This window comes from Bacteroides sp. AM10-21B (assembly GCF_003472565.1).
GTDB lineage: Bacteria > Bacteroidota > Bacteroidia > Bacteroidales > Bacteroidaceae > Bacteroides > Bacteroides propionicigenes.
Window position 1 is genome coordinate 1 of record NZ_QRME01000005.1, and the last position, 57671, is coordinate 57671.

A 57671-nucleotide genomic window follows, 5' to 3' on the forward strand; every position below is an offset into this window, starting at 1 on the left:
TGCATACAATACAGGCACAAGCTACATGGCCTCCACAGGTTTTGCCCCCAATCTCCTATGCAACCAATCGGTGAAGAAAGTAAACGGCACATGGACGTACAGCCCCGTAAAATATTGGCCCGCCAACCCCAACGATAAAGTCTCATTCTTTGCATATGCACCACACAGCGCCTCTGTACCTTCCGGTGGTGACCAAATATCAGCAGCTCCCACCTCTGTCACCACAAATGGCAGCCCCGCCATTATATATACACCCGTAAAAGGCGAACTCGACATCCTATACTCTTTAGGCGAACTGAATTGCACCAACAATCATGGCACCGTTCGGTTCACCATGAAGCACGCTACGACCAAAGTAATCTTTAAAGTGAAAGTGGAAGGCGGCGGGTCAAAGACGATAACCGGAGTCAGCACCGAGTGTGTCTATGCTACAGGAATCAAATTTAATGGTAGCGACACCGGAATCACTGTGAGAACTCTATCTAAAAATAGAACCACTTGCACCGCCACCAACCTCAACATCACCGCAGGCAGCACAGCAACAACCGTCAAAGAATTCTTCCTGCCGCCCGACCACATGACAGATACCGAAGTATCACTCACCTACCTCGACGGAAGCACTTCCAAAACCATAACAACCACCCTCCCCAATGCCAACGACTGGACACCGGGCAAAGCCATCGGCTACACCTTCACTATAAAGGATAACCAAATCATCTCCATCGCAGTAGATGCAGACATGGCATGGGATGCACAGGAAAAGCCCACACCCAAATATGAGGGCTACGACTATGTCATAGCCACCGCCGAAGACCTTGCCAATTTCCGTGACGATGTAAACAACGGCAAAGCCACAAATAAGAACGCCATACAAATAGCCGACATCAACTTGCAAGACCTCGCGAGCAGCAGCAACAGCAGCCATACCACAGACGCCAATGACTGGTTTCCGATAGGAATAGCCGAAAAGCCTTTTAGTGGAACCTATAACGGGAATGGCCACACCATAAGTAATTTGAATTTGGGAGGTGCGAGATACCGTACTACCGCCGGTCTTTTCGGTGGTAGCAATGGCACCTTGATAGGCATACATCTACGCGCTGTAAATATTACACCTCTCGCAATCCTGCAATATACAGGGGCATTAGTAGGATATGCCAGCGGAGGAAATATAGCGGCTTGTTCCGCCAGCGGAAGCATAAATAAAGTTTCTTGCTATAATGTAATAAATGATGGCAAGGTATACGCAACAGGCGGATTAATAGGAAGTGCAGCCAATACCACCATATCCTTCTGTCGTTCTGATGTTAATATAGGAGAAAACGGAATTATCACCGATAGAGCAAGTACTGCACCTTACCTCTGTTATGTAGGAGGATTCATAGGAAAGATATCCGTATGCAACATCCTATCCTGCCGATCTTCGGGCTACATAAAATTGGGAACTTTTAATGCACCAAACCAACATATTATCAGGGTGGGAGGCTTCATAGGCAGTGATACCGATGGTAGTATTGGCAACGAGATTTACGGTTCTTATTCTTCTACTACGGGAGCAATAGAAGTCTCTTTCACAGGGGCTTCCGGCTCCTCTTCCGGTTCAGTCCAAGAATTGCTCATAGGCGGTTTTATTGGTTATACCGGCTCTGCCGGCTCTAATACCTACAATTGTAGAGCTTGCTACAGCTATAGTCCTATTACTTTAATACATCCCCAATTAGAGAACAGCAGTACTCTTATGAGCAATTTCCGTATTGGCGGTTTTGTCGCTAAAATAGAAACTACCAGTAGAATAATAAGCTGTTATTACGGTCTAGACCTAAAAGAACTGAAGTCTGGGGTTTTTCAAAATGCTTTAACCGCTTACTTTTTCGCGCCCAGCAGCTCATATGTACAAAGTTGCTATTATGTCAGCCAAGGAAAAATAGCACAAAACATCATGTGGAATGGCGGTACATCAAACACAAGATTCAACTTCATAAAGTATGCCCCCGCCACCAATTCATATTTTACGGATTACATAACCAAGCCGTGGAATTCTCGAAAATTCTGGAAAGAAACCCCGGCCAATACAGCATATCCCGAAATAAACTACGATGAATTGAACATTACCCCCTAACCTGAAAAAACAGCATAACAATGAAAAAGTATATCCTACACACCCTGTACAGTGCGCTCGGCATATGCGGCATGAGCCTATTAGTACTCTGTGCCGCCTGCACGGAACAAGACGGGCTACCCTCTGCCGACCCGCAGCCCCTCACCCTCGCCATAGGCGAGACCATCCCCTTTGTGAAAGCAACAGGAGGTACCCACACCCGCGTCGCAGATTCGGGCACAGCCTTAACGTGGGAGAACGGCGACAAGATATATCTTGCCGCAACAATCACCGCAAGCGGAGGAGCCACTACGTATGCCTACTCCACCGCCACATACACCATCAGCGGCAGCACCGGCACTTGGAGCGACCCCGACCCGGCACTCTCCGCCCCGTCAGGCGCCACCGTCAATATAGAAGCCATCTATGCCAAAGGCACTCTGTCCGGCAATATCCTGACCCCCACCGCAAATAGCGTCGTAATGAAAGCCACCGCCACGGGCATCACAGTTAACGCCTCTACCGCCGCCATTCCGTTAAAATTCCAAAGCGCACTGGTGCGGTTGGAGGTAACCGGAATAGTCGACGCTTCCAATACCGTTACTGCCAGTTCTTTCAATATTCCCCAAAGCATAGACACACAGCCCGCCAACGGCAGTTTCACCATCACTCCCACCGCCGCATCAAACACTCTCACGCAAAATGGAGTGTATTATGCACTCCCCGGAGACATATCCCTTACCACCCTTAATAAAAAGACCATAGACCTCGCAGCCGCCGATGTCAAAGCCAACCAGTCCTATCCCATCGATATGAGTTCTGAAAACGGCACCATACGTCCCGACGGCGAGCCTTTTGTATAGCTGACATAGGATATTGAAAAACAGAATCATAAAAAAGCCTCGTGTCAAAATGTAAAAGTCCTATCACTCTGTCATTCAGAGGAGCTTGCGACGAAGAATCTCCTCTCTTATGTATGCAGAGAGTAGATTCTTCGCTACGCTCTGAATGACAGACTATACCTTAGCGTAAAAATCAAAAGATGTTTTGAGCGAAGCTAATGTCACTAATGGCGCATATGATATAAATTTAATTTAAAAAGAAGATTAGTTTCCATAAGAATTTCGTAATCATCCCAGACAAGCGGATTTTAAAATCTATAAAATAGTCAAACTAACCCTCTTACCTAATCCTTCAAAGATACGAAAAAGAATGGAACTTGATTCGCAACGTTTACTATTGGCTCGTGAGATTCTCACCACAGACAATACTGAATTATTGCAAGAGATGACAAGAGCCTATAAATGTATCAAACACCGTTTGTCACAGCAAAGGATACCAAAAGCGGAATGTGAAGAGGATGCTACATGATTCTCCTCCATAGATATGTTCAGTTTTACTTGGTGAGTTTTCACTTTTTGCTTAGTTTTGCACATGAAGTAACTATCATACCCTATGGATAAGCTTAGAATGCAAACGAATAATCAGGCTGATGTCAATTTTCGCAAACTCGCCGAATTATTTCCCAATATTGTAACTGAAACGATTGATGAGAATGGCAAAACAGTACGTGCCATTGACAAGGATTTACTGATGCAAGAGATTTCAACTGCTGTAGTTGAAGGTCGTGAAGAGCGCTACCAGTTTACATGGCCTGACAAACGTAAAGCAATTCTTGCAGCCAATGCACCCAGTACCAACACACTCCGCCCCTGCGAAAAAGAGAGTTTTGGAGAGTTCAATACTACCGAGAACCTCTATATTGAAGGAGATAATCTGGAGGTCTTAAAACTACTTCAAGAAAATTACCTTGAGACTATAAAGCTTATATACATAGACCCTCCCTACAACACAGGCAAGGAATTTGTATATCCGGATAAGTTTTCCCAAACCACCGCCGAATATATGGAGCGTTCCGGCCAATTAGATGAAGAAGGCTACATTCTGTCCCCCAATATGGAGTCCAACGGTCGTTTTCATACCGATTGGTTGAATATGATGTATCCAAGACTGAAGATAGCCCGTAATCTCCTTACCAAAGACGGTGTTATCTTCATCAGTATCGACCAGAACGAGGTGGAGAACCTGAAAAAGATATGTTGTGAATTATATGGCGCCGGAAATTTTGTCGGTGAAATTATATGGCAATCGGCAACAGACAATAATCCCCGACAGATTTCAACAGAGCATGAATATATATTGTGCTTTGCAAAAGACATAAACAGCCTGAATCCATGGCTCATAGAATCCGATAAGGCGCAGGAAATTATTACACAGTATAATCTCATTAAGAATCAGACTGACAACATTCAGGAGCAACAAAAACTGTTGCGCCAATGGATAAAAAGACATGAAAGCGAATTAAAAGGAGTGGCCCACTACAATAATGTTGATGCACGTGGAGTATATAGCAACTCTACCAACTCTTCGAATACCAAACCCGGAGGTTACACTTTCGACATTATTCATCCCACAACAGGAAAACCATGTGTGAAGCCTGTATTCGGCTGGAGGTGGACAGAAAGAACATTTTGGGATTACGATAAAAACGGAGACATAGAATGGGGTAAAGACGAAACCACGCAACCCCACGTCAAGAAGCGTATTGAGACTGTTAAGGAGCAATTTAAAAGCATCTATTATGAAGACGGACGTGCTTCTACCAAACAGCTTGAGCAACTTTTAGACGGAAAGAAGATTTTCGATAATCCCAAATCCGTACAACTGCTAAGCCGCATTATCAGTTTTGCAACCCAAGATGACGACTGCACCATTCTTGACTTTTTCTCAGGAACGGCAACAACCGCCCATGCGGTAATGGAAATGAACGCCAAAAACGGAACGCATAAGAAGTTTATAATGGTACAAATCCAAGAACCGACAGACGCGAAAAGCGAAGCCTACAAAGCCGGATTCAAGAATATTTGTGAGATTGGCAAGGAACGTATCCGTAAAGCGGCCGCATTGATAAAGAAGACATACCCTGAAGCAAGCTTCGACTCAGGTTTTCGCGTTCTCAAACTCGATACAAGCAATATGCAACAAGTGTGGTACACCCCCACCGAATATGTTGCCAAAGACCTTTTTGAACTAACAGTGGACAATATAAAGCCCGACCGCACCGATGGCGATTTACTCTTCCAGACAATGTTAGAACTCGACTGCCCTCTTTCGAGCCGGCTTGAGTCCTTTACGATAAATGAGAAAAAGGTTTATTCAATAGCCGACGGCTATATAATGGCTTGTTTTGAAACAGGCGTTACAGATGAAACCATATCAAAGATAGCACAAAAGAGACCCCGCTTCTTCGTTATGCGTGATAGCTCCATGGCGAATGACAGTATAGCTGTCAACTTTGAACAACTGTTCAAATCATACAGTCCGGACACTCACTTAAAAGTGTATTGATAATGAAGTTTAATTTTAAGATACAATCATATCAGACAGACGCAGTAGATAGTATAATTAGAGTATTTGCAGGCCAACCCAAAGACGACAAGAACTGTGAATACACGCGTAATGCCGACATTATTCTGTCGGACGGGCAGTTGATGAGAAACATCAATAAGGTGCAAGCCCGGCAAAACATCCACCTCTCTACAAAGCTGTCATGCGATATGGGTCGCTGCGCTTTGGATGTAGAGATGGAAACCGGTACGGGCAAAACATATGTTTATATCAAAACAATGTTTGAGCTGAACAAGCAATATGGCTGGAGCAAGTTCATTGTGGTTGTCCCCAGTATAGCCATCCGGGAAGGTGTTAAGAAATCAATGGAAATGACCGTTGAACACTTCATGGAACATTATGGGAAAAAAGCCCGTTTCTTCATTTATAACGGCAAAGAGCTCAGCGCACTTGATAAGTTCTCCAATGACCCCGGCATCAATATTATGATTATCAACACCCAAGCCTTCGCCACTTCAATGAAAGAAGGCGCAAAGAACAGGGAAAGTCGTATTATTTACTCCATGCGGGATGACTTTAACAGCCGTCGCCCCATTGATGTGATTAAAGCCAGTCGCCCCATTGTCATACTCGACGAACCGCAAAAGATGGGAGGAGCCGCCACACAGACCGGCATCAGGAACTTTAATCCCCTCTTCACCATCAACTACTCGGCAACCCACAAGAACCATCACAACGAAGTGTATGTGCTCGATGCACTTGACGCATATAACAAAAAGCTCGTCAAGAAAATACAAGTCAAAGGATTTGAGGTGCATAATCTAAGAGGCACCGATCGGTATATGTTTCTTGAAAAGATTATGATTTCCAGCAACAAGCCTCCTATGGCGAGACTTGAAATAGAAGTCCGTCAAGCGAACGGAATCGTCAGAAAAACCAAGACCTTTGAAGTTGGCAACAGCCTGTTCCTTGCCTCCAACGGACTTCAACAATATAAGGATGGATATACCATTAATAATATAGACCCCGTTTCCGCCACCATTGAGTTTGTCAATGGCAAGGTGATGCACACAGGAGAGGTGGTGGGCGATATCTCAGAAAAAGATATGCGCCGCATTCAAATTCGCGAAACAATTCAGTCACACTTTGAGAAAGAAGAAACATTATTTCGACAGGGTATAAAGACTTTATCCCTATTTTTTATTGATGAAGTTTCAAAGTACCGGCTTTATAATGATGCCGGCGAAGAACTTATTGGTGAATATGGCAGGATTTTTGAAGAAGAATATAATATCATTCTTAAAGAATATCTCCAACTGTTTGGAGCAGATGGCAGGTCTGGCGAGGAAGACGAATATCAAAAATATCTCCGCAAGTTCGATACGCGCAATATACATAAAGGGTACTTCAGCATTGACAAAAAAGGACACAGCATAAACAGTGAAATAAAAAGAGGTTCGGACATCTCGGATGATATTTCCGCTTATGACCTGATTCTAAAAAACAAAGAACGCTTGCTTAGTTTTGACGAGCCTACGAGGTTTATCTTTTCACACTCGGCTCTTCGTGAAGGTTGGGATAACCCTAATATCTTCCAAATATGCACATTGAAGCACTCTGATAATGCGATAGCCAAGCGTCAGGAAGTGGGCCGCGGACTTCGGCTTGCTGTAAATGGCTCCGGTACTCGCATGGATGCCCAGACAATCGGTGAAGATCTTGTACACGAGATTAACAAGCTGACCGTAATTGCCAGCGAAAGCTATGCCACCTTCGTTTCTGATTTACAACGTGAGATTTGTGATGTCTTGTACGACCGACCGACTAAAACAAGTATCTTTCCATACCTTAGTGACAATGGCTATATTGACGCCGACGGCTCGCATATCTTGGATAGCATGATTGAGAACGGGCATAAAACTATGGTTCAAAAGAATTCTTTAAACGAAAACTTCAAAAAGAAAGAGTTTCAGGAACTATGGAAAAGAATCAACCATAAATATGCCTATACTGTAAACTTCGATAGCGAAGAATTAATAAAAAAATCTTTTGAAGCCATCAATAAGGAACTTCATGTTTCCCAAATCCGCTATAATATCACATCGGGGCAGCAAGAGGATACGATTACCCAATCCCAACTCCAAAACGGCAGCACGTTTGAAAAGGTAACATCGCATTCTCAGAACCTGCGCAACGCACATGCGTGTACCTCCCCATACGACCTGATTGGAGATATAGCCAAAGGTGCACTTCTCACACGTCGTACCGCCGGCAAGATTCTAAGTAAACTAACCGCTGAAAAAAAGATGATGTTTGCGATAAATCCGGAAGAATTTATCACTAAGGTCATCAATATCATTAAAAGCCAAAAAGCAATAATGATTGTGGAGCACATATCATACAACCAAATTGAGGGAGAATATGACAGCGCCATTTTTACATCTGAAAAGCATAGTACAGGCTTTGACAGGGCAATACGTGCCAAACGGCATATAACCGATTATGTCTTTACTGACGGAACTGCCGGACAAAGCATTGAAAGAACTTTTTGTGAAAGGCTTGAAACGGCCGATGAAGTGGAAGTGTATGCCAAACTTCCGAAAAGTTTCCATATCCCTACCCCTGTGGGCAACTACTCTCCGGACTGGGCCATTGCGTTCAAGAAAGACGTTGCCAAGAACCGCTTTTATCTCATAGAAACAAATGGTTCAATGAATTCCATACAGTATCGTGAGATAGAGCAAGCAAAAATCAACTGCGCTTCTAAATTGTTTAATGAGATTTCTACGGAAAACGTTCGTTATTACAATGTGGATAGTTACGACGAACTCCTGAATATAATACAAGATACAAATCCGCAGAGCCATGATATTTAAGAATTATCGTAAAGAAACTTCCGAGCGAAGCGATGCCGGCAATTGGGCAAAGAAACTCCTTGCCGAAAAGACAGGGCTTTTCTTTGATTCTATTGAAGGCTGTAATGAAAACAACCGGAATATTGTTACTCATTTAATGGAACGTGCACGAGTTGATGCAACAGATGGCGAGTCTTCCGATGCAGATGTCTTGGCGGCTATCACTGCATTGGAAAGTACCGATGTACTCCAACGCAAGATTAATTTTGCAAAAGCATTCCGACTTCCCCTTACCTATGTGCTCTACTGTGATGAGATGCAATCTGTATGGGTATATACCATTACGGATGTAACGTCCTGTATCTTTAAGGCTTCTTATAACAGCTATCAAGCCTTCTCTGATTGGATTGCAGCTATCAAAGGATGGAAGTCTTCCAAGCCCTACCGGGAACAAGAGGACTTGCCTTTTTTTGATAAAGCATTAAGACGTGCCGGCACAGCTTGGCCTACAAATATAGATTGCTTTGTATCGACCAAACTGTTACAGCCTATAGGTATCATTGAATTTCAAAACGCAAAAAATACAGGGGTTGAGCGTCACTGTAACAATGAGTTCTTTTTAGGGAAATATGCTCGCACCAACCCTCAAGGATACACCTTGTATGATAATGACATCCGCAGGTGGCAGTCACAGGAGATACTCAGGCTTCAATCCGGATTGCGCTTGTTTATCATAACTTGGTCCCAAAAATCCAAGGATTTTATTTTAAAAGAAATAGACGTAATAACATTCCCCAATTTACCTTTCAGCTCTGATTTGAAGAAGCACAATGAGTATCAGCTGCTAATGCACAAGTATGCCAACTCGCGCGATAAAAAGGTTGCAGCTATTATAGCCTCCCAATTCAGTACTTATAAACTTACATACTCTCCACCGCAAATGAGAAAAGATATTCAAAAACCTCCTCTTTGTGGCAGAGACAAGACATTCCCTCTTATTTATTATCGTTACAAGAAATTAGAACAAGGTCACGAAGACCGTCTTCCTGTCTTGTTTATGGATTTATTATCACGTACTTAACTCAAGCAATATATTTCTTCATTGACGGTTATTATCGGCAAAACCTGTAATAGCCCGCCTTACCCTCAAAAGTAAGGACACCATCAGACGCCTGCACTTCAGCCAGCGGAATAAAGATACGACCATCTTTCTTTACCTGCCAGTTGCCCTCTTTAAGGTCAGTGATGACAAACTTAAACACACCCGCACCTTTGACGGTAAGGGTAAAATCCTGAGATAGCTGTTCACTATTTCTGGCAAAAGTCACAACACGGTCGGCTAATTGAGCACCTACTATCTGTGCATTCTCAATACGCTGTACATCGTTCAGCTTATCACACCTGTCATCGGCAACCTGTATCACATTCAAGAAATTATCGGTAACGGCAGAGGCTGCAGGTGATACCTCTACTCTCCAGGCTCCACGCTCGTTGGCATTGTCAAGATAAGGGGCTACGGCATCATTGGGATAGTTAGTACCGAACACCCAGTTTTCCTTACCGGGGCCGCCAACCTTATCAATATGTATATTGTCTGCCCGAGGCAGAAGAACGGTATTATGCAGCATACCGCTGTCACCGTCTTTAGTACGTCGCACAGTAAAAGTATTACCCTCAAGCGTAGGCTCTTCAATACTATGCAGTAACCAGTATTTACGAAAATCGGGATTGGAAGCCGATACTTTATCATAAACTATAAGTGCGGCAGGTACCTTTTCAGACTTCAAATTAAGAAAAACGAAAGAACGCTTGGCTTCTTTTACTTTCCGGGTATATGCTTGAGTTATATCACCCTTCAAATAAGAATAGTCGGGAGTTTGCGCATCAGGGCCAAATCCATGAGCCAAAACTTTACCTACCGTATACTCTTCGGATAAAAGACTGTCAAGCGAGTTACAAGTTTTCCAACCGTCACCGCACATACGCTGCCCACCGTCATTGGATGCAAATCTGGTCTTTCCGCCACCACCATAGTTCCAACAGCCGAACTTTTCGTCAGGGTCGTATACCAGTAAGGAATTATGGGCAATGGTACGTTTAAAATAGTTCTTGTTGTTGGGACTGTTATAACCGCCCGAACTACCGCTGTAAGCGCCGGCATCAATAGCCAAAGGACCCTTATGGTAGATTTGGAAGCTGCCACCGTCCATATGTTGGTGGTTTCCCACAAACTGTTCGTTGATTTTCATCTCGGCAATCACACTGTTGGCATCCCAACCGGTACGGGCAATCATCCACCCATAAGGAGTACCGGAATAACGTGTCAACGGCAGGTCATCGGGAGCTTTACCTTTCAGATCATAGTCGCGCCACAACAATTCGTATATCAGGCAGTGGTTCATAGACTCATTGCCTGACTTATTCAAGTGAGGATTACGCTCAAACTCATAGGCCAGATATTCATCTTTATAATAACTGGAAGCTAAAAACATAGGCACAGGCATAGTGAGCAATGCGGGACGATTCTGTGGATAATCATCTCCCGAAGGCAGCAACACTCCATCGGGCCGACGACGATAAACGATATCATAGAGCACAAATCTCGCCGAAGAATCGTAAATACTGCCGGCCCCCATTTTATCCAAAATCCACAAAGGGAATAGATCGCAGGCAAAACGGACATGCACATAATTCGTCCCCTGATGATAGTTCTGCCCTTCATAGAAATAGTTACGTGCCGGAATATAATCACGATAGAGCATCGTAATGACGTGATTGTACATATCGGGATATTCGTCATAAATGGCAATACCGGCGGACAGCATATCACGCATAATCATCCACTCTGACGGATGCCCGGCTATGGGTTGATTATTACGTGGCGGATAACCGCATTCCATACTCTTTGCCAAGCGGATGAACTCTTTGATATAAGCTTGTTTTTCGGAACTCTTCATTTGGTCATAGCACCAATCATATACCATAGCACCCGTAATCAGCATCGCACCACTGGCTCGCGACAAGTCGGAACGGGTACCAAAAGTGGCACGCTGCAACGTATCGAGCATAGCGGTGATGGCACGGCGTGCCAAACGCTTGTCACCATCCAGCAAATAGTCGAGAGCCTGTAACTGTACTCTCGATGTAACACCACGCATCTCGTAATAGTAACGAAAGCCGCGATTTGTAACGGCAGCTTCTTCGGCGGGAGTACGGTCTTTGCTCAACTCTTTCATGAGAGAAAGTGTCTGTTGCGCTTGAGGCGTTTTCATACGCTCCTTCAATGCAGGCAAATCGGATGAACGAACGTACAAACGGGGGTGCGTTTGAGGTGGAATCGGTACATTAACTCCTTCTACTTCCTGCCAAACTACGTCTTTCGGTAACTCCTGCGCTGAGAGACAAAATAAGTTAAGTATCAGACTGATTGAAAAGAGAATCGTTTTGTGTTTCATTATGAAGTTTATATCAGATGTTAATGCCGTAAAAGTACAATAAAAAAATCAAGTAGCCATAAAAAACAAAAGGTTGTATCAAAATATAAAAGCCCTATCACTCTGTCATTCTGAACGTAGTGAAGAATCTCTTCTCTGCATACATAAGAGAGGAGATTCTTCGTCGCAAGCTCCTCTGAATGACAGACTATACCTTAGCGTAAAAATCAAAAGATGTTTTGAGCGAAGCTAATGATAGGGCTTTTATATTTTGACATATCCCCTTAATAATTCTTTATATATCCGTATACCTATACCAGTTCGTCCGATGTATAACCTTGCGGCAACTCTCGACAGTTATAGCCCGAGGCCATAATTTCACCGTAGGCTCCGGCAGAGCGAAGGGCTATAAGGTCACCACGCTTCACACCGTTCAAGTCGACAGCTTTACCAAAGACATCTGATGACTCGCAAATAGGACCTACCACATCGTAGGTCTGCTGTGGAGCATCTGAAGTAATATTTTCTATCTTATGGAATGCCTGGTAGAGTGCAGGACGAATCAAGTCTGTCATACCTGCATCCAGAATAGCGAACTGTTTGTTAGTACCTTGCTTTACGTACAACACCTTTGAAATGAGCGAACCGCACTGTCCCACTACCGAACGTCCCAATTCAAAATGGAGCGTCTGATAAGAACGAAGCTTCAAGCAGTTGTCATAAGTTTCAAAGTAGCGTTTGAAATCGGGTACCGGCTGACGGTTGGGATGTCCGTAATCAATACCGAGACCACCGCCGACATTGACGTGTTCAATACGTATCTGACGGGCTTCAAGCTTATCCAGCAATTCGTTGACACGATTGCACAGAGCCACAAAATCACCCATATCCAATATCTGAGACCCGATGTGGAAGTGCAGTCCGATGAACCTGACATTCTTCATCCCCTGCGCTACGTCTATCACACTATCCATATCCTCCATACTGATACCGAATTTATTTTCCGCCAACCCGGTAGTGATATTGGCATGAGTATGCGCGCCTACGTTGGGGTTTATACGGAAAGCAACACTGGCTACCTTGCCCTTCGCCTCAGCAAGTTCATTGATAATTTCCAATTCGGGAACAGACTCTACATTAAAGCAAAAGATGTTATAGTCCAGTCCGAGGTTTATCTCCCAGTCGGCTTTGCCCACACCGGCAAATACAATCTTATCGGCAGGGAAGCCGGCCTTGATGGCCGCACGGATTTCACCGCCGCTGACACAGTCGGCCCCCATCCCGCTTTCACGGATAATAGTAAGGACTTTAGGATTGGCATTGGCCTTTACCGCATAATGCACCGAATAGTTATCGTATCGTGATGCTTCGGCACGGATACAGGTAAGGGTATCACGCAGAATCTTCGTATCGTAATAATAAAACGGAGTACGCAGTTCGCGGAATTTATCAATAGGAAATATTCCTTTCATATGATTATTATGGATTATATCTTTGTTTAGTTAAAAAGAGCGCTTTTATCAGGAAGGTAAAAGCGCTCATATCTATTGTATACTTTCATTATTCATTGAACAACGCATCACTAAGCGATTGTAAAGCCTGTTTCTTATCACATTCGCGGATAAGGAAAGAGATGTTATAGTTGCTGCCGCCGAAAGAAATCATACGCACCGGTATGTCACGCATAGCATCAAGGGCTTTGGCTTCAAAACCGACATTTTCCCATTCGAGGTCTCCTACCACGCAGATGATACACATATCCTTATCTACCGTTACCGTACCGTATTTCTTCAAGTCGTCCAAAATCTCATTGAGATGTTTGGTATTGTCGATAGAGACAGACACACCTACCTCTGAAGTACAGATCATGTCGATAGAAGTCTGATAGCTTTCAAAGATTTCAAACACTTTGCGCAGGAAACCATGGGCCAGCAACATACGGCTGGACTTAATTTTGATAGCCGTAATATTCTCCTTGGCGGCTACTGCCTTGATTTTACCCTTCTCCGTATCGTTGGAAATGAGTGTACCCGGAGCTGTTGGGTCCATTGTATTGAGCAAGCGTACAGGAATGTTAGCGTACTTGGCAGGCTGAATACAGGTAGGATGCAGAATCTTCGCACCGAAATATGCCAACTCAGCCGCCTCTTCAAAGTGGAGATGGCGTACCGGAGAAGTCTTATCTACAATACGAGGGTCATTGTTGTGCATACCGTCAATATCCGTCCAAATCTGAATTTCAGAAGCCTTGACAGCCGCACCTATCAATGAAGCGGTATAGTCGCTACCACCGCGTTGCAGATTATCTACCTCGCCATAGGCATTGCGACAGATGAAACCTTGTGTGATATAAATTTCGGCATCGGGATGCAATTCGAGCTGAACGTTAAGTTTATCTTTAATATAAACCGGATCGGGCTCTGCATTCTTGTCCGTACGCATATATTCTAAAGCCGGAAGCAGAACAGACTTCACGCCACATTCCTGCAGATAGTAGTTCATCATGGCGGTAGAAATCAACTCACCCTGTGCCAACACTACTTTCTCCTCGAACAGTGTAAAGAGGTCTTTGGTATAAGAACGGATATAGTCGAAATGAGATTTGATAAGTTCCAATCCCTTCTCTTTATATTCAGGAGTAGCATAAAGTTCATCAATATGCTGGCGGTATTTCGCTTCCAGTCTGTTGATAATCTCATTAGCACCTTCCGGATTTTTCTTGTACAGATAGTCCGAAATTTCAACCAATGTGTTTGTAGTTCCCGACATGGCGGAAAGAACTACAATCTTACGTTCACCATCGGTAATCAATTTGGCTACTTCCTTAATTCTCTGAGCCGAACCTACTGAAGTACCTCCAAACTTTAAAACTTTCATTTTCGTTCCTGTATTAAAATGTTATATAATCTTTTTTACTTTTCTTCTGCTGGCTCCGGAACAGAATACTGCTCCGTTACATCCGTTATCAAATGGTCGGCACAACGATATACGCGTCCCGGATATTCCCAAAGCAACTGCATATTGTGCGTAGTCATAATAACAAGCGAACCTGCCTCACTAATATTATGTAGAAGCTGGGTTATAGCAAAACCTGTCTCCACATCCAAGTTTCCCGTAGGCTCATCGGCAAGGATAATTTCCGGAGAGTTGAGTACGGCACGGGCTATCACGATACGTTGCTGTTCACCACCCGACAATTCGTTAGGATATTTATAGCCTTTATTATTCATACCCACCAATTGCAATACTTCGCTGATACGGTCTTTTATCTCCCCCTTGTTCTTCCATCCGGTAGCACGGAGCACAAACTCAAGATTGTCGTACACCGTACGGTCGGTAAGCAACTGGAAGTCCTGAAATACGATACCCAACTTACGACGTAACTGCGGAATATGCTTGCGCTTGATATGCAACATATCATATCCAAGCACTTCGGCATCCCCCGATGCAACATCCAGTTCGCCGTAAAAGGTTTTGAGCAAACTTGTCTTACCCGAACCGACTTTGCCGATAAGGTAGACAAACTCTCCTTTGTGCAGCTCCAAATTTACATCGTTCAACACACACAGTTCCTGCTGGTGTATCTCCACGTCTTTATATCGTATCAGCACTTCGTCCATAATAACTTAATGTTTCTTCCAAGTCGCACTGTGCCGCTCCTCCAACTCGCGTGCCAAATCTTCTATGCGATAACCTTTAGAGGTCAGCAATACGATGAGGTGGTACAACAAATCAGCCCCTTCATATATCAAGCGTTCGTCAGTACCATTACACGCTTCAATGACCGTTTCAACCGCTTCTTCACCCACTTTCTGCGCCATCTTATTAACACCCGACTGAAACAGGCTGGTTGTGTAGGAGCCTTCCGGCATTTCGGCATGACGCTTGTCGATGAAATCCTGAAGGAGCTTCAGGAACATAACGGGCTGTTCGTTTTTCTCACCCCAGCAAGTGTCCGTACCCGTATGGCAAACCGGGCCAACCGGATGTACTTGGATTAGTAGAGTATCCTTGTCGCAGTCCTCTTTCATGGAAACTACGTTCAAGAAGTTACCGCTCTCCTCCCCTTTTGTCCAAAGACGATTCTTTGTACGGCTAAAGAATGTTACCTTACCGGTTTTTACGGTCTTGTCATATGCTTCCCGGTTCATAAAACCCAACATCAGCACCTTAGCTGTGTCAGCGTCTTGTATAATTGCCGGAACGAGTCCGTTCATTTTGTCAAAATCCAACATCTCAAATATATTATTAGGTATTTATCACTTTATCACACTACCGCCTTATCATCTTTTCAAATTATCACTTTTCAAATCCGGCGCATTGCGATTCCCCGGGCGCAAAGATACGATTTTAAATCGGGAATTTTGATTTCTCCGAAATGAAAAACGCTGGCAGCCAAGGCAGCATCCGCTTTTCCCTCTAAAAAGACATCACGGAAATGCTCTTTCGCACCTGCTCCACCTGATGCGATTATCGGTATGGAAAGTCCATCGGCAAGGACAGCAAGAGTTTCGTTGGCATATCCGGTCTTTACACCGTCGTGGTTCATACTGGTAAAAAGCACTTCACCGGCACCACGCTCCTGCGCTTCTTTTGTCCAAGAAAAGAGCTCTTTGTCGGTTTCTACACGTCCACCGTTAAGATAGCACCACCAGCCCTTTTCCGTCTGTTTGGCGTCAACAGCCAGTACACAAACCTGTGAACCGAAATGCTTGGCTATCTCGTCAATCAATTCGGGACGGCGAATAGCTGAGGAATTGATAGATATTTTATCCGCACCGGCATTCAGCAACCGGTCTACGTCACTCAATTCATGTATACCGCCCCCCACGGTGAAAGGTATGCTGATGTTGGCGGCAATACGCTTCACCAGTTCGGCAAATGTTTTCCGCCCCTCGAAGCTGGCAGTAATATCCAGAAAAACCAATTCGTCAGCACCCTGCTCGCTATAAGCACGTGCCAACTCAACCGGATCGCCTGCATGACGTAAGTTCACAAAATTGGTTCCTTTTACAGTCTGCCCGTCTTTGATGTCGAGGCAGGGAATGATTCTTTTTGCTAACACTCTGTTTCCTATTTATGATTTATAAGCTATGATTTATGAATCTTAAATCATAAATCCCTCCAGTTCCTTGAAAGTTATACGCCCTTCGTACAGCGCCTTACCAAAAATAACGGCAGGTACACCCGCAGCTTCCAATTGATGAATATCATCAGCACAACTCACTCCGCCACTGGCTATAAGATAAAGACCCGAATGCACTTCCAATATCTCTTTATACAAAGAGATAGAAGGCCCTTGCAACATTCCGTCGCAATTGATGTCCGTACAGATAACTTTACGGATTCCTTTCTCAATATAATCTTTCAAGAAAGGGAATAATTCGCAAGAGCTCTCATCTTTCCACCCATTGACGGCAATCTTATGGTCTTTTACATCAGCTCCAAGGATGATTTTCTCCGAACCGTATGTTTGCAGCCAATGGCAGAAACGCTCCGGATTCTTTACGGCAATACTTCCCCCCGTCACCATTTGCGCACCATTCTCAAAAGCGATAATCAAATCTTCATCGCTCTTCACCCCGCCACCGAAATCTATAATCAAGGAAGTGCGGGAAGCAATCTGCTCCAACGTGCGGTAGTTCACCACATGATGAGATGCGGCCCCATCGAGGTCTACCACATGAAGGCGGCGAATACCATGCGCTTCAAGTTCCTTAGCCACTTCCACAGGGTTCTCATTATACACTTTCTTACTATCATAATCACCTTGAGATAGCCGTACGCACTTTCCATCGATAATATCAATAGCGGGAATTAACTCTATCATTTCAATTAATTACAAATTACGAATTAACAAATAGTGACTCCTTTCATCTATAAGTCCAAGAAATTCTGTAGGATACGTTCGCCTACGCTTCCACTCTTTTCGGGATGGAACTGAGTGGCATAATAGTTGTCCTTATGTAAAGCGGCGCTGAACGGAAGTATATAATCCGTTACGGCAGCCGTACAGTCGTTGACCGGAACGTAAAAGCTGTGTACGAAATAGACAAATTCTTCTTTCGTAAAACCTTTAAAAAGGTCGCTGTCAGTCTGTGAAATTGTATTCCAACCCATATGGGGCACTTTATCCTCATGCTTCTGTGATACAAAACGCTTCACGTCAACATCAAAAATACCGAGACAATCTGCATTCCCTTCTTCCGAATGGCGGCACATCAGCTGCATCCCCAGACAAATGCCCAGCACCGGCTGACGCAATTCCTTTATCAGTTTATCCATTCCTTCGGCTCTCAGGAAATTCATGGTTGTCTCCGCCTCGCCCACTCCGGGAAAGATGACTTTATCCGCAGCACGTAACACCGCTTCATCTGCCGTAATCTCCGCCTCAACACCCAAACGCTTCAAAGCATAGTCCACCGAACGGATATTACCTGCATTATATTTGACAACTGCAACCTTCATTCGCTACTAATTAAATATTACGGTCTTATTTTTGTATGCCAATACCTTACGTTCAATATGTTTCTGAACGGCACGAGACAGGACTATTTTTTCCAAATCCTTACCTTTATTCACTAAATCCTGCACTGTATCCTTATGTGTGATACGTACTACATCCTGCTCGATGATGGGACCTGCATCCAACTCCGTAGTTACATAATGGCTGGTGGCACCGATAATCTTTACACCACGCTCAAAAGCCGCATGATAAGGCTTTGCCCCTACAAATGCCGGAAGGAAAGAATGGTGAATATTAATAATACGATTGGGATAAGCGTTTATCATCTTCTCGGAGATAACCTGCATATAACGCGCCAGCACTATAAAGTTTACCTTGTGTTTGGCAAGCAATTCCATTTCTTTCTTCTCCTGTTCTTCCTTAGTCTCCTTAGTGATAGGAAACAGATGAAAAGGTATTCCAAAACGTTCCGCTACATGCTGCAAGTCGGGATGATTACTTATTATAAGAGGTATCTCCACATTCCACTCGCCCGCCGTATAGCGTGCCAGCAAATCGAACAAACAGTGAGACATCTTCGATACGAAGATGGCCATACGCGGTTTTGCATCTGAAAAGTAAAGGCGGAAACTCATTCCATACTTCTGCGCATACAATGTTTCAAAATAATCCTCTATCTTTTCTTGAGGAACCAGGAAATTTTCCAATTCCCACTCGATACGCATGAAAAAGATATTCTCCACATGGTCTACATATTGATCCAAATAGATAATATTACCCTTATTCACCGTTATAAAGTCCGTTACTTCTGCCAAAATACCCGGTTTATCGGGACAGTGAAGTAACAGTTTGGCTGTTTTCATCATCCTAAAATCTATTTTTTATCGTTTTCTAATTACAACATTCTTGTTTTGAGTTCGCAAAAATAACGATTTATTGCAAAATAACGAACTTTTCGAGCAAGAAGTTTAAAACTCGGTATAAAAAGTTTCGTTTTCTCTAGAAATAGGATTCTATCTGAAAGCTAAATGCTACCTAAATACTACCTAAATGTTACCTAAACACTATACAAGCATTTTCCTAAATAGTTGTTAAATCAAAGTATCTCCATTTTTTACAATATTCTCAATATGAGGACATAAAACAAGCACAATCCAAAGCTCTCAAAAAAAAGTTTATCACAGCTATTGCAGATTCAAAAAAAACGCCTACCTTTGCAACCGCAATCGAGAGAGATAGCGATGAAAGAATGAAATTCTGGTGCGTTAGTTCAGTTGGTTAGAATACATGCCTGTCACGCATGGGGTCACGGGTTCGAGTCCCGTACGCACCGCTTTCTTATGAAGTAAAATAAAGAAAAGTCTTAAAGTACAATACTTTAGGACTTTTTTTTCTCCAACCCCACACCCAAAAGTAGCGGAACAGGGAGCAGTAGAAAATTTGCAGGGATTTTGTTTAATGTAATAATACAGTCTCATGCCACTCCCCTTCCACCCTTCCGAAACCTCCTGTTTATACGGGATAGCGGGTGGAACCCGCTTTTTACTTCCCCAATGACGCATCTCAGCTTCCCAAACCTCACACCTCAGCTCCTCAAATGCCTGTGGTTTGCAGGACAAATGCCCGTGGTTAAGGGAGCTGAGGTGTGAGGTTTGGGAAGCTGAGATGCGTCATTGGGATTACCGGGATGTGTAGTCTGTGATACGGGGTTCCACCCGCTATCCCGTATAAACAGGAGGCTTTGGAAGGGTGGAAGGGGTACAGGTGCAAACTGGAATCCAAGCATATTCCCTGTTTTGATGTATATCATAATCCGTTTTAATGTATATCAAAACGGATTATGATATACATCAAAACAGCTCTTTGACGGCTGAATACTTCTTGCACAAATAGTGATAGGTTTGGATTGTTATTACGGACATTTGTAACCTATTTACTGATTCTCTACAAAGTGGCATACTACCTATAAATTTATTCTTTACATTTGTGCAGGACTAAATAATGATACCTTATGAAAGAAGTTATTAAGCTGGACACAGTAGATGAATACAACCAGTTCTTCGGGCTCGAAACATTACATCCGTTGGTGAGTGTGATAAACCTATCGGAAGCTACCAGATTTCCAACGCATTTCACGATGAACTATGGAGTGTATGCACTCTTTCTGAAAAACATAAAATGTGGAGATATTCGTTACGGCAGACAGGTGTATGATTATCAAGAAGGGACTGTCACCAGTTTTGCTCCGGGACAGGTTGTTGAAACAGAGATGCAGCAAGGAGTGAAACCAAGTGCTCATGGTCTTCTGTTCCACCCCGATTTGATTAAAGGAACTTCTTTAGGACAGGACATCAAACATTATTCATTCTTCTCTTATGCCTCAGCCGAAGCCCTACATTTATCCGAAGAAGAAAAAGGAATTTTTATGGACTGCCTTGAAAAAATAAAAATGGAACTTCAGCATCCGATAGATAAACATAGTAAACGTCTGATTTCACGAAACATCGAACTGCTGTTAGATTACTGTATGCGTTTTTATGAAAGACAGTTCATCACCCGTTCCGAAAACAACAAGAATGTATTGGTCAAATTCGAAGCCTTGCTTGATGACTATTTCCAAAGTGACAAGCCACAGACAAACGGACTTCCTTCTGTAAAGTATTTTGCAGACAAGGTATTCCTGTCTCCCAACTATTTTGGCGATCTTATAAAGAAAGAAACCGGAAAAAGCGCGCAAGAATACATCCAGACCAAAATGATTGATTTGGCCAAAGAAATGATTGCAGGAACAGAAAAGACTGTCAGCCAAATTGCCTATGAGCTGGGATTCCAATACTCACAGCACTTCAACCGCATATTCAAGAAGAATGTAGGATATACGCCCGGTGAGTACAGAAAGTTGCAAATATAAGGATACAAGACTGTCTTAATGAAAAGCAAAATACTAAATATAGAGACTGTACATCAATGTAATTGTTGTATGGGGTATAAGACATTGCACCCGCTGGTGAGTGTCATCGACTTATCCAAAGCCAACTTGGAACAACACACTATCAGATGCGATTTCTATACAATTATTCTGGTAGAAGGAGAAGCCGGAGACTTTACATACGGACGCAAATACTATGATTACTCCAATGCTTCGATGATATTCCGTACGCCGGGAGAATCCATTAAACTGGATATAAGTAATGTACTAACACAGAAAGGGTGGTTATTGGCATTCCATCCGGACCTGATAGCGTCTACCGCATTGGAAGACCACATCAAAGACTACTCTTTCTTTTTCTACAATCTGAATGAATCACTGCATCTTTCACTGCGCGAGAAGATAAAAATCGTAAACTGTATCTGCAATATCGAAGAAGAGCTGCAACATCCCATAGATTGTCACAGCAAGACTCTGATTGCACGCTATATAGAATTACTGCTGGATTATTGTACACGCTTCAACGAACGCCAATTCATTACCCGTTGTGAAGCCAACAAAATAATTCTGCATAAAACCAATTTACTACTGAACAAGTACATCCTGTCCGGCAGGCTGGAAGACGGTGTTTTACCAACAGATGAATTTTGCGCCAATGCTCTCCACTTGTCTCCCAACTATTTCAGTGATTTGCTGAAATTTGAAACCGGAAAAAGTCTTCACGAATATTTTCAGCTAATGCGCCTGAATATTGCCAAGAAACTCTTGCAATGTAAAGACAATACAACTTGTATGGTAGCCAAGAAGCTGGGCTATGCAAACGCACAATATTTCACCTGTCTGTTCAAAAAGATAACAGGCATGACTCCGGCGGAATACAAATACAGACAGAACTAATCGTTCTCCTACTGATTATTCCTTCTGCACAGGACTGATATAGTCTTCTTTAATAAACTCATCATACACTTTCTTCGGATGATCGAACGGAGCAACCCCTGTCCTGTCTTCCTTAAAATTCTCACGGCGGAATTGTTTCAGTTTTACATTATCTTCTGCATATTCCCTCAACTTTTTCCTCTCACTACCATACAATGAGCTGTCAAGTACCTCATAATCCAAAAGACTCTCTTTGGGAGTAATGGTAGGCAACAGCCGCTGCTCCAACAAACCGCGATAAGCTCCATTATATTCACACCATACATTATCTCCCATTACAAATATACGATACTTGTAACTGGACCACGCTGTTCTAATACAAACTTCACGTGCGTAAATTTCAATTGATGCTTCCGAATCATAACTTTGGTCACGAATCACAACCACTTTCCGCCCGGAAATATCCTCCTTTACAACAGTCGTCCATCTCTCACAATTCAGAATCTCATCAATGATTTCTGATAGTTTTTCTCTGATTTCAAATTGTATTCTCATATTCTTCGCCTGTGGGTCAGGACTTATTAATACCCCCAATTACAACGTTCCAATTTAATAAAAATCCGTATAAAAAACAACTAAAATCCATTATTTTCATAGTTTCAGGCAAGAAATATAAATAATTAAGCATTATTACGAGGAACGCCGGAATATCTTTTTGAAAACAGACTACGGATGTTGTTGTCAATATTACTATTTTTCTCAATAAATCACTACCTTTGCGGCAAATTACAAATAAATAAACGAATAAAAACAACAGGGAACAATGAGTGTACACGATTTATGCTGTATCGGTTATATCACACAAGACAAGATAGTTACCACCAAGAACACGATATATATGCCGGGCGGTACTTCTTTTTATTTTGCACATGCCATTAAGCATCTCAATCCAAATGGCTTTTTATTGGTTACAGCATTGGCGGCCTCAGATATGGGCATCGTGGAAGAGATACAGAAAGAGGGCATTGAAGTAAAGACTCTGCCCAGTGCTCATTCTGTCTGTTTTGAAAATATATATGGAGAAAATCAGAACGAACGTACACAACGCGTTACGGCAAAGGCCGACCCGTTTACAATGGAAGGCTTGCAGGATGTCAACGCCCGGATTATTCATTTAGGTAGCCTGTTGGCTGATGACTTTTCATTGGAGGTCATCAAATATTTGTCTGGCAAAGGAATGCTGTCAGTAGATGTTCAAGGTTTTCTTCGTAAAGTGGATAATGAAAAAGTACTGCCCGTAGATTGGTCTGAAAAGAAAGAGGCTTTGAAATATATCCATATATTAAAAGCCAACGAAACCGAAATGGAAGTCCTTACCGGATGCAAGGATCCCCACGAAGCCGCACTGCTCATTGCAGATTGGGGAGTAAAAGAAATATTGCTGACATTGGGAGACAAAGGTTCGCTGATATATGCCAAAGGACAGTTCTATGAAATACCCGCCTATTCCGCCCTGCAAATAGTAGATGCCACAGGCTGCGGAGATACCTATATGGTGGGATATCTGTATATGCGCAACAAAGGCGCATCCTATCAGGAAGCCGGTTGCTTTGCCGCTGCCATGTGCACTATCAAGCTGCAAACGCACGGGCCATTCTGCGGAACAGAGCCGGAAATCAAAAGGATAATCAATCTTGTTTAAAAACCGGTTGCTTTTGCAGAACATACATATCTGTTCTGCAAAAGCAACCGGCCTTATACTCATTTCTAAGTATGCACATCCTTGTTCTTATTGGGTTGAGCATATTCCATAGGAGAAAGGCCATACATCTTTTTGAAAGCGCTCGAAAAATGAGTTTGGCTGGTGAATCCCACAGCATAAGCTATTTGAGTTATTGAGAGATCTTTATTCTTCAGTAAAATAGCTGCTTGCTGAAGACGTAGATTACGAATGAAATCGCTGGGGGTGGTTCCTGCCATCTCTTTCATACGCCGATGCAGATGGGTACGGCTAATTCCTGTTTTCTGTGCAAGCATCTCTACATTAAGTTCCGCATTACTCAAATTTTCATTGATAATCTTCATAATACGTTCCATTAACACTTCATCGTTTCCTTGTAATTCAACAGATGTTATTTTCCCCTCTTGAGCCTGGCTACCCGAGTATTTTCCTTTTAACCGCATACGGTTAGCAATTAAATTAGTCATAAGCGCCACTAATTCTTCTACATTAAAAGGCTTACATAAATATCCGTCCGCTCCTTGTGTCAACCCCTCAATCCGGTGAGCAAATTCAGCTTGTGAAGTTAGCAAAATTATAGGAATGTGATTAGTGTTGGCATTCTTTTTCAGTTCCTTCAACAGTTGTATACCATCCATGTTGGGCATGATGACATCTGAAATAATGAGGTCCGGCTGTTGGGTAATCGCCTTTTTCCACCCTTCTGTTCCGTCTACAGCTGTATCTACATGGTAATATGCCTCCAAATTTTCTTTTAGAAAGTTTCGCAATTCATCATCATCATCAATTACCAAAACACAATAATTTGTTTTCCTATATTTTACTGTTTTCTGAACCGGAAGATTAGGAAGATATTGATTTACCATTCTATTATACGAAATGGAATTTATCTTTTCTTTTACCATTTCTTCCTTTTTTAAATGCTTGTTTCCTAAAGGTATATGTACCACAAAACGACTGCCTTGAGTATCTTTCCTGTTTTCAGCGAAGATAATGCCATGATGTAGTTTCACCAGTAGTCGGCATAAATTCAATCCAATCCCAAAGCCTAAAGAGTTTGTAGTATGGTTCATATCACCTTGATAAAAACGGTCGAAGATTTTTTTCAGTTCTTTTTCGTTCACTCCCTTACCCGTATCTGAAACAGAGATTTCCATATATTGACACAAAGGACCTGTCTCTTTCAGATTAGTTCCTATATTTACCCCTACACAGACAGTACCTTTTTCCGGTGTATACTTAAGAGCATTTGAAAGCAAATTAATTAGCACCTTGTCGAAATTATTCGGATCAATCCATACATACGGAAGCATTTCCGGGAATTTTGCCTCCAAACGAATCTCTTTCAGACGTGCCTGCTCCTCAAACATATAAAGGCAATTATTGACAAAGCGCTGCATATCTATTTCTTCACAGCATATACGCATCTGGCCCTTATCTATTTTCCGGACATCAAGCAATTGATTAATAAGACTCAGAATACGATTAGTATTATACCTGATTGTTGCTAACATTCTATTGACATCGGGACTACACTGCATTGACTGCAACCTTTCCAATGGACTGACAATAAGAGTAAGCGGCGAACGTATTTCGTGAGCAATGTTGATAAAGAACTGTAACTTCATTTCGCTAATCTCCTCCCACTGTTTTCGCCTGTAAACGATATACAATAAATAGCCGGCCCCCATTACCAATAAAACATAAATAACTTTGGCACTCACACTTAGATACCAAGGTGGAGTTATATGAATCTGTACTGACCTGATGGGCGAATAAAGTCCATTTTCACAGGCACGTACTTCAAAAGTATAATCTCCCGGCTCCAAGTGATGATATTGTATCCGGCTTTCTCCGGGTTGTGTTTTATTCCAATTCTCACTAAACTCCTCAAGCCGATATTCATAAAGAATATTTCCGGCATCACGAAAGTCCATGGTCGACACCATAAAAGCAAAAGTATTATCCATATAAGAGAGATTGAAACAGTTGGCATGAATCAGTTCTTCGGTAATAACCGGTTTCTTTCCCGAACGTGTCTGCATGGTCACCTTCTGATCTCGAATGTACATATCAGTGATAACGGGTGGACTATCCGGTCTAGTTAGTTGAATGTCATCAGGATTAAAGCCTGTGATTCCCTTACCACCTCCAAAATAAATCTTCCCGTCCTGACTTTGGGCATATCGTCCCTCTAAATATACTTTTTCTTGCAACCCGTTCCCGGTATAATAATTTACGACTTGTTTATCGGTTAAAAGCACATGACAAATTCCTTTCGTAGTACTACACCACAAATTGCCGTGTTTGTCCTGTACTAATCCACAAATTATATTATCCGGAAGCCCCTGTTCGGTAGTGATAACCGAATATTGATTCGTTTCCGGAACATAGCAAATCAGCCCATTTTTAGTTCCCATCCAAATATTGTGATCTTTTCCTTCGAGAATGGTATAGAACGAACCGGATTTTATTTCCGGATCAAAAGGCAGGTCAAGAAACCTTTCGTTTCGAACATCATAACAACTTATATTTCCAAAGTGTCCCAACCATACTCTATCTTCCGAATCACATAAAACAGAAATAATCCAATAGTTCGTAATATTACTTTCACCCCCAATCGGATTCTTTCTTGAAAGTAGCTGATACTTTCCGGTAGGTAAATGATAGCGTAAAAGCCCCTCTCCTAAGATAGCTACATACAGATTTTTATGCTTATCCTCTGTAATGCATCTTATACTGAAATCTCCTTGCAACGGATATTTTAACTCCAAATCTCCATTGGTCCGATTTAATGAGTACAATCCTTTCCCATTGATTCCTACCCAAAAAACGCCATCGCTATCTTCAAACATTGAAAAGACATCTCCGGCCGTATGAATGTGTCTAACGATATTTCCGTTACAATCCAATTGGTAAATGCCATTATCCTCTACAGAACACCAAACCGTATTTGCTCTATCACAATAAAGTGCATTAATCCAGCCCGGTATATCAGACAACATAATTGGCTGGTTCCAGAAAGAAAAATGCATTGGATGATGCGGCAACATAAGGAGGCCTTGATATAAACATCCAACCCATAAATTTCGTTGCCTATCCTCAAAAACAGTGTTGACCTTAGTCTGATTGACATTTATAAACGGATTGTAAATTCCATCTATATCCGTAATCTTTTCTTCCCCTTGTTTTATACACACAACCCCTTGCCCGTAGGTGCCCAACATGATATCCCCATCATCCGTAAGTGTAGCTGAATGAAAACGAATATCTTTCTTTTTTCCAGAATATGAAAGCGGCACAAGGTTATCGCTCTCTCTATCCCAAAGAAATACAGTTTGCGCAGTGGCAATGATAAGTCTTTTATCCCGATCTTCCAGTATATTTCGTACAACTATGTTCTTTAGCGGATATAGCTTCTCTTTCTGTCCGGCAGAGTCAACACGAACTACTCCTTGTCGGTCAGTTCCTAACCAAAGCTGTTGCCGACTGTCTTCAAAGCCACAAACTACATAAGGCGGATGAAAAAACTTACTTTCAGTGATCAAAGGATAAGCTGTCATTGTTTGGGGATTGACAGAAAAAATACCTGCATCAGATACATTACATAAAATTTCCCCGCTATTCCGTTGGAAAATACTGGTAATTCTCCCCTTTGTCCTCATAGTATGAAGAGTGACTGTCTGAAAATTATCTTTTTCAGGAAAGTAACGCTGCAATCCGTTGGCAGTACCAATCCAAAGATGATTCTCATCATCAATATATAAAGAGTGAATCTCATTATCAGCCAATGAAGTAGAGTCCTGTTTAGCATGATAATAAGACACAAATTGCGAACCGTCAAATCTACGAAGTCCGTCTCTTGTCCCAATCCATAAATAGTTATTCCGGTCTTGACATAATGCATTTATACATTGACTACCTATTGTTTCTTTATCATAAAAGAGTGCATTTTGTGCAAATACCGATTGTGCAATGCTGAACAGTAAAAATATCAGTTGATTTTTAATCATAGTTTCCATAGCCTTTTTCTCACTACAAAGTTATGCCTTTTCCCAAAGAAACACCTTTTTTTAGATAAAAGAAAAGGAACCATTTACTGTTTTTTTGTATCATGTGACAAAAATGAATGAATATAGTACATAAATATATGCATAGTTATAAGAACTAATGAATAAAGTATATCCGTTAACCCGACTTTATTTTATGTACCCTATCTTTGCTATGTAACAAAAAACATAAAAACACCGATAAGCTGAATTCTGGCAAGAATCTTTTAATTATTGATAAATAAACTACTTATGAAAAGAAAACTTTTTTTTGAAGGAATATTTTTCTTGTTTGTATGTGCTGCATCACTCAATGCACAACAAACAATGAATGTTATCCCTCCCATTATCTACGATTGTGCTACTGATACCAAAGATTTTCCAGTAGTAGACACCCAGCAAAGAAGTGCGATAATCCGTTATGATGCAGATGACTACAAAGGGGTAATCCGCGCTATCAGCGATTTGCAAAAGGATATCGAACGTGTTACTGATGTAAAAATAAACACATCTGCTAACGGTCCTTTAGGGAAATATGAAATTATGATCGGAACTTTAGGAAAGAGTAAGGTAATAGATGAGCTTGTAACTTCAGGCAAGATAAAGCCTCGGAATCTGAAAGGGAAATGGGAAAGCTTTATAATAACAACCGTCGATAATCCTAAACCCGGTATCCGACAGGGCTTGATCATTGCCGGGAGTGATAAGCGAGGTACTATATATGGTATCTATGAACTGTCACAACAATTAGGCGTTTCACCATGGTATTGGTGGGCAGACGCTCCTATACAGAAACGCCAGTCGGCCTATGTAAAATCCGGGTATTATGAATCAGGAGAACCTAAAGTAAAATACCGGGGTATTTTTATTAACGACGAGTGGCCCTCGTTTGGCAACTGGGCTACTGAAAAGTTTGGCGGAGTCAATTCCAAAATGTACGTCCATCTTTTTGAACTGCTGTTGCGTTTGAAAGCCAATTTCTTTTGGCCTGCCATGTGGGCAAGTGCATTCAACGAGGATGATCCGATGAACCCGGTTCTTGCTGACGAATATGGAATTGTTATGGGAACATCACATCACGAACCAATGATGCGTGCCCACAAAGAATACACCCGAAGAAAAGGAGAAGTTGGTCCTTGGGATTATAAAACAAACAAAGAACGGTTAGACAACTTTTTCCGTGAAGGTATGGAACGGAATAAAGAGTTTGAGAATGTGGTAACCATCGGTATGCGAGGTGACGGAGACGTTGCGATGAGTGAAGAAGGTGATGAAGCTAATATGCAAGTTTTGAAAAAAGTCATAGAAGGCCAACGTCAGACATTGAAGGAAGTCTATGGTAAAGAGCCGTCAGAAATACCTCAATTGTGGGCAATCTTTACTGAAGTACAACGCTATTATGACGCAGGCTTTACAGTTCCCGATGATGTGATGTTACTTTTCTGTGACAACAATTGGGGATATATCCGGCGTACAGGCCCTGACAAAGAAAAGAAACGTAAAGGAGGAATGGGACTTTACTACCATATAGACATGAACGGTGGACCATGGAATGACCGTTGGGTCACCACTACCACTGTTCCCAAATTACGCGAACAACTCCATTTAGCCTATCAATCAAGCATTGATGACCTGTGGGTCATCAATGTGGGTGATATCAAGCCTAAAGAGCTTCCCATCGATTTCATCATGCGTTACGCATGGAATCCGGAAGCTATATCGGCAGAGAAAACAGGTGATTATATGATAGAGTGGGCACAAAGTATATTTGGCACTGAATATGCCAAAGATATAGCCGATATCGTATCCAAATATACCAAGTATAATTTATTGCGCAAAGCCGAGGTACAACTCCCCGATGTTTTCAGTGTTGTCAACTATCATGAAGCTGACCGTATATTGGCTGCTTGGAAAGAGCTGACAGCAAAAGCAGAAGAATTGGAACATAAACTCTCTCCTGAGGCTAAGGATGCCTATTATCAACTGGTACTCTACCCGGTGAAAGCATCTGCCGGAGTAGCTGAAATATATCTGTCTGTCGGAAAAAATCGTTTGTATGCGAAACAAGGACGCATCAGCGCCAACGATTATGCCGCACGCGCGAAAGAACTATTCAATCTTGACTGGTATCTAAGCAATCGTTACAACAATGAAACAGCCGATGGAAAATGGAAACACATGATGTCAGACAAACATATCGGCTATACGAAATGGTATATGCCCGAAAACAATGAATTGCCGGAGTTATCAATAATCAATCCACTTGGGATACCAACTCCGGGAATCGCGGTAGAGGGAAGTGAAGCAGCTTGGCCACTAATGACTGAACACCTTTCATTACCGGTATTTGATGCTCTGAACAATCAGACATATTATGTAGAGGTTTTCAACCGGGGAGTAGGAGAATTTGAATATACAGTCCTTACCTCTCAACCATGGATAAAAGTAGATAAGACAAAAGGCAAAGTAGCCAAAGAAAATCGTATGAATATCTCTATCGATTGGTCCAAAGCACCACAAGGCACAACAGAAGGAGTGGTAGAAATAGTTTGTGGAAAACATAAGGCAGAAGTAAAAGTACCTATTGTCAACGGAACGGTCCCCGACAGTAAAGAAGCTTTCTTTGGTACATTGTCCGACTCGGAATTCTCCATACCGGCATACGCTTATAATGCCAATATTCCGGGCAGACAAGCTAAGTGGAGCTTTATTCCGGATTTAGGCAGGGAAAAAGGCAATATGGGAATAGTACCGGCAACAGCATCAAGTACTCTGGCACACAAGAGTGCCGCCCGGCTGGAATACAAAGTATATCTGCCTTCAGCAGGAAAAACCACAATCGCTTTGGGAATTTTGCCTACACAGGATGTAAATCCGGCACGCGGTCTCCGCATAGCGATAGGTATAGACGGAAAGAAGCCCGTAGTATTGGACGCGCGAAAAGGCTTTGTTGATACATTTGGAGAGTACAACCCAAAGAATCTTGCATTGTCTAAAGTATTGAAGCCACTTCCGGAAAGAAGTACTTTAGCTTTAAGCGGGAAAGGTAAGAATCTAAGAAATGAAGTGTTTGATAATATGCGCTGGTTGGATGTTGAATTAGAGGTGGACAAACCCGGATTCCATACACTGAAAGTCTATATGGTTGATCCGGAAGTTGTGTTGGAGAAAATAGTGGTGAATCCCGATAACAACCGTCCAAGCTACTTCGGAGCACCGTCCAAGCAACACAACGCTGCAACTATGGAAAGCACAAATAACTAACATATAAATATATCTCACTTTTTATCTCAATCCGGTTAAGAATCAGGCAGCTATGGCCTCTGACTCTTAGCCGGATTAGATTATTTTTCAGGAATAGTTCCTATCAACTTACCTGTTTAAGAAGCCAAGCCAAATTTCTTCAAGTCCTCTTCTACACTACCGATACCTGCTATATGGAACATATCCACCAATACTTTAGCCACATTCGAAGAGAGGAATGCAGGCAAAGTAGGACCTAAATGTATTTCTTTCACTCCTAAGCTCAACAGTGCCAACAATACGATTACGGCTTTCTGCTCATACCAAGCTATGTTATAAACAATAGGCAGTTCATTGATGTCATTAAGTTGGAACACTTCTTTCAACTTCAAAGCGATAACGGCCAGAGAGTAACTGTCATTGCACTGTCCTGCATCCAGTACGCGAGGAATACCGTTAATATCACCCAAACCGAGCTTATTATAGCGGTACTTGGCACAACCTGCCGTAAGGATTACAGTATCCTGAGGCAATGATTTAGCAAACTCCGTATAGTAATCACGGCTCTTCATACGTCCGTCACACCCCGCCATTACAATAAAGCGACGAATCGCACCGCTCTTTACCGCATCCACGACCTTATCCGCCAGTTGCAAAACCTGATTATGAGCAAAGCCTCCGATAATCTCTCCGTGTTCAATTTCCGTGGGTGGCTGGCAATGCTTGGCTATCTCTATGATTTCGGAAAAGTCTTTCTTACCCGTTGCATCCTTATTGATATGCTTACAACCCGGATATCCGGTAGAGTTAGTAGTGAACATTCTTTCCTTGTATACAGCATTTGCCAATGGCGGTACAATACAATTTGTAGTAAACAGAATTGGACCGTTGAAAGCCGTAAACTCTTCACGTTGTTTCCACCAAGCATTACCGTAGTTACCTACAAAGTGAGAGTACTTCTTAAAGGCAGGGTAATAATGCGCCGGCAACATCTCACTGTGGGTATATACATCCACTCCGGTACCGTCCGTTTGTTTCAACAGTTCTTCCAAATCTTTCAAGTCATGCCCGCTAATCAAGATACCCGGACGACTCTTGACACCTATATTCACTTTGGTGATTTCAGGATTTCCATAAGTTCCCGTATTCGCCTCATCCAGCAAAGCCATAGTCTTTACTCCAAAGCTACCTGCTTCGAGAACCAACTGCGTCCACTCATCTGCCGAAAGCGAACGGCAGGCTATCGTAGCCAATGCACGTTGTATAAAGACATGAATATCGTCATCATTAAACCCTAAACGCATGGCATGTTCCAAATAAGCCGCCATACCTTTCAGGCCGTATGTCAGCAATTCTTTCAAAGAGCGAAGATCCTCGTCAGGCTCACGCAATACACCTACCGACTTCGCTTTTTCAGCATAAGCGGCACGCGTTCCCTGCCAGGCAAGTTCATCCACTTCCGGCAAAAACACATTGTTACGCTTGGCTTCATCCATTAACCGATTACGCAAAGCAAGTCCCTTATCTATTCGCTGCAAGATACTTTCATCATCGAAATTGGCATTTGTAATTGTAGAAAACAGGGCATCTACCACAAAGACATCGGCTTCTTCAGATACGGGGCATCCGGCTTTACGCAAAGCATCGGTAACCACCGAAACACCTCTTACTACAAACAGCAGCAAATCCATGGCTTGTGCCGTATGACTTTCTTTTCCGCACACACCTTTCAGCATACAGCCTATTCCTTTGGCTGTTTCCTGACATTGATAACAAAACATGTTCGTTTCCATTTTCTTATTCATTTAGAAGTTTATACCTACTTTCCGTCAACACTTTCCCCGTCGTTTAGTTTCTTATAAAGAAAGTGTTTCACTATCTTTGTGCAAAGATGAGGATTCGCACTTACGTAAAGTGTCACGTATGTTACACCAAACCACAAAAAAACAAAAAGAGAATGGAAATATACCCGTTACTGAGAATGCCGCCTTTCCGGGGAATCACGGAAGAAGAATTATTATCCCTTATACTCTCCCCCGAACACGCGCGCCGACTGTATAAACCGTCTGACTTTATAGCTATGCAGGGAGAGACATACCGTTCTTTGTTTATCTTGTGCAGTGGCAAAGTACGTACACAAATGGTCAATGCGGAAGGCAAGCAACTGACTATCGAAACGCTGAAAGCTCCGCAACTGCTTGCCCCTGCATTCGTATTTTCATCGGAAAACCGTTTCCCTGTCAATATCGAAGCAATAGAAAAATGTGAAATACTTGTCATAAGCCAAAGCGCTTTTTTAGAATTTCTACATCAATATCCTATAGTAATGCACAATTTTCTAAGATTGGTATCGGACAGAACTCTGTTTCTTTCCCAAAAGCTGAACGCATTTGCCTTACAAAGTCTTAAATCACGGATATTGAACTACCTGCGCATTCACGGCTCTATACGCAATCAACAGGAAGTGGCGCAAATACTCGGCGTGGCACGCCCTTCACTGGCACGGGCTTTATCCGAACTGGCCGGTGAGGGCTGTTTACGAATAGAAGGAAAAGAAATACAGATTAATGAAACCGATGCACAAAAGTATCTTTAAAAATCAGCCTATATCTACTTATTATTCCTACCTTTGTGAGAGATTTATATACTATGGAAAAAAAGCTATTGCAGGAAGAAGATAAGGAGCGATTGTTCAACATCCCTTTGTTCCGGGACTTACCGCATAACATCAAATTATCATTATTGGATAAATTGGATTATGCCGTCTATGATGTAAAGAAGAAAGATATTATAGCTACCCAAGGTATCCCCTGCAAAAAGTTATACGTTCTTTTAAAAGGAAAGCTACGGGTAGACATCATTGACGGGCTGGGAAACAGTGTAATGATAGAGTATATCATTGCCCCCCGTGCATTCGCCACACCACATCTTTTCGGTTCAAACAACACACTTCCGGCAACATTTACCGCCATAGAAGACAGTACATTGTTCACTGCCACCAAAGAGTCTACGTTCAAGCTTATCAGCCAAGACCCGCAGATATTACATAACTTCCTTTGCGTAAGCGGCAATTGTACGGCCTGTACAGTTTCACGTTTAAGAACCCTTTCCAGAAAAACTGTGCGCGAACGCTTCGTAGTCTACTTGCAGGAAAACAGAACTGCCAACTCAAACTGTGTCACAATAGCTCACACACAGTCCGAATTGGCAGAATATCTGAATGTAACCCGTCCCGCACTTTCTAAGGAAATCAACAAGATGACTAAAGAAGGCATCATCCGGATGACAGGAAAAAGAATCGAAATTCTTAATGAAACAGCCTTAAACGAATATATCTAAATCACCATTTTGCAAAGAATATCTTTGGATTAATGTTCAAAGACAGCCAGCCCCAGTCTTGCCAACGTTTGTGGTTGCCGCCTTTTACAATATCCATAGATTTCGTACCCAACATAACAGAGTAACCGGCAGATAATTTCACATCCTTCATCACATTCCAGTCTATCTGATAATCAAGTTCAGAGCCCAATCCTTTTTTTACCTCCTGCAACTTGGCTGCTGTGGCAAAGTAATGATAGTTCAACTGCATACCGACTTTTGAAGAAGCCTTATAATTCACTCCCAACTGTGCGTCTTGCAAACCGGGAGCCAAACCGTTTACAAACAATGAAGCGTAGAAATAATCCATTGCACCATAGAATTTATGATGTGTACCATACAAAGGATCAAACGCTTTGAACTTTGAACCTTTGTCTTTATCTCCACTCAAATAGTCATACCCCAAATTCACACTCCATTGCTTGTCAATAGCATATGCAGCCTTTACACTCGCCATATAAGCCGATACACTTGCCGATACCTTATTCTTTCCTGTCTGATAATAAAAAGCAGCCTGCATATTCCATGACTGCGGTTTGTAAGTAATGTAAGTTCCCACAGTCTGCATATAGCGGGTATCTGCTATCTGTGTTTCCGGGTCTCCTGTCTCCCATCCCAGATTCATAAAAAGAAAAGAAGCGTCCAAAGGCAATCCTTCGGCAGTGTAATGATACCACAAAGTCTGCATATTCTTATATGGCTGTCCTCCATTATTATAATAAGTGCCGCCTATGGTCTTTTCATCGTTCTGATTAAACGCCAAAATAAAATGCAATTTATGCGCCCTGTTTTCATATCCCAACTTCAAAGCATCATGGTAACGTCCGGCAACATTCCAGTCCAAGCCACCCAAAATACGTTCATCATCATAAGACAAAGTCTGTCGTCCCAATTGCGCAAAAAAGCCCGCACCAAAACCTAACTTTGCCCATGCCTCGTTCATAATGAAGCGTCCGTTCTTGTCAATCTGAGCATCTTGTCCCCATACGCCTACATGCTGTGCAGAGATTTTCATACTCAGATTAGTACGTTTGTATTCCATAGACAAGCGTGCACGATTATTGATGAAGGCAGCTGCTTTATCCCCTTCTTCACGCGGAAAGAGAGCACCGTTACGGTATTCCGCACGAGGTCTGATTTGCATGGACATTGAAAACTCATTTTCCTTTTCCGTCTTCTGTGCCCACAACATACCGGACAACAGCAATAATCCTAATGCTAAATAAACAGCTTTCATAGTATTCTAATTTAAATTATACGTATGTACACTCGCTCCTTGTGCTGAAGGCAGATAATTGATACCATACCAGCACATTTGTAATAACAGGAAAGATATAAGTAACCCGACCAATGCCTTGCGATATGCCAAAGGACGTCCCAAACGATAGTGGACATACCCCAGATAAGAAAACCATGTAGCCGCTGCCCAAGTTTCCTTCGGATCCCATGCCCAATAATGTCCCCACGCAGCTTTTGCCCAAATAGCGCCGGACAGCATACCCAAAGTCATAAAAGCAAGTCCCACATAAGTCAGGTTATCACACAAATCCATTTCCTGACGTTCAATTTCCTTTTTCTTGAACCATATCAAGTAAACAGCCATTACTGTAGCCGCCCCAAGCATGGCATACGCAAACATATAGACTATGACATGCGGTGTAAACCAAGGACTCTGCAATGCAGGCATCAAAGTCTTATTATGAATCTCCGGCTTGAAAAGATTAATACATATAAACACCAGAGAAAGAACAAAACTAAAACTTAATATCCACTTATATCTCCAACGGCTATAAGTGATAAGTCCGGCCAATGGAAGAAAGAAAGAATACCACAAACGCGTCTCCCCCATTGTACGCATCGGCGGGCGCTCCAAAGAAATCCACATAGCCACTATAAAACCCAAAAAAACTGCCAGTCCTGTCAGAGTAAAAGCATATACCGACACCGGACGTCTTCCGCGCAATGCGGCGTATGCACCTGCACCCCACAAAAGTACTGCAACAACGGCAAAGAACACAAAGTAATCCCAACTCATACCCTATCCCCCTTTCTTGCTTTCGTCCGGCTATCATCCGATGATACTTCTTTTTCATCGGAACTTATTTTCTTTTCTCCAAAATCTTCCCTTTCTCTCTTCTGCGCATTTACGAACAGACAGACAGCTCCCAACATCATCATAATAATGCCGGTATACACATACGGAAGCCAGGGATCATACACCAGTTCAAACACACTGACATCACTCCAACGTCCTTTAGTCTCATCATAACTTAATTGATAGATATTCCAACCCGCCACTTTCAGCGGATGATTTACTTCAATAGTGTCATTCCTCACATCCCCCTGCCGCGTATAAACCGTTACGTCCGACAGGAATCTTTGCGGTTCCCTTTCGGGCATAATCAAACTTACCTTGTCATTCAGACGCAACGCCTTATAAGGAAACATAAAACTTCCGCAGCTCACCCAGCCTTCTTGGGCTTGCCCGTTTTTGATATTCGTTGCTCTCAAATAGACAGCATAAGCTGCCCCCATTGAATGAAAATCCGTAAACTTCAATGTGTCTTCCGTAGCTACGGATGCTGCCATAGGAATGGATTTAAGAAGTGTAATGTTCCAATCCAGCAACCGCCCCTCTGTAACCTCGTCTTCAAGCAGCAAATGTTCCGGCACACCGGCAGGCAACACCTTGCCTGTTTCATTGTCTATCAACATTAGTTTCGGAGGATATTCGTCAATGGTAAATCCTTTCAGTTCAATAGCCAACGGAAGTTCAGAAAGGTTGCCGTTTTCATCCGTAGCGCGCCATTCGGTTTTACCCAATTGAGTAATCATCTTCAAACGTTGCAAATCGGCATTACCCAATGTGGCTGTCAGCAGAGCAATGAATAGTCCCGCATGATTCAGAAGAAAAGGTATCTTTCGCAAACGGAATGGAAAACCGGAACGAAGAATAGTCAATCCGAGCACTGTAACCATCCAGATATAAAGCAACACAAACGGCCAGAATGAAAGCATTTTGGAGAAGCCTAACCAATCTGCCGACGGCTGTGTAGCGGGCACTTGACGTACCAGCCCCATTACCACCGTAATGGCTGCCACCCAAATAAGAGAAGAAACCGCAGCGGTATAATGCGTGAGCCATTCAAAACAATAAACCTTCTTACGCAACCCGTACAACACTGCCAACAGGAACAGATATGCTGCCAGTACAATTATATTCACCGGCCGGGAAAACAAATCCCAATGGATATTTCCAACAGTCCCCTGCAGAAACAGTCCCGTAGCAAATAGCCCGGCTCCGCATACCAATCCTTCTTTATACCCCCAAGGTCTCTTCCACATTGTTGCTGTTCTGTCTTATTTTTGTGCCAAACGACCGTTAGCCTTAGCTTTCTCCAACCAGGCAGGTACGGTAGTCTTCAAGAACTTCTCCTTTGCCGCCCTCTCGGCATCCATATCCAAACCGATATATTCCTGCGCTTTCTCCTTTGTAGAAATATCAGGCATGGGTACATCTCCTGTAAAACCATTCTTTGCCAACACCTTGGAGACAGCCAAACGAGCCTGTAACGCTTTATCCAAACCATGAGACAACACTCTCTGTATCTCCTGCGGAGCATGGAAAGCAGCCCCGTGAGACGCTACACTAAAATCCCAACGCCATTGTGCCTGACGGATTAATGCCAGTACATCCTTCATCTGGTCGTCCGTAGCTCCTTTGTCCCATGCAAACTTAGCTTCGATGTGCACCTTAGCCAGTTCCGCTTCAAGACGGTTACGAATTTCATTGGCTTTACGCTGACGCTCGTAAACATTGTTGCGCAAAGTTTCCTCGCTTTCACGATGACAAGTCTGGCAAGTACGATCTATCATAGCTAACGGACTCTGAATATGGTGATCGCTGAATTTCACTCCGCCTTCACTCTTGTAAGGCATATGGCAGTCTGCACACGATACCCCGCGTTGTCCGTGAATACCCATTTGTGCTATTTCAAAATCGGGATGCTGCGCCTTCAATATCGGAGTACGGCTCAGTTTATGAATATAATCATAGAAACCGGCCTCATCATAGTAGGCCTCCATTTCTTCCACTGTAAAGCCTTTATCCCATGGGAAAGTCAGATACTTTCCATCTCCCTTGAAGTAATACTCCACATGGCACTGTGCACATACCAACGAGCGCATTTCCTGCGGAGTAGCTTTGGTAATATCTTTTCCCTGGCGTTGAAAAGCCTCAATCAATGCCGGGCGACTGATATGCAGATTCATATTTTCCGGTTCGTGGCAATCGGCACAGCCGATAGGATTTACTATTTCATCGCCAAAAGCGCCCCATTTATTGTTATAAAACGCATCTACCCCGATAGCTTCCATCATACGTGGCACATCCGGGCTTTTGCAAGCCCAGCAAGTAGAAGGCTGCGGGCCATCAGCCGCCGTGGCAGGAGCACCCGTACGCAAACTTACCGTTATATCTTCAATGGCATGCATATGTCCGCGAGGTGTAGAATAATCTTTTGAGAATGCATATCCTGCCCACAAAACAACCATTTCCGGACGCTGTTCCAAGACATCTACCGCTATATTTCCATTAAATTCACTTTGGAAATCTGTTTTGGCTGTTTCCGTCCATGTCTGATATTCGCGGGGAAAATCATCTTTAAAGACCTCATTACGTGCTTCGATACCTTCAATCACCGTTTTGCGGTTATTGAACACACTTGCCAACTCCGACCTGCGTTCCATTAAAGCCGACACGCACAAGCCCAAGACAAACACAACGACCATTGAACCACCGAACAACAGCCATCCTTGCCATGATTTTAGTTTCTTTTCCATATCTATGAAGATTTATTGTTATTATTTCTTTATCAGATTCTGAAGCCATTCCGGTACAGGAGATTCCGGGTAGGGCACAAGTGCGGCCGGTGTAGCCGAAAGACTGTTCTTTCCACCATGAGGCACATCCCTATGACAGTCCCAACAGGCTTTTCCATCCCCCACCAAAGTCATCATATAGTCTATCTTGCCGGCATCAACAAACTCATTCGTCAACTGCGTATGACAACGAATGCAATTATTCATTATAACTTGTGAACTGGCAGCCTCCGCCTGAATGACTTGCGGCTCACTTTTGGTAAGAAAGGCTCCTACATGTTTCATACCGTCCATTCCTTTGAATGTCCATTTCTTAACCGTATTTTCGTGCGGAACATGACAATCATTACAAGTAGCATCCCGGCTATGGGAACTATGAAACCAAGTAGCATAATACGGTGCCATAATATGACAGTTTACACAGGCTGCAGGATCGTCACCCAGATAAGTGTGCGCCCGGAGAAGATACAGAAACAAACCTCCTCCACCAATAAGGACACCACACACAACGAGCGCTGTCACTTTCCATTTGTAGGAAGTAAACAGTTTTCTTATGATAGATAGCTTCGCCATAGGAACTAATATTTTTCACAAAAATAAAGAGTTACTATAAAAAAAAGTGTAATATGTATTACACTTTGCTATTTATTTTTAAAGAAATTCACATTATACGAAGAGAAAGAGGAGATGACCTAAATGGATTTGCTCTCGATATTGTTCTTAGCCCTACGCCCAATACGCCGTATCCACAGATAATAGCCTGTCAGCGGAAGCGTTCCTCCTAATAATGCGGCAATAAATGTCAGTATTCGGGTGAACATACCGCCCCAACTGCCCACATGTACAGAGTATATCCAACCGCGTATTTTGCTCGAAGCATCGGTATCCTTATATAAGACAGCTCCGGTTATTTCGCCGTTACGCGGATTAAAAGTATAACGGTCGGCAGCCCGCTGATTACCGAAACCTTCAAAAGATACATTGGCAGAACCGTTGGAAACCGTAATCTGTTTATAACCGACATTACGTTCTTTCAGTTCCTCATATACCTGCTGCCAGCAAACGTATGGAGAGATATGTTCCCGGCTTTCGTTGGAAGATTTATGCCCGGGCTTGGCTCCATGAGCCGTTTGCGGTGCACCATGTCCTGCCCCTTGTTTCATCTCTACTCCAAACACTTTATAAAAGCCTGCACGATACCATGGGAAAGACCAAGTCAGCCCGGTCAGAGCCATCGCCAACAACAAGACAAGTGCATACATACCGCCCGCCACGTGCAAATTGTACCAAAAGCGACGCCAACCCTTACCAACAGTAATTTTCAAACTGTTTTTTAGTGCCTTCCCGGTACGGGGGCACCAAATGACGATGCCTGATACAAGCACAAATACGAACATCAGCGTACTTGCCCCCACAATCATCTTACCCCAAAATATTCCACCGTCCGGCTTCATGCTGTCTAACAGCCAACGATGCAATCTGAACATGGTGAGGAAGAACGACGCACGCTCATTCCTACCCTTTACTTCACCCGTATACTGGTCTACATAAACGGATGCCCGTCGCGGTTTCGACAGACTGACCTGATAGGCACGTTCCGCATCAGAAGAAATGGAGACGCCTGTAACAGTAACACTGTCCGGCAATGTCCCGGCAACTCTCTCTATCAAATGTTCCACAGGAAGCGGAACGCCGCTTACCTTTTCCACATAATAGAGGTCGTGCCTGCACAACTCCATTACTTCATCTTCAAATACCAATGCAGCACCCGAAAGGCAGATAACTGTAATAATCAGTCCGAAAGGGACGGACAGCCATAAATGCAGTTTACGAAATGCTTTCTTCATGATATTTAATTAAGGGGACTCAGCTTGCCGATACCTGTAATCTGTGTTGCCTCTACTGTGATGCCTTTTGTAGCAGTAGCACTGGACGGATCTATCTTATAAACAGCCGGATGCCCGTCTGTAGTTGTCACAGCCATATAGGCATAGCCATCCTCTGTATACGGGGTATTGCCGAAACCGGAAATCAAGTCTGCCGACGGAAGTCCGGTGACATACGTAAGCTTCTCGCTTCCCGCTTTAAAGACAGCCAGTTCTTTAGCTTCAAAGCCTTTCTCTGTCAGAGGACGATCGTACATCAATAACAGGAAGTAGTCGTCTGCAATATGCCAGCAACGCAGGAAAGATTTGCCGCCACTCTGTTTCTCCAAGTCACAATAGTAGTTGTCAAAATCTTCCTGGCCCTTAGGAATACGTACTACACCTGCCGGCAAGGTTGTCTGTTGGCGAGCATCACTCATGGTCTTGGCATAGCTTGGAGAGAATACATAAATATCACCGTTGCCGGCTTCCCAGATAGTCTGGTAATACTGAGATTTGAAACGACCGCAGGCATAACTGATTTTATCTGTCTTGATAAGTTTCTTTGTTGTCATGGCAGCATCATCAAAGATTGCCACCCAACATTCGTTGGGATACTGCGTCCATTGCAATTCACCTTTTTTATAAGCGCTGCTGTTGGAACCGCCGTCTTCAGTCTTTACCAAAGTTTCATTACCCGGCAATATGTACTTGCCACCGTCTACGGCAGCGCCATACTGGCTCAATCCCATGGGAACAGCCGCGCTATATATTTTCTTGTTATGCTCCAAGATGCCCGCCAATGTCACGAACTCACCGTTTCCAAGAAAATTCTCGGACATATAGGCTTTTACTTTCGTATCATTGGTCTCGAACGTTTCAGCCGCTACATCCAGATAAGAGAGCAAGAACATTTTAGGCAAATACCGGTTGCCGTCGGCATATTCCGTAGGGCCGTCACCGGTAGAGGCGGTGATGATATACTTATCGTAGATACCATAAGTAGTGAACCTCTTGACGGCAAACTCTCCCGAACGTGCCTGCACTTCATTATTGGAGTTCATAATATAAGAACGGGTAGTACCGGCATTTCCCTGATTATAAGTCAGTCCGTAGAGATACTGATTTTTATAGAATACCCATTGGGAAGCACCGTCGTTGACGAGTCCGTTGTTGACGGTAGAAATAGTCCCCTCGTCCAATGTCTTGGAAGTCAGCAAGACGTTAGTCGTATTACCCGAAGCTGTGACAGAGGAAGCGACTACAAAATCGCCTTTATTCCCGCTATTGTTTCCGCCGCCCGGCACTTCTGTTTCTGTACAAGATGTCAATGCCAGTCCTGTCATCGCAGTCGCGAAAAGTCCGGCTAAAAAGAAATTCTTCTTCATGATGTTTTACCTTATTATATTATACTAATCGTTATTGATTCTATTCATTGATTTAATTACCGAAATATACGCGTACTTTGCCATAGAACGCCCGACCGGCTTTCTGCAGACTGAAGTTATCGTACAGCTGTTCATCCGTAAAGTTACGGCACTCGAACGACAGGTTGTAGCGTCCGCCATGAAGACTGTAAGAAAGGCTCAGGTTGTGGGAGAACTGGCTTGGAACTACATAGTCACCTTTATTCGCACCGATTTTGGAAGAATAGTAAGTAAAGCTATGCAAGTACTGATTGTCGTAAGATACGGTCAAGGCATTCCCCTTTTTCCCAAGGTCGCGCCAATAGAATGTCACATCGGAATCGGCAAAGATATACGGCAAGTTGGGCATACGTTCTTTATAAGCTATATTTTCCGCACTGCCGGATATAGACGTTTTCATATTATCACGTACATTCATCTGCGTAAAGTTGCCGCCTACGCTCACCCACTTGCCAAAACCGTAACGGGCGGAGATATTATATCCTTTTGTCAGTACTTTTCCGTAATTTATATAAGTAGCTGCGGATTTACCGCCGCTCAAGTCGGTAATGTTGCGCTGAATATAGTCTTTGGTATTACGGTAAACCAATCCGCCTTCCACATATACGGAGTGCCTGCCGAAAACCTTATTGTAACTCAGGTTCAGATTGATGTTATCGCTGTTCTCCGGACGGATACCGATGTCTCCCATTTCCAAATCCTCGTTACCGAACATTTCTTCGATAGTAGGCAGGCGATAGGCTTTTTCGTAAGACAGTTTGGCTTGCAGTCCCGGCAGGATAAAGTAAGTGCCCGCCGCTCCATATCCCATGGACTTTACGCTGCGGGTAGTGCGCACATAGTCGTCCTGATTGGTGTTGGTAGCTACCGGTCCGGCAACAAATTGATTGTAGTATTTACCGAATACGGATAAGTTCCAAGTTTCGGACGGCATCAGGCGGTAAGAAAGACCGGAGATATTCTTGCGGGTTTCCTTGGCGATGGCATCCGACTGTTCTTCTTTGGTGAGCAATGAAGTATTGGAACGGCTGAAAGCATTCAGCACATGATTGAATGTCAGCATATGTATCTTTCCGAGACGGTAGTTGGCTGTAAACGTACCATTCCAGTTATTGTTATCGGCACGCGAATACTGATAGGACTGTTCGCCGGGAGAGTTCAACGGTTTCCTGGCCCCGTACCAGTTGTACTTATAGGAAGCTGTATCTACGTTCGTCGTCAGGTTCTTGTTGTAGTTGACGGTCAGTACCACATCCAATCCCTTCGTAAACAAATTGCGCTTGTTATACTCCAGCGAAGGCATCAGCGAATGTCCCTTGCGATGTTTCTGTCCGTACACTATATCCTGACGCACCCCGGTCTGTACATCCTGATACATATTGGAATAAGTAAAACCGAGCATCAAACGGTCCGCCCACTTCTTGTCGATAACGCCTACCTTACCGATAACCGCTTCATTATGGTAGGTATCGTTAAAACGTTTCACACGCACCTTCTTGTCACGGTCTATCCTACCCGTTTCAAAGTCTTCCACCGGAGCGTCAATGTAATAGTCATTGTCCGAATAGTTCTGGAACGCATTGATTTCATACGTAAAACCGTTCTTAAAAGTCTGCCCGAAGTTCACGTTGGATTTATGCGTATTGAACGAACCGTAAGAATAGGACGCATCCAGAAACCAACGGCGGCGTTTCTTGTTCGTGACGATATTGATAACTCCGCCGATAGCATCCGTTCCGAAACCCACGGGCACTACGCCTTTATACACTTCGATACGGTCGGCAAAATTCACCGGAATATTGTTCAGCCCGAACGAACTTCCAACACCTTCCTGCGGAACACCGTCTATAAATACCTTTACGTGTTTCCCGCTGAAACCGTCCAGCATGAGCTGTATGTCCGAGCCTACCCCGCCCGACTCGCGCAGTTTCATGCCCGGCGCTTTAGTCAATGCGTCACTCAAGTTCTTGGTGGTGTTCTGCAGTTCTTTCGTATCTACCGCCACGGCATTAAATGCCGAGCGTTTGACACGGCTTACCCCCGTTGACACTACCGTTACTTCGTCCAGTTGCTGAGTTTCGGGAGTGATTGTGATATTCTGTCTCACTCTTTGCCCTCCAACCAGCGTTACCGCTTTCTCTACGGTCTTATAGCCGATGGCCGACACTACCAATGTGTAGTCTCCCGCAGGCGCACTCACATGATAAATCCCTTCTTGATTGGTTATCCCCCCGTAGCCGGTTCCTTTCAGGTAGACCGTTGCAAAATCCACGACTTCTTTTTCCGTAGACAAGATTTTACCGGAAACCATCGTTTTACCCGGCTTCTGTGCGTATGCCGAAAATGCACATACAGACAGAAAGAAAAGGAATAGGTTTGATATAGCTGTTTTCAATTTGAAATGATTATTATGTTGTTACTAATACCGTTTGCAAAGGTCATTAGAAAAAGAAAACTGCACAATCACCTGTTTTAGGTAATTACATCAACGCTATTCTAAGAAAGTATCATACCCGCAATCGCTATTGATAGGTATATTCCATCATTCTATTCGCGGTTCATCAAGCGATGTTCCGCCATTTGTTCATATTTCGTTCCGGGACGTCCATAGTTTGCATAAGGGTAAATGGAGATGCCGCCGCGCGGGGTGAAAATTCCCGTAACCTCAATATATTTGGGGTTCATCAAACGGATAAGGTCTTTCATTATAATGTTTACGCAATCCTCATGGAAAGCGCCATGATTACGAAAACTGAAAAGATAAAGCTTCAGGCTCTTGCTCTCCACCATTTTCACATCGGGAATATAGCTGATGCGGATTTCCGCAAAATCCGGCTGTCCCGTTATGGGACAAAGACTGGTGAACTCCGGACAATTGAAACGTACCCAATAATCATTATCGGGATGTTTATTGTCAAACGCTTCCAAAACTTCGGGAGCATAATCCTGCTTATATTCAGTTTTTCTTCCTAATAAGGAAAGCTGGTCTTTTAATTCGGTCATATTGTTATTTATTTATGATACGTTGATACTTCTCCAATCCTTCTCTGCGTAGCTTACAAGCCGGACAGTGTCCGCAGCCGTCACCGGGTATGCCATTATAACAAGTCAGCGTTTCGTGACGAATCAAGTCGAGTACTCCCAATTCATCTGCCAATGCCCAAGTTTCGGCTTTATCAATCCACATCAACGGGGTATGCAGCACAAACTGCTCGTCCATGGCAAGGTTGAGCGTTACGTTGAGCGACTTGATAAACGCATCCCGACAATCGGGATAACCGCTGAAATCTGTTTGCGACACACCTGTCACGATATGGTTGATGCCCCTCTCGCGTGCATATACAGCGGCAATGCTCAGGAAAAACAAGTTACGCCCCGGCACAAAAGTATTCGGAACAGTGCCTGCCGGTTTTTCCCGGTCCATCACCATGCCGGGGTCTGTCAGTGAATTATGCCCCAACTTGCCAATGAAGGAAACATCCATTACTTCAAATTCCACTTCCGCTTTACGCGCTATCTCCCGTGCCAGTTCCACTTCCTTCTGATGCTTCTGCCCGTACAGAAAGCTCAACGCATATACTTTCTTGAACTCACGCTTTGCCCAAAACAGGCAAGTTGTCGAATCCTGCCCACCGCTGAACACGACTAATGCTGCTTCTTTATTCATTTTTGCTATTGTTTATATGAACAGGAGTTAACTCCTCAACTAACATTTTAAATCTCAGAAATTTTCCACACTTTATAAGAGATTCCCTCATCATAGACATCGCTTCCGTCTATTTTTTTAATGGCCTTCACCACCCGGATTGTCACCGGAAGAATCATCACTTCATACAGAGATTTCAGCACAATCTGGATGCACATCATCACCAGCAATTCCTGCCACGCAATAATTCCTCCAAAGGCCACGGGGAAGAATATCAGCGAATCGGCCGTCTCGCCCACCACCGTAGACCAAATGGCACGTGCTGAAAAATGACGTCCGCCACTCGCTACTTTCATGCGGCTCATGACGTAAGCGTTGAGGAACGAACCTACCAGAAATGCCGACAGGCTTGCAACAACAATACGCGGCGCCATACCGAAAACAAAATTGAAATGGGGCGCTCCCTCCCAAAAAGGAGCGGCAGGCAAGGCTACGGCAATCAGCCCCAGCATCACCACAAAGAAATTCATGGCAAAGCCGCTCCAGATAATCAGGCGCGCCTTACGAAAGCCCCACACCTCGGCAATGCAGTCGTTGATGATATAAGAAACGGGAAACACTAACAGTCCGGCAGTAACGGTTATGCCGAAAACCTGAATTACTTTTGTCTCAAGAAGATTGGCTGCTATCAAACAGACATTGAACAGAATGCCCAGCAGCATAAAGGGTACAGATACTTTTTGCTTCATATTCCTGTTTTTTACGTGGTGTTCTAGAATACACGACCGCTATTCGCGGCATCATACATTTAGTTAATGATTTCACTCTTGTTAAATCGGGCGCAAAGATACGCTTTCTTTTGATGACCGCAAAACCATTTTAAATTTAAGTTGTTCAAAGCACATTCACCAAAACCTAACTTAAATGAAAACAATCTTAAAAGTAATGTTCCTGCTGTGCGGCACAGGCCTGTCAACATTTGCAGCCCATGCACAAAAAAAAGTGATTATTGAGGATGAGTCTCCCAAAGGTATCATATTGGTTACCATAGACAAGGCGGGCGACGAAATTATCCGTATCATGAACGAGTCTCAACTGCCCCACATCCATGAGCCGCAAGCCCCGCGCTTCCTGCTGACAGACAGAAAAGGCAAGTTTGCTTTGGGCATCGGCGGTTATGTACGCGCTACGGCAGAGTATGATTTCGGCGGCATCGTTGACAACATCGACTTCATTCCCGCCTACATCCCTAACGGAAGTAAAATCAGGAACCAGTTCCAAATGGACGCCAGCACTTCCACCATTTTCTTGAAACTGGTGGGGCATACCAAAATTCTCGGTGACTTCATCGTGTACACAGCCGGAAACTTCCGGGACGGTTCCAACAAAGGTTTCCAACTGCGCAACGCTTACGTGTCTTTTCGTGATGTAACGGTGGGCTACACCTACGGCGGTTTCATGGACTTGGGTGCATTGCCTTCCACCGTCGATTTCCAAGGTCCCAACGGAGCAACTTTCTATCGTGCCACCCAAGTGGCATACACCTACAAAGGACTGAAAAACTTCCGTTTCAACGCTTCCGTTGAAATGCCCTCTGTAGACGGTACAACCAATGGCGAACTTGACATAGCACAACAGCGTATGCCGGACTTCACTGCCTATGCACAGTACGGCTGGAACAGCCAAAGCCACTTTCGCGTGGGCGGCCTTATCCGCAGCATGACCTACACCAGTACACTGAGCGACAAGGCTCATTCCGTCACCGGATTCGGTGTACAGGCATCTACCACGTTCAATCTGGGCAAGCAATGGCAGGTATTCGGGCAAGCTACCTACGGAAAAGGCATCGGACAATACCTGAATGACATCAGTAACCTGAACGTAGACATCGTTCCCAATCCCGACAAGGAGGGAAAAATGCAGGCATTGCCTATGCTGGGATGGTATGCCGGACTGCAATACAATATCAGCCCGAAGGTATTTCTTTCGAGTACATACAGTATGTCACGCCTTTACTCTGAAAACGGCTATCCCGCCAACGAACCGTCCACTTACCGCTATGGGCAGTATTTCGTAGCAAACCTGTTTTGGAATGTCACCCCCAATATGCAGGTAGCCGCTGAATACCTGCGCGGCTGGCGTACGAATTTCGATAACTCCACCAACCATGCCAACCGCATGAACCTACTGGTACAATATTCTTTCTAATCTGTATAAAAAACGAAGGAGCCGCTCCAAGACAATACTTGAAGCGGCTTCTTCCATATATAAAGGTTGGATTATGAAATATCAGAAGCGATAGTCTATGCTAAGACCGAAAACTTTGTTTGTACGGCTATACACGTTTGTACCGGGCAGGCCTGTACCGTTATAGTTTTGGCTGGTTTTGGTATAGTCGTCATAATTGGTCCACATATAGCCCACATTCAAATCGGCTCTTTCCGAAAGCCGCAATTTTGCACCTATACCCAAAGAGTAAGAATCACAGGAGAAACTGGTATCTGTCTGGTAATCATCAGACAAGCCGTAATCGGTGAACTGCACGCCGCCGCTCAGGGTCAGCCTGCTGATTACATCCCATTCTATACCAGCCAGATATTCGTTTGTTCCTTTTGTCAGATGCTTCTGCTTACCGTCTGCCATACCTGCGTTCTTATCATCATAGAAGTGATACTCTACCGATGCACGCAACACAGGAAGAAATTCATAGGCAGCAGCTACCGAAAGCATGGAAGGAATATCATTAGGAGTATTTACACCGTGCTTGAAAGCTGCCAACGCACCGTCTTCATCCGTATTTTTCTTAGTATTGTTCTCAATGTTCAGATTAGTCTTAAACTCGTATTTCGCGCCGAAATTGAATTTACCGAACTTGGCATCCACACCGATAACCGGAGTCAGCCCCCAACCTGTCTGGTCGCAGTCCAGTTCCAGATTCATCAGTTCCGTTCCCCCCAGTTCCTTATTAAGGTTCGCGTTCAGATAACCTTTATATCCACCCGTAAAATAGTTCATGCGTCCACCTGCAAATGCAGAGAGCCATTCTGTTATTTTATAAGTCAGTCCCAACTGTACGGAGTAAATGTATTGCTTACCCTCCATAGCACTGTTGATGGTATACATATCGGGAGTCAGGATAGGACTCTTTCCTCCGCTCTGCGCATACTTGGCTACGCTTTCTTGAAAAATACCCGCCATTGCCAGTGATTCGAACATAGGCAGCCCGTCGTCAAATGAAGCTTTTCCACCACCACCGGTAATAGCAAAGAAACCGGAAATAGTCCAATCTCCCTTTTTATAGGCAGCAAATACGCTGGGGATAACCGGTGCAGCAGCCTTACCTTCGTAATATTTGGTAAACGGCTTGTCTGAGGTAACAGGAATAGGTCGCTGAGTACTTGGATCAATACCGCTAATTCCTTTATACGTCATAAAACCGGCATCAATATTTCTTGTTTGGAACGCACTCTGAATACTCAAGGATGTATAAAATCCATCTTTAGGCAAAAAAGCCAAACCTGCAGGATTAGACAAAGCAGCATCTACACTGGTAGTATTTGCGCCACGAGACAACATACGAAGAAAAGCAGGGTGTTGATTTGTATTTGTCAGGAGACCTCCTGCAAAAGTTGGAATTGAAACGATTAACATCGCAATGCTAATCAATGAAATTTTTCTCATCTAAATCTTTTTTATTGTTTTCGGGCGCAAAGGTACAATAATATTGCACATAAAAAACTGTTTTGTGCATTTAATTTATAACAAGTAAAGATATTAATTGAAAATATCAATAGTTTCTATTGAAACATTTACAAAACACATATATTAAAGAGTAAGAGAAAATCTACTAATATTAAATCGTTCCACCACGGGGTACTTTTCGTTCCTCCACAGAGAACTTTCCGTTCCACCGTGGAGGAACGAAAAGTACCCCGTGGTGGAACGATATGAGCAAAGCAAGCACAAGCGATAATCGCTGAAAGAGGAAACAATGAAAACAACCTGCAACATATATCCTGAACCTTATTATCTTTGTATGTGTTATTTATTGAAGTAATAAGCGAAATATTCTAAAACTTAAAAACTCATGGCATATACTATTGCATTCTTCGGCAGCAAGCCCTACGACGAGGCTTCATTCAATGAAAAAAACAGTGAATACGGTTTTGAACTCCGTTTCTATAAAGGGCACCTCAACCTGAATAACGTTATCCTAACGCAAGGCGTGGATGCCGTCTGCATTTTTGTAAACGATACAGCCGACGCGGAAGTCATCCGGCAAATGGCGGAAAACGGAGTGAAACTCCTTGCCCTGCGCTGTGCCGGATATAATAATGTAGACTTGAAAGCGGCAGCGGAAAACGGTATCACCGTTGTACGCGTCCCCGCCTACTCTCCTTATGCGGTAGCCGAATACACGGTTGCCCTCATGCTCTCCCTTAACCGGAAGATACCCCGCGCCACTTGGCGTACACGTGACGGCAACTTCTCCCTGCACGGCCTTTTAGGATTCGATATGTACGGCAAAACCGCCGGTATCATCGGAACCGGTAAGATTGCCAAAAAATTAATCACCATCCTGCGCGGTTTCGGCATGAACATCCTTGCCTACGACTTGTATCCCGACCATAACTTTGCCCGTGAGCATCAAGTTGTGTACACCACGCTGGATGAATTGTACCACAGTTCGGACATCATCTCCCTGCACTGTCCTCTCACAGAACAGACCAAATACCTTATCAACGACTACTCCATCAGCAAAATGAAAGATGGTGTAATGATTATCAATACCGGTAGAGGGCAACTCATCCACACCAACGCTTTGATAGAAGGACTGAAAAACAAAAAAGTCGGTTCTGCCGGACTGGATGTGTATGAGGAGGAAAGCGAATATTTTTACGAAGACCAGTCGGATAAAATTATTGACGACGACACGCTGGCGCGTCTGCTGTCTTTCAATAATGTAATAGTAACTTCACACCAAGCATTCTTCACCCGTGAAGCACTTGCCAACATCGCAGCTACCACTCTGCTGAATATAAAGGACTTCATGGAACATAAGAAACTTGAGAACGAAGTCAAGCTGTAAAAGACTATTTATAAAACATTAATGATTCGCGGTCTAAACTTTCCGGCTCACTTGCTTGTTACATACAGATAAATCATTTTAAAAAAAAGACTGATTATGAAAAAAGTAATAGACAAAGCCGAAAGCCGCGGACATTCTCTGTACGACTGGCTCGACAGCTACCATACATTTAGCTTTGACGAGTATTATAATCCCCGCCGTATGAACTTCGGCGCCCTGCGCGTATTAAACGACGACCGGATAGCTCCCGGACAAGGATTTGGCACTCATCCGCATAAGAATATGGAGATTATCACCATCCCCCTGAAAGGCGAGCTGAAACATGGTGACAGCAAACAGAACAAGCGCACCATCACCGCAGGCTACATCCAGACGATGAGTGCCGGCACAGGCATCTATCACAGCGAAATGAACGGCAGTGATACCGAAACAGTGGAGCTTCTCCAAATTTGGATAATGCCCGAAAAACTGAATACACCGCCTGCCTATCAGGATTATGACATCCGTCCTTATCTGCATAAAAACGAACTTGCACTCATCGTATCTCCCGATGGCAACGCTCCCGCCAAAACGCTGCAACAGACATGGTTCTCTTTGGGAGAAGTAGAGGCGGGAAAGAAATTGGGCTATCACCTGCACCAATCGCACGCAGGCGTGTACATCTTCCTAATAGAGGGTGAAATAAAAGTAGACGGCACAGTACTGTCCCGCCGTGACGGTATGGGAGTGTATGAAACCAACAGCTTTGAAATAGAGACTCTGAAGGATTCACACATCCTGCTGATGGAAGTACCGATGTAGGACTTTTGCATAAAATAACAGCTAAACCGGAAGTTTGTGTAGCGTTTTTTGTAATATTGCGCTATAATTGAATCCGTACAATGAAACTTGATTACATCTACCATAGCGGCTTCGCAATTGAAGCGGACGGCGTGACGGTCATTATCGACTACTACAAGGACTCCTCGGAAGAGGTACCGAACCGGGGAATCATACATGACCGTCTGTTAAAAAAACCGGGAATACTCTACGTACTCTCCTCGCACTTCCACCCCGACCACTTCAATCGCGAAGTTCTTTCATGGAAAGAAGAGCGCCCCGATATCCGGTACATCTTTTCCAAAGATATTCTGAAACACCGGCGTGCAACGGCGGAAGATGCCACCTATATTAATAAAGGCGATGTCTGCAAGGACGAACATATCCGTATCGAAGCTTTCGGCTCTACCGATGTCGGCATCTCTTTTCTGATAGATTTGCAGGGCATCCGCCTGTTCCATGCCGGCGACCTGAACAACTGGCACTGGAGCGAAGAATCCACACCGCAGGAAATACGTAAAGCAGAAGGAGACTTTCTTGCAGAAATAAAAAACCTGCAACAAAAGGTCCCTCAGGTAGATGTAGCCATGTTTCCGGTGGACAGCCGCATCGGAAAAGATTATATGCGCGGTGCAGAACAATTCGTGGAACGAATAAAAAGCACTATATTTGCACCTATGCACTTCAGCGAGGACTATCAGGGCGGCAACGCATTCCGTACTTTTGCCGAAAGCAAAGGTTGCCGTTTTCTCACAATTTCCCGCCGAGGCGAAAGTTTTGATATTACTAAATAAAACATAGCATTATGAAAAATTTTACACAAGTTTTTATTGCACTATTCTGCCTCTGTATGCCTGCCTTGCTGCACGCCCAAAGAGATGACAGTAAATATCTGGCCGGCGCTGTTCCGGAAGTGGAGGGTAAAGTGATATTTACCAAGGACTTCAGCATTCCGGGTATGTCTCAAGATACAATCTACTCCCGCCTGTTGAAATGGATGGATGCACGACTGGCAAAAAATGAAAACAACAGCCGCATAGTTTTCTCTGACAAGGCTAAAGGACAGATTGTAGGCATGGGTGACGAATGGATTGTGTTCAGTTCTACAGCATTGTCGCTGGACAGAACAAAAATACTTTATCAGCTCACCGTTACCTGCCAACCGGAGAAGTGTATCCTTGAAGTAGAGAAAATCCGTTTCAGCTACCGCGAAGGAAAAGAAAAATATATCGCCGAAGAATGGATTACCGACCGGTACGCTTTGAATAAGTCCAAAACCAAACTGGTGCGCGGCCTTGCCAAATGGCGCAGAAAGACGGTGGATTTTGTAGATGACCTGTGCATCGATGTCACAGAAGCCTTAAGTGCCACTACAGCCAAAGCCCCTGTAGAGGAGAAAAAAGAAGAGAAGAAAGAGACCAAAGCACTCGTCAATTCCGGTACAACAGTGATTACTCCAAAAACACAGGTCACAATAAAAGCTCCCAAGACCGCTGCAACACCGGTCACCGTCACTACCATGCAAACAAATGCACCGGCATCCCCGGCTGCTTATAGAGAAATAGCGCCGGATGCCATTCCGTTCAATACTATTGAAACCGGAAACGGCAAATTAGTAATTGTGATTGGCGAAGAACCTTTCAACATGACTATGATGACTGCCAATGCCGGCGGTTCGTTAGGAAAAATTGCCGGTAACAAACCTGTCATATTCACTATTCTGTCACCGGAACAACCTTATGCACAAATGGATGCAGCCCAAAACTACACCGTGCGCTTCTATCCCAACGGCCAGACAGAACCTTCCGTCATTTTGGAATGCAAGAAAGTTCCGTCACAAGCTATGATAGAAGGTATGCCGCGTACATACATCGGCGAAATCCTGAAAGCAAAAATCAAATAAACCGATAATTTAAACCTAAATAAGTAACAACAGTGGAAATAAAAAGCAAATTTGATCATTTTAATATAAATGTTACCGATCTGGAACGCAGTATCGCTTTCTACGAGAAGGCGTTGGGACTGAAAGAACATCATCGGAAAGAGTCGGCAGACGGCTCTTTCACGCTGGTTTACCTCACAGACAGCAGCACAAGTTTCCTATTGGAACTAACCTGCCTGAAAGAACACCCCCAAGCCTACGAACTTGGTGAGAATGAAAGCCACCTCTGCTTCCGTGTAGCCGGAGATTACGACGCCATCCGTCAATATCATAAAGAGAACGGCTGGGTATGTTTTGAAAATACCGCTATGGGATTATATTTCATCAACGACCCTGATGATTATTGGATTGAAGTACTGCCTGCCAAGTAAGCATCCGATACATCCCACAGCACAGTAATGAACATTAATACTTAATACATTAATAACGTGAGTATAGAAGAAGCAATGATGGGCGGTATTGTTTTCAAAGGCAAGAAAGACAAGCCTAAAGAAGAAAACAAAATAAAGACCAAAGCCAAAAAGAAAACCTACATTACCGGCCAGCACGGTTCCGGTGCAGCAAAAATGAAAGCTGAAATTCGTAAGAAACGCGCGAATAGACATAAAGGGAAGTAAAAATTATTTTTCAAACGAACAGGTGTAAGTTCTACAAAATAGAATTTACACCTGTTTTTCTTTATTATATGCTTATCCACATCATATAAAACCACTATAAAATTATTCAACGAGAACAGTTATTAGCTATACAGTGTTAAAAAATCGCTTACTGATAAAAAAAGTTAATAGAAAACTTTGTTTTTACGTTCTTTACATATATTTTTGAGGAAGCAAACGAACAAATAATATTTTTGAAGAAAAGTGATTTTATCACAAAAGCATAAAAAAAATCACTACTTTTTTTTGTTTAGAAGAACTGTAGTGTATTTTCTTATATCAATAACTTTGAATAACACATATGCCCAGGTACAACGCGGCAAAAAAGATGATGCGAAAGCAGAATTAATATCTTTTAAAGACCGCTGGGGTATCAAGACAAATGCTGTTGATTGGTTATTGACCATCCCTAATATTGGTGTGGAATTTGACTTAGGCAACACGATTCGAAACAAGCGCACGATTGGAGCCAACCTAAAGTGGAATTGGAACACCTCGCAGAAATACACTCCTTCCCTTATCTTCAACGTATTCGATGCACGGGTAGAGTGGCGTCAGTATTTTCGTACCCGCAAAAGAGGCGGTGTTACCAAAGATGCCAATCTGATGACACGCCTTAAAGAACAAGTATTCACCACCCAACGTGAAAATCCGCGTCAGGAGCGAGCCTATTACTGGGGAGTTTACGTCAATGCCGCCAGCTACAATTTCAAAATAGGTAAGGAAGGTAAGCAGGGCAATGCCTATGGCGCCGGTATCAGCGTAGGCTATACTGCTCCGCTTTATGGCTATCGCAATAACTACATCGACATTGAAATGGGCGGTTCTATCGGACTGTTATACACCTCTTATGACGTCTACACTCACGACGCGGAAAGCGGATGCTACCCACGCATAGCCGAGAAATGCAAAGGCGGGCACATCGTGCCTTTCCCCCTGATAACAGATTTACGTGTAGCTTTCGTCTATCGGTTTATGTCCGCGGGCAGCAAATACAAAGAATCGGTCTACCGCCGGGTACAGCTACGTGACTTTGCCCGTCAGGCACTCAACGAAAAGATAAACAAAATGCGCGAGCGCATCGACTCCATTAATAATGCTGTACGCAAGCAGGGTTTCAGCCGTCCGGACAGTTTACTCAATAAAGAAGAACTGAAGCAATGGAAATTAATGCAGCAAGAGCGTAAAGAACTTGCTCTAAAAGAAGCTGCCGACAAACTGCGTAAAGAAGTTGCAGATTCTTTAGGAATACAGCTTAGTGACAGCCTCACTTCCGAACAAGAAAAATCGATACGCAAAGCATTGAAAGTACGTGAAGAACAACTGAAACAAAAATCTGAAGTACAAGATTCTACCAAAATATCCAAGCGCACCGAAAAAAAGAAAAAGAAAAAGAATAAGAAGGCGAAAGCCGAAGCTACCAAAGAAGATACAGAAACTGTTCAGGGAGAAGCAACTTCGCCCAAGAAGGAGGATGAATGATGAAGCACAAAGTACTGACATATCTAACTCTCAGTCTGCTGTGCGGTATCTTTGCCTGCACCTCAGTAGAGCTCTGTCCGGAGACAGAGCATCCGCATGCCGCAACTATCCAAGCGCAGTTCAATTGGGGAAAATATGATAATGAAAAACCCGGTCAGATGAATATCGTAGCAAGCCGGATTCTCAATACTTGGCGCGCGCATGGTATTTCCGAAACCGGAGAAGAAAAGAACAGTGTGATAAACGGTATATCAGCACCAATCGTCTCCGATGAAACAAGCGACGCCCCTATCCCATTCCGTCTGAAAGGCGGCGAATACAAAGTTTTTGCCATCAATACCCACGACAGGTTGGTTATTGATAGTCTAAACTGTTACCTCACCCATCCGGAGGCCACAGTAGATACACTCTATCTGCATATGCTTGAGACCTCACGCGATGATATAAAAGAATTGCAAGGGCTTAACCTACCCGACTTTAATCCGACTTATAGATATATCAAAAATCCGGGACGCATCTTCTACGGAATAAACAAGGACGTCACTATAGAAACCGGACAGCCCCAAGTGCTTCATTTCGATATGCAGCCGGTGAGCCAGGAAATACAAGTGAAGTTCAGTGTCAAAAAGGCCGGAACCCTTAAAAATGAGATTAATATAGAACAGGTTGTAGCAGAAATATCAGGAGTGTGCGGACGCCTCAATATTGCCGACGCTTATTTGGATACAGACCGTCTTTACCGCATGGTTTTCTCATTCGACAACTTACAGATAGAAACCAACGGAGATGTCAGCACATACTCTACCACATTTTATACCATGGGAATAGTGCCCAGCCCCAAAGAAAATCTGCTTGTAGGGCAAGGAATCCTGCAAATAGCGGTAAAGGCCTCTGTCCCGAAGCCGGGAGATAATAAAACTTTATTAAAACGCTTTTTCTATGCAGCGGGCAATCCCCGACAAACTTTAGTCGACGCACAATTGATAGAACAGAGGGAAAATGGCAAAAGCTATTTGCGCTACCAAGAAAAACCGGTAGTAATAGAAATGGGAACTATGCTGGAAATAGATTCACAGGAAATAATCGACCATAAGGACGAAAATACCTGGGAGGATCAAGATAAAGATGACGACATAGATATAGAAATGTAATAGTTACGGAATGCTATATAATAGAAAGGCCATACACATTTATTTAGGCTTCCTACTCATGTTGCTGTGCAGCTGCGGAAACCTGTTTACGGGAGACGAAACGCCTACCGAAACTGATGTGGTGGACCCGGAACCGGACTCCGGCATTGACGATGACTACAACGAAGCACTCCCTGTTATGATTGCTTTCAATCCACCTAATTATACCATACTGACGCGTGGGCAAGGCGCGCTTT

General features: G+C 43.5%; 46 protein-coding genes and 1 tRNA gene (1 of these 47 running past the window's edge). 22 read left to right on the top strand and 25 right to left on the bottom strand.

Annotated elements, in window-relative coordinates; genetic code table 11:
* The 5 genes from DW121_RS07485 to DW121_RS07505 form a co-directional block, all read left to right on the top strand.
* Window positions 1–2119, top strand: a 2119-nt coding sequence (locus DW121_RS07485) for a fimbrillin family protein (RefSeq protein ID WP_147399667.1), incomplete at its 5' end; no start/stop codon positions are given.
* A 20-nt stretch (window positions 2120–2139) separates the two neighbouring features.
* A complete protein-coding gene (locus tag DW121_RS07490) occupies window positions 2140–2961 on the top strand; it encodes a hypothetical protein (RefSeq protein WP_118323429.1) in 822 nt (273 codons plus the stop codon).
* A 592-nt stretch (window positions 2962–3553) separates the two neighbouring features.
* Entirely contained in the window at window positions 3554–5506 is a 1953-nt protein-coding gene (locus DW121_RS07495; RefSeq protein WP_118323430.1) for a site-specific DNA-methyltransferase, read from the top strand.
* A gap of 2 nt (window positions 5507–5508) precedes the next feature.
* Window positions 5509–8382, top strand: a complete 2874-nt coding sequence (locus DW121_RS07500; RefSeq protein WP_118323431.1) for a DEAD/DEAH box helicase family protein — start codon at window positions 5509–5511, stop codon at window positions 8380–8382.
* A complete protein-coding gene (locus DW121_RS07505) occupies window positions 8372–9442 on the top strand; it encodes a hypothetical protein (RefSeq protein WP_118323432.1) in 1071 nt (356 codons plus the stop codon). Before DW121_RS07500 ends, DW121_RS07505 begins: the two co-directional genes overlap by 11 nt.
* A gap of 31 nt (window positions 9443–9473) precedes the next feature.
* On the opposite strand, the gene hepB is transcribed toward DW121_RS07505, so the two are convergent.
* From hepB to purU, 9 genes are all read right to left on the bottom strand, one after another.
* Window positions 9474–11816: a heparin/heparin-sulfate lyase HepB gene (gene hepB, locus DW121_RS07510; protein WP_117713266.1), complete on the bottom strand. Its 2343-nt coding sequence runs from the start codon at window positions 11814–11816 to the stop codon at window positions 9474–9476.
* A 290-nt stretch (window positions 11817–12106) separates the two neighbouring features.
* On the bottom strand, window positions 12107–13267 hold the full coding sequence (gene lysA / locus DW121_RS07515; RefSeq protein ID WP_117713265.1) for a diaminopimelate decarboxylase: 1161 nt from the start codon (window positions 13265–13267) through the stop codon (window positions 12107–12109).
* An 88-nt stretch (window positions 13268–13355) separates the two neighbouring features.
* Window positions 13356–14672 carry an aspartate kinase gene (locus DW121_RS07520; protein WP_117713264.1) on the bottom strand — a complete coding sequence of 439 codons (1317 nt, stop codon included), beginning with the start codon at window positions 14670–14672 and terminating at the stop codon, window positions 13356–13358.
* A gap of 35 nt (window positions 14673–14707) precedes the next feature.
* Window positions 14708–15415: a cell division ATP-binding protein FtsE gene (locus tag DW121_RS07525; RefSeq protein WP_117713263.1), complete on the bottom strand. Its 708-nt coding sequence runs from the start codon at window positions 15413–15415 to the stop codon at window positions 14708–14710.
* Window positions 15416–15421: 6 nt separating this feature from the next.
* Entirely contained in the window at window positions 15422–16030 is a 609-nt protein-coding gene (hisIE, locus tag DW121_RS07530; RefSeq protein ID WP_117713262.1) for a bifunctional phosphoribosyl-AMP cyclohydrolase/phosphoribosyl-ATP diphosphatase HisIE, read from the bottom strand.
* A gap of 71 nt (window positions 16031–16101) precedes the next feature.
* On the bottom strand, window positions 16102–16860 hold the full coding sequence (hisF, locus tag DW121_RS07535) for an imidazole glycerol phosphate synthase subunit HisF (protein WP_117713261.1): 759 nt from the start codon (window positions 16858–16860) through the stop codon (window positions 16102–16104).
* 42 nt (window positions 16861–16902) lie between these two features.
* Window positions 16903–17625 (bottom strand): 1-(5-phosphoribosyl)-5-[(5-phosphoribosylamino)methylideneamino]imidazole-4-carboxamide isomerase, encoded by a 723-nt coding sequence (gene hisA / locus DW121_RS07540; RefSeq protein ID WP_117713260.1) that lies wholly within the window; start codon window positions 17623–17625, stop codon window positions 16903–16905.
* Window positions 17626–17672: 47 nt separating this feature from the next.
* Window positions 17673–18263 carry an imidazole glycerol phosphate synthase subunit HisH gene (gene hisH, locus DW121_RS07545; protein WP_118323433.1) on the bottom strand — a complete coding sequence of 197 codons (591 nt, stop codon included), beginning with the start codon at window positions 18261–18263 and terminating at the stop codon, window positions 17673–17675.
* 6 nt (window positions 18264–18269) lie between these two features.
* Window positions 18270–19127: a formyltetrahydrofolate deformylase gene (gene purU / locus DW121_RS07550; RefSeq protein ID WP_004289958.1), complete on the bottom strand. Its 858-nt coding sequence runs from the start codon at window positions 19125–19127 to the stop codon at window positions 18270–18272.
* 393 nt (window positions 19128–19520) lie between these two features.
* Between purU and DW121_RS07555 the strand changes: the two genes are divergently transcribed.
* Window positions 19521–19594, top strand: a tRNA-Asp gene (locus tag DW121_RS07555).
* A 252-nt stretch (window positions 19595–19846) separates the two neighbouring features.
* Here the strand turns inward: DW121_RS07555 and DW121_RS15520 are convergent.
* On the bottom strand, window positions 19847–20071 hold the full coding sequence (locus DW121_RS15520; RefSeq protein WP_147399668.1) for a hypothetical protein: 225 nt from the start codon (window positions 20069–20071) through the stop codon (window positions 19847–19849).
* Between the two features lie 201 nt (window positions 20072–20272).
* Here DW121_RS15520 and DW121_RS07560 point away from each other — a divergent pair, with 201 nt between their 5' ends.
* Both DW121_RS07560 and DW121_RS07565 read left to right on the top strand, forming a co-directional pair.
* The gene (locus tag DW121_RS07560) at window positions 20273–21172 is read left to right on the top strand and encodes a helix-turn-helix domain-containing protein (RefSeq protein WP_117713257.1); all 900 of its coding nucleotides are present in this window, start codon (window positions 20273–20275) and stop codon (window positions 21170–21172) included.
* Window positions 21173–21190: 18 nt separating this feature from the next.
* A complete protein-coding gene (locus tag DW121_RS07565) occupies window positions 21191–22087 on the top strand; it encodes a helix-turn-helix domain-containing protein (protein ID WP_118323434.1) in 897 nt (298 codons plus the stop codon).
* Window positions 22088–22102: 15 nt separating this feature from the next.
* On the opposite strand, the gene DW121_RS07570 is transcribed toward DW121_RS07565, so the two are convergent.
* The gene (locus DW121_RS07570) at window positions 22103–22621 is read right to left on the bottom strand and encodes a hypothetical protein (RefSeq protein WP_117713255.1); all 519 of its coding nucleotides are present in this window, start codon (window positions 22619–22621) and stop codon (window positions 22103–22105) included.
* A 268-nt stretch (window positions 22622–22889) separates the two neighbouring features.
* On the opposite strand from DW121_RS07570, the gene DW121_RS07575 reads away from it, so the two are divergent.
* Complete coding sequence (locus DW121_RS07575; protein ID WP_117713254.1) at window positions 22890–23768, top strand: PfkB family carbohydrate kinase; 879 nt, start codon at window positions 22890–22892, stop codon at window positions 23766–23768.
* Window positions 23769–23833: 65 nt separating this feature from the next.
* On the opposite strand, the gene DW121_RS07580 is transcribed toward DW121_RS07575, so the two are convergent.
* A complete protein-coding gene (locus DW121_RS07580; protein WP_233555785.1) occupies window positions 23834–27829 on the bottom strand; it encodes a hybrid sensor histidine kinase/response regulator transcription factor in 3996 nt (1331 codons plus the stop codon).
* Window positions 27830–28108: 279 nt separating this feature from the next.
* Between DW121_RS07580 and DW121_RS07585 the strand changes: the two genes are divergently transcribed.
* Complete coding sequence (locus DW121_RS07585; protein WP_233555786.1) at window positions 28109–31120, top strand: glycosyl hydrolase 115 family protein; 3012 nt, start codon at window positions 28109–28111, stop codon at window positions 31118–31120.
* 116 nt (window positions 31121–31236) lie between these two features.
* On the opposite strand, the gene hcp is transcribed toward DW121_RS07585, so the two are convergent.
* Window positions 31237–32892 carry a hydroxylamine reductase gene (gene hcp / locus DW121_RS07590; RefSeq protein ID WP_118323554.1) on the bottom strand — a complete coding sequence of 552 codons (1656 nt, stop codon included), beginning with the start codon at window positions 32890–32892 and terminating at the stop codon, window positions 31237–31239.
* Between the two features lie 164 nt (window positions 32893–33056).
* Here hcp and DW121_RS07595 point away from each other — a divergent pair, with 164 nt between their 5' ends.
* The gene (locus DW121_RS07595; RefSeq protein ID WP_118323435.1) at window positions 33057–33695 is read left to right on the top strand and encodes a Crp/Fnr family transcriptional regulator; all 639 of its coding nucleotides are present in this window, start codon (window positions 33057–33059) and stop codon (window positions 33693–33695) included.
* A 53-nt stretch (window positions 33696–33748) separates the two neighbouring features.
* Window positions 33749–34438, top strand: a complete 690-nt coding sequence (locus DW121_RS07600) for a Crp/Fnr family transcriptional regulator (protein ID WP_118323436.1) — start codon at window positions 33749–33751, stop codon at window positions 34436–34438.
* Window position 34439: 1 nt separating this feature from the next.
* On the opposite strand, the gene DW121_RS07605 is transcribed toward DW121_RS07600, so the two are convergent.
* The 11 genes from DW121_RS07605 to DW121_RS07655 form a co-directional block, all read right to left on the bottom strand.
* The gene (locus DW121_RS07605; RefSeq protein ID WP_118323437.1) at window positions 34440–35714 is read right to left on the bottom strand and encodes an alginate export family protein; all 1275 of its coding nucleotides are present in this window, start codon (window positions 35712–35714) and stop codon (window positions 34440–34442) included.
* A gap of 6 nt (window positions 35715–35720) precedes the next feature.
* Window positions 35721–36512: a cytochrome c biogenesis protein CcsA gene (ccsA, locus tag DW121_RS07610; RefSeq protein ID WP_118323438.1), complete on the bottom strand. Its 792-nt coding sequence runs from the start codon at window positions 36510–36512 to the stop codon at window positions 35721–35723.
* The gene (locus DW121_RS07615) at window positions 36509–37822 is read right to left on the bottom strand and encodes a cytochrome c biogenesis protein ResB (protein WP_118323439.1); all 1314 of its coding nucleotides are present in this window, start codon (window positions 37820–37822) and stop codon (window positions 36509–36511) included. Before DW121_RS07615 ends, ccsA begins: the two co-directional genes overlap by 4 nt.
* Window positions 37823–37837: 15 nt before the next feature.
* The gene (gene nrfA, locus DW121_RS07620; RefSeq protein ID WP_117713248.1) at window positions 37838–39319 is read right to left on the bottom strand and encodes an ammonia-forming cytochrome c nitrite reductase; all 1482 of its coding nucleotides are present in this window, start codon (window positions 39317–39319) and stop codon (window positions 37838–37840) included.
* Window positions 39320–39340: 21 nt separating this feature from the next.
* Window positions 39341–39931 carry a cytochrome c nitrite reductase small subunit gene (gene nrfH / locus DW121_RS07625; RefSeq protein WP_118323440.1) on the bottom strand — a complete coding sequence of 197 codons (591 nt, stop codon included), beginning with the start codon at window positions 39929–39931 and terminating at the stop codon, window positions 39341–39343.
* Between the two features lie 119 nt (window positions 39932–40050).
* On the bottom strand, window positions 40051–41205 hold the full coding sequence (locus DW121_RS07630; protein ID WP_118323441.1) for a PepSY-associated TM helix domain-containing protein: 1155 nt from the start codon (window positions 41203–41205) through the stop codon (window positions 40051–40053).
* A 5-nt stretch (window positions 41206–41210) separates the two neighbouring features.
* Entirely contained in the window at window positions 41211–42611 is a 1401-nt protein-coding gene (locus DW121_RS07635; RefSeq protein ID WP_118323442.1) for a DUF4374 domain-containing protein, read from the bottom strand.
* Window positions 42612–42663: 52 nt separating this feature from the next.
* On the bottom strand, window positions 42664–44961 hold the full coding sequence (locus tag DW121_RS07640; protein ID WP_118323443.1) for a TonB-dependent receptor: 2298 nt from the start codon (window positions 44959–44961) through the stop codon (window positions 42664–42666).
* Window positions 44962–45197: 236 nt separating this feature from the next.
* On the bottom strand, window positions 45198–45653 hold the full coding sequence (gene queF / locus DW121_RS07645; protein WP_117713244.1) for a preQ(1) synthase: 456 nt from the start codon (window positions 45651–45653) through the stop codon (window positions 45198–45200).
* Window positions 45654–45657: 4 nt separating this feature from the next.
* Complete coding sequence (gene queC, locus DW121_RS07650) at window positions 45658–46317, bottom strand: 7-cyano-7-deazaguanine synthase QueC (RefSeq protein ID WP_118323444.1); 660 nt, start codon at window positions 46315–46317, stop codon at window positions 45658–45660.
* Window positions 46318–46364: 47 nt separating this feature from the next.
* Window positions 46365–47045, bottom strand: a complete 681-nt coding sequence (locus tag DW121_RS07655) for a queuosine precursor transporter (protein WP_117713242.1) — start codon at window positions 47043–47045, stop codon at window positions 46365–46367.
* Between the two features lie 175 nt (window positions 47046–47220).
* Here DW121_RS07655 and DW121_RS07660 point away from each other — a divergent pair, with 175 nt between their 5' ends.
* Window positions 47221–48504: a DcaP family trimeric outer membrane transporter gene (locus tag DW121_RS07660; protein ID WP_117713241.1), complete on the top strand. Its 1284-nt coding sequence runs from the start codon at window positions 47221–47223 to the stop codon at window positions 48502–48504.
* Between the two features lie 81 nt (window positions 48505–48585).
* Here the strand turns inward: DW121_RS07660 and DW121_RS07665 are convergent, their stop codons facing one another.
* On the bottom strand, window positions 48586–49977 hold the full coding sequence (locus tag DW121_RS07665) for an OmpP1/FadL family transporter (protein ID WP_118323445.1): 1392 nt from the start codon (window positions 49975–49977) through the stop codon (window positions 48586–48588).
* 406 nt (window positions 49978–50383) lie between these two features.
* On the opposite strand from DW121_RS07665, the gene DW121_RS07670 reads away from it, so the two are divergent.
* The 9 genes from DW121_RS07670 to DW121_RS07710 form a co-directional block, all read left to right on the top strand.
* Window positions 50384–51385: a 2-hydroxyacid dehydrogenase gene (locus DW121_RS07670; protein WP_117713239.1), complete on the top strand. Its 1002-nt coding sequence runs from the start codon at window positions 50384–50386 to the stop codon at window positions 51383–51385.
* 96 nt (window positions 51386–51481) lie between these two features.
* Complete coding sequence (locus tag DW121_RS07675) at window positions 51482–52186, top strand: pirin family protein (RefSeq protein WP_117713238.1); 705 nt, start codon at window positions 51482–51484, stop codon at window positions 52184–52186.
* An 80-nt stretch (window positions 52187–52266) separates the two neighbouring features.
* Window positions 52267–52998: an MBL fold metallo-hydrolase gene (locus DW121_RS07680; RefSeq protein WP_117713237.1), complete on the top strand. Its 732-nt coding sequence runs from the start codon at window positions 52267–52269 to the stop codon at window positions 52996–52998.
* Window positions 52999–53009: 11 nt separating this feature from the next.
* Window positions 53010–54107: a DUF4468 domain-containing protein gene (locus DW121_RS07685; protein WP_117713236.1), complete on the top strand. Its 1098-nt coding sequence runs from the start codon at window positions 53010–53012 to the stop codon at window positions 54105–54107.
* Window positions 54108–54139: 32 nt separating this feature from the next.
* Window positions 54140–54517, top strand: coding sequence for a VOC family protein (locus DW121_RS07690; protein ID WP_117713235.1), 378 nt, complete (start codon window positions 54140–54142; stop codon window positions 54515–54517).
* Window positions 54518–54574: 57 nt separating this feature from the next.
* Window positions 54575–54763 carry a hypothetical protein gene (locus DW121_RS07695; protein ID WP_118323446.1) on the top strand — a complete coding sequence of 63 codons (189 nt, stop codon included), beginning with the start codon at window positions 54575–54577 and terminating at the stop codon, window positions 54761–54763.
* Between the two features lie 243 nt (window positions 54764–55006).
* A complete protein-coding gene (locus DW121_RS07700; RefSeq protein WP_118323447.1) occupies window positions 55007–56284 on the top strand; it encodes a DUF3575 domain-containing protein in 1278 nt (425 codons plus the stop codon).
* A complete protein-coding gene (locus tag DW121_RS07705; protein ID WP_117713232.1) occupies window positions 56281–57435 on the top strand; it encodes a DUF5119 domain-containing protein in 1155 nt (384 codons plus the stop codon). The genes DW121_RS07700 and DW121_RS07705 overlap by 4 nt, the downstream gene beginning before the upstream one ends.
* A 10-nt stretch (window positions 57436–57445) precedes the next feature.
* Window positions 57446–57671, top strand: partial view of a fimbrillin family protein gene (locus tag DW121_RS07710; RefSeq protein ID WP_118323448.1) — the 5' end (the start) only. 1115 nt of this gene lie beyond the right edge of the window; the window shows 226 of its 1341 coding nt (coding positions 1–226); the start codon lies at window positions 57446–57448; its stop codon lies off the right edge, out of view.

Excerpts from the sequence above, each read along its gene's own strand:
- hisIE (WP_117713262.1), bottom strand. The coding sequence starts at position 16,030 with ATGTTGGATTTTGACAAAATGAACGGACTCGTTCCGGCAATTATACAA.
- DW121_RS07595 (WP_118323435.1), top strand. The coding sequence starts at position 33,057 with ATGGAAATATACCCGTTACTGAGAATGCCGCCTTTCCGGGGAATCACG.
- ccsA (WP_118323438.1), bottom strand. The coding sequence starts at position 36,512 with ATGAGTTGGGATTACTTTGTGTTCTTTGCCGTTGTTGCAGTACTTTTG.
- DW121_RS07580 (WP_233555785.1), bottom strand. The coding sequence starts at position 27,829 with ATGGAAACTATGATTAAAAATCAACTGATATTTTTACTGTTCAGCATT.
- DW121_RS07600 (WP_118323436.1), top strand. The coding sequence starts at position 33,749 with ATGGAAAAAAAGCTATTGCAGGAAGAAGATAAGGAGCGATTGTTCAAC.
- hisH (WP_118323433.1), bottom strand. The coding sequence starts at position 18,263 with ATGAAGGTTGCAGTTGTCAAATATAATGCAGGTAATATCCGTTCGGTG.
- DW121_RS07490 (WP_118323429.1), top strand. The coding sequence starts at position 2,140 with ATGAAAAAGTATATCCTACACACCCTGTACAGTGCGCTCGGCATATGC.
- DW121_RS07660 (WP_117713241.1), top strand. The coding sequence starts at position 47,221 with ATGAAAACAATCTTAAAAGTAATGTTCCTGCTGTGCGGCACAGGCCTG.
- DW121_RS07640 (WP_118323443.1), bottom strand. The coding sequence starts at position 44,961 with ATGGTTTCCGGTAAAATCTTGTCTACGGAAAAAGAAGTCGTGGATTTT.
- DW121_RS07520 (WP_117713264.1), bottom strand. The coding sequence starts at position 14,672 with ATGAAAGTTTTAAAGTTTGGAGGTACTTCAGTAGGTTCGGCTCAGAGA.
- hepB (WP_117713266.1), bottom strand. The coding sequence starts at position 11,816 with ATGAAACACAAAACGATTCTCTTTTCAATCAGTCTGATACTTAACTTA.
- DW121_RS07635 (WP_118323442.1), bottom strand. The coding sequence starts at position 42,611 with ATGAAGAAGAATTTCTTTTTAGCCGGACTTTTCGCGACTGCGATGACA.
- DW121_RS07575 (WP_117713254.1), top strand. The coding sequence starts at position 22,890 with ATGAGTGTACACGATTTATGCTGTATCGGTTATATCACACAAGACAAG.
- DW121_RS07675 (WP_117713238.1), top strand. The coding sequence starts at position 51,482 with ATGAAAAAAGTAATAGACAAAGCCGAAAGCCGCGGACATTCTCTGTAC.
- queC (WP_118323444.1), bottom strand. The coding sequence starts at position 46,317 with ATGAATAAAGAAGCAGCATTAGTCGTGTTCAGCGGTGGGCAGGATTCG.
- DW121_RS07585 (WP_233555786.1), top strand. The coding sequence starts at position 28,109 with ATGAAAAGAAAACTTTTTTTTGAAGGAATATTTTTCTTGTTTGTATGT.
- purU (WP_004289958.1), bottom strand. The coding sequence starts at position 19,127 with ATGATGAAAACAGCCAAACTGTTACTTCACTGTCCCGATAAACCGGGT.
- DW121_RS07525 (WP_117713263.1), bottom strand. The coding sequence starts at position 15,415 with ATGGACGAAGTGCTGATACGATATAAAGACGTGGAGATACACCAGCAG.
- lysA (WP_117713265.1), bottom strand. The coding sequence starts at position 13,267 with ATGAAAGGAATATTTCCTATTGATAAATTCCGCGAACTGCGTACTCCG.
- DW121_RS07680 (WP_117713237.1), top strand. The coding sequence starts at position 52,267 with ATGAAACTTGATTACATCTACCATAGCGGCTTCGCAATTGAAGCGGAC.
- DW121_RS07670 (WP_117713239.1), top strand. The coding sequence starts at position 50,384 with ATGGCATATACTATTGCATTCTTCGGCAGCAAGCCCTACGACGAGGCT.
- DW121_RS07560 (WP_117713257.1), top strand. The coding sequence starts at position 20,273 with ATGAAAGAAGTTATTAAGCTGGACACAGTAGATGAATACAACCAGTTC.
- DW121_RS07655 (WP_117713242.1), bottom strand. The coding sequence starts at position 47,045 with ATGAAGCAAAAAGTATCTGTACCCTTTATGCTGCTGGGCATTCTGTTC.
- DW121_RS07565 (WP_118323434.1), top strand. The coding sequence starts at position 21,191 with ATGAAAAGCAAAATACTAAATATAGAGACTGTACATCAATGTAATTGT.
- queF (WP_117713244.1), bottom strand. The coding sequence starts at position 45,653 with ATGACCGAATTAAAAGACCAGCTTTCCTTATTAGGAAGAAAAACTGAA.
- DW121_RS07495 (WP_118323430.1), top strand. The coding sequence starts at position 3,554 with ATGGATAAGCTTAGAATGCAAACGAATAATCAGGCTGATGTCAATTTT.
- hcp (WP_118323554.1), bottom strand. The coding sequence starts at position 32,892 with ATGGAAACGAACATGTTTTGTTATCAATGTCAGGAAACAGCCAAAGGA.
- DW121_RS07630 (WP_118323441.1), bottom strand. The coding sequence starts at position 41,205 with ATGAAGAAAGCATTTCGTAAACTGCATTTATGGCTGTCCGTCCCTTTC.
- DW121_RS07605 (WP_118323437.1), bottom strand. The coding sequence starts at position 35,714 with ATGAAAGCTGTTTATTTAGCATTAGGATTATTGCTGTTGTCCGGTATG.
- DW121_RS07570 (WP_117713255.1), bottom strand. The coding sequence starts at position 22,621 with ATGAGAATACAATTTGAAATCAGAGAAAAACTATCAGAAATCATTGAT.
- nrfA (WP_117713248.1), bottom strand. The coding sequence starts at position 39,319 with ATGGAAAAGAAACTAAAATCATGGCAAGGATGGCTGTTGTTCGGTGGT.
- nrfH (WP_118323440.1), bottom strand. The coding sequence starts at position 39,931 with ATGGCGAAGCTATCTATCATAAGAAAACTGTTTACTTCCTACAAATGG.
- DW121_RS07685 (WP_117713236.1), top strand. The coding sequence starts at position 53,010 with ATGAAAAATTTTACACAAGTTTTTATTGCACTATTCTGCCTCTGTATG.
- DW121_RS15520 (WP_147399668.1), bottom strand. The coding sequence starts at position 20,071 with ATGATATACATCAAAACAGGGAATATGCTTGGATTCCAGTTTGCACCT.
- hisA (WP_117713260.1), bottom strand. The coding sequence starts at position 17,625 with ATGATAGAGTTAATTCCCGCTATTGATATTATCGATGGAAAGTGCGTA.
- DW121_RS07665 (WP_118323445.1), bottom strand. The coding sequence starts at position 49,977 with ATGAGAAAAATTTCATTGATTAGCATTGCGATGTTAATCGTTTCAATT.
- DW121_RS07505 (WP_118323432.1), top strand. The coding sequence starts at position 8,372 with ATGATATTTAAGAATTATCGTAAAGAAACTTCCGAGCGAAGCGATGCC.
- DW121_RS07500 (WP_118323431.1), top strand. The coding sequence starts at position 5,509 with ATGAAGTTTAATTTTAAGATACAATCATATCAGACAGACGCAGTAGAT.
- DW121_RS07705 (WP_117713232.1), top strand. The coding sequence starts at position 56,281 with ATGATGAAGCACAAAGTACTGACATATCTAACTCTCAGTCTGCTGTGC.
- DW121_RS07615 (WP_118323439.1), bottom strand. The coding sequence starts at position 37,822 with ATGTGGAAGAGACCTTGGGGGTATAAAGAAGGATTGGTATGCGGAGCC.